Raw genomic sequence first — 55558 nt, forward strand, 5'->3', positions numbered from 1 at the left:
ACGCCCGTGCCTCCGAGGAGCCCGTCAGGACGACCAATCGTACGTCCTCTGTGTCGCCAGTGGCGTCTGTGTCGCCAGTGGCGTCTGTGTCGCCGGTGGCGTCTGTGTCGCCGGTGGCGTCTGTGTCGCCAGTGGCGTCTGTGTCGCCAGTGGCGTCTGTCTCGGCGGCCCCCGCCTCTCCGACGGCGCTCGCCTCCCCGACGGCGTCGAAGGCGTCTCTCAGCGCCTCCCTGACGGCGGTGTTCAGCGCGTTCCGGGCGTCCGGGCGGTCGATCACCAGGTCCACGACACCCGGAGCACGCTCGCCGACGCTCGCCTCCAGCACGTCGCTGTCGGCGACCGCCGCGACGACCGGGTGGGCGTTCACTGTCGCCCCCCGACGCCGTCCGCGACGCCGACGATCTCACCCTCGTCCCAGACGTAGAACCCCTCGCCCGTCTTCTTGCCGAGCTTGCCCGCCCGGACCTTCCGGCGCAGCAACGCCGGCGGCTTGAACCGCTCGCCCAGCTCCTCCCGGAGGTGTTCGAGGATGTCCAGGCGCACGTCCAGTCCGACCGTGTCCGTCAGTTCGATGGGTCCGACCGGGTGGCCGTACCCTCGCTCCATCGCCTCGTCTACGTCGCGCGGGTCCGCGACGCCGGTCTCCAGCATCCGGACCGCCTCCACCCCCTGGAGTGCCCCCAGCCGCGAGGTGGCGAACCCCGGAGCGTCCGTCACCGTCACCGGTCGTTTCCCCAGCGCCGTCACGAACGACTCCGCGAACTCCCGAACGGCCGGGGTCGTCTGCTCTGCCAGCACCACCTCCACGAGATCCATCGCGTGGACCGGGTTGAAGAAGTGGAGGCCGACGACCCGTTCCGGGGCCGACAGCCCGGCGGCGACGCTCGTCAGCGGCAGCGACGACGTGTTCGACGCCACGACTGCGTCGGCCGGGAGGTGTGACTCCGCCTCCGACAACACCGCCGTCTTCAGCTCCAGCTCCTCCGGCACCGCCTCCACCGCCAGGTCGGCGTCGGCAGCCGCCGACCCGAGCTCCGTCGTCGTCTGGACCCGGTCGCGGACGGCTTCCGCCTCCGTTTCCGACAACAACCCCCGCGAGACGGCGTCGTCCGTCGTCGCCGCGAGGTACTCCTCGGCGGCGTCCAACTGCCCCGCGTCTACGTCCCGGAGCCGAACGTCACAGCCGGCGGCCGCACAGGCGTACGCGATCCCCCGGCCCATCGTCCCGCCGCCGAGCACACACACCGTCGTGTCGTCAGGGTCCATGCGCGTCACGGCGGCGCGACGGGAGAAAAGTTACCGGGATCTCCCCTGTCGAACGTTAACTCGGAGTCGACTCGTCACTGCCACATTTATCAGTCCGGTGCGACTACCCGCCCGACAATGCGACGAGCGAAGATAGTCTGTACGCTCGGGCCGGCCTCCGACGACCGGGAGACGGTGCGAGCGCTCGCCGAGGCGGGAATGTCCGTCGCCAGGCTCAACGCGAGCCACGGGACGACCGACGACCGCGCGAGTTTAGTCGAGACGATTCGGGCAGTAGACGACGCCGCGAGCCGGCCGTTGGCGGCGATGTTGGACCTCCAGGGTCCGGAGATCCGCACCGCCGAGATCGAGTCGCCGATCCACCTGGAGACGGGGTCGGAGATACGCTACCGAGAGGGTGACACCGCCACGCCGGAGACGGTCGGGCTGTCGTACCCGGTGGACGCCGCCGAGCCGGGCGACCGCATCCTGTTGGACGACGGTCGGATCGAGACGACCGTCACGGCCGTCGACGGGGACGAGGTCTGGGCGACCGTCGACTCCGGCGGTGAGCTCGACTCCCGGAAGGGGGTGAACCTCCCGGGGGTCGATCTCGACGTGAGCCCGGTGACGGAGAGTGACGAGGCGGAGCTCGACGTGGCCGCCGAGACGGACGTGGACTTCGTCGCCGCGTCGTTCGTCCGGGACGCGAGCGACGTGTACGCCGTCCGAGACGCCCTGGAGGCGCGTGGGTCCGGGGACGTACCGGTCGTCGCCAAGATCGAGCGTCGGGGCGCCGTCGAGAACTTAGAGGGGATCGTCGAAGCGGCCTACGGCGTGATGGTCGCCCGGGGTGACCTCGGGGTGGAGTGCCCGTTGGAGGACGTGCCCGTGATCCAGAAACGGATCATCCGGACGTGTGTCGAGTCGGGGACGCCCGTCATCACCGCGACAGAGATGCTGGACTCGATGGTGGCGGCCCGTCGGCCGACGCGTGCGGAGGCGTCCGACGTCGCCAACGCCGTGCTGGACGGCACGGACGCGGTCATGCTGTCGGGCGAGACGGCCGTCGGCGATCACCCCGTGCGAGTGGTAGAGACGATGGACCGGATCGTCCGACGCGTCGAGGACAGTGACGGCTACGCGGAGACCCGTGAGGAACGGGTACCCGTCGCCGACGACGACTCTCGGACGGAGGCGCTGGCCCGCTCTGCGCGGTTCCTCGCCCGGGACACGGACGCGGCCGCGGTGGTGGCCGCCTCCGAGTCGGGCTACACCGCCCGCAAGACCGCGAAGTTCCGGCCGGGCGTCCCGGTGGTCGCCACGACGCCCGACGACCACGTCCGTCGACAGCTCGCGCTCTCGTGGGGGGTCCGGCCGGTGTCGTCCGGCTACTCCCAGAGCGTCGAGGAGATAATGGACGACGCTGTCGACGCCGCTCTGGCGGCCGGCGTCGCCGACTCCGGCGACACGCTGGTCGTGCTCTCGGGGATGATGACGGAGTTGGAGGGCAACACGACGAACACGCTGAAGGTCCACGTCGCCGCCGAGACGATCGCCACCGGCCGGCACGTCACCGGAGGCCGGGTGTGTGGCCCGCTCGTCCGACTCGAGGACGGGGACCTCTCCGGGTTCCCCGACGGCGCCGTCGCCTACCTCCCGGCGACGTTCGACGACGAGTTCCACGGCGACACCGGGAAGTTCGCCGGCATCGTCGACGCCCGCGCCGGCACGACCGGCTACCCCGCGATCGTCGCCCGCGAACGGGAGGTGCCGATGGTGTCGGGGGCTCCCGTCCCCGGCCGGATCGACGACGAGGCGCTGGTCACGCTGGACGCCGAACGGGGCGTCGTCTACGAGGGTGACGTGCTGCGTCACGCCCGGAGCCGGTAGCTACTTCAAGACGAGCGTCCCACCGCTCAGCCCTTCCCACTCGACGCGGTAACCCAGCCGCGAGAGCGCGGCGCTGGCGTCGTCGATCCCGGCGTCTGTCAGCCGTTCGCTCGCGGTCTCGAACGACTGGCCGGCCGCGAGGTCGTCCGCGACCGCCTCCAGCACGGCCGGCCGGACGAGGGTGTCGCCGACCCGCTCGTGGTCCGGGAACCGAACGTCCGCGAGCGCGTCCGTCGGGACACCCCGGTCGGCCGCGAGGTCGGCGACGGCAACCGTGTCGGCGTCGGGCGACAGCGTCGCCGGCAGCGACGCCGTCGCCGTCTCGCGCAGCTCCGACTCGTAGCGGCGCAACACGTCGACCACGTCCTTCGGTCGGACGGCCTCGGAGTAGGTTATCACGTCCTGTCCCGTCGCGGCGGTCGCCTCACCGACGCCCAGCGACTCGTCGACGGCGACGAGCATCGCCACGTCCTCCAGCCCCCGGAACTGTGCCAGCTTCTTGTCGACGTACTCCGGGGTCCAGAAGCCGACGATCTCGAAGAACAGCCCGAAGTCGGCGTGGTCGTACACGAACGCGAAGTCCGGCACGGCCACCCGTGGCGCGTCGACCGCCGCCGTCTCCGTCCCCGCGGTCGCCCGTTCCGGGTCCACCACGAGCGGCTCCGGCTCCCGCACGAGCGTCCAGTCGAGATCCAGGGCCCGGAACCGGGCCGCGAACGACGACTCCACCCCGGAGTCGAAGGCGGGCTCCCCCGTCGGGTCACCCTCCGGCACCGGTACGTCCGCGTCCGACAGCCGGAGCGTCCGCTCCGTGGCCCGGTCGTCGACGGTCGCGGTCAGCTCCCACCGGGCGGCCGTCCGGGCGACCGTCCGGAGCAGGTTCGCGAACGCGACGCCGTACCGCCGGGTCCGGCGGAACAACGCGTCCGGCCCGGTGACGACGGCCTCGCGGCTGGACAGCGCGGGGGTCTCTCCCGTCGCCGGTGCTCCCGTCTCGAACACCTCGTACAGCAGTCCGGCCCGGGAGGCGGCCGACACGAGCGCCTTCGGGTCCGACGCCCGCAGTCGGACCTCCGTCGCGTCCAGTAGTGCCGCCGCCGCCAGCGCGAAGTCGTAACGGACACACAGCGACGCCGGCGTCGGCTCCGCCCCCAGTCGCGTGAGGATCTGTTCGGGTTCCCGGTCGGCGTACAGCGACGCCGCCACCGTCTCCGGGTCGGCACCTAACTCGTCGGCCGCCCGCGTCAACGCCCGCTCGCGGTCGGTCTCGTCGGCGACCCCGACCGTCTCGGCGGCCTCGAAGGCGGTCCGGCGCACCCGTTCGGGGGGGAGCGGCGACCGTGTCTCGAAGGTGGCCTCGTCGTCCAACAGCTTCGCCAGCCCGCGGACGAGTTTGAAGTCGTCCGTCTCCCGCTCCAGCGCGGTCACGGCCTCCGTCAGCGCTCGCCGGGGTTCGCCGACGTGGCCCTGGTAGACGCCGATCACCCGCCCGGCCAACTCGCGGGCGTCCGGGTCGTCTCCGAGGAACTGTGGGTGGTAGCCGCCGCCGGCCCGAGAGATTCGCCGGAGATCCTTCGTCAGCACACCGGCAGGTCGGGTGCCCAGTCGGATACCGGTCACGGACACCGGAAGACACACGGAGCCGGCGGCAAAGAGTAGTGTATGGGACTCGGAAGCACGGCCAAGAAGCTCCAGAAGGTCACCGACATCGCCGAGCAGCTGTTCAAACGCATCGATCAGATGCGCGGAGAGATCCAGAGCCTCCAGCAGGCTGTCGAGAGCACGGAGACGGACACGGCAGAGCTACGCCGTGAGGTCGCAGAGACCCGGGCGCTCGTGGAGGCGGTCGCCGAAGCGGAGGGAATCGACACTGAAGCGGCGCTGGCGGACGTCTCGTACCCGGAGACGGAAGGGCGAACGGTCGCGGACCGCGCGGAGGCAGAGGCGGAGGCGGGCGCAGACGAGGCCGGCGAGGCCGCCGACTGAGCCGGCGGCCCCCTGCCGACGGACAGACAGATACAGGTACCAGGGGCAACATTTGCCGAGCCGTGACGACACACACCGAGCCACTCGACTCCGTGCTGGAGACGGTGGGTGAGACGCCGCTCGTGCGGGTGAGCGCTTCGCCCGACGCCGTCCCGGTGTACGCGAAGCTGGAGTCGTTCAACCCGGGCGCGTCCGTGAAAGACCGGATCGGGAAGTACATGCTGGAGGGGATGTTGGCCGACGGTGACCTGGAGCCGGACGGCACCGTGATCGAGCCGACGGCCGGCAACACCGGCATCGGGCTGGCGGTCGCGGCCGGCCAACTCGACGTGGACGCCGTCTTCGTCGTTCCCGAGCGGTTCAGCGTCGAGAAACAACAGCTGATGAGAGCGCTCGACGCGGAGGTGGTCAACACACCCACCGACGAGGGGATGGGCGGTGCCATCGAGCGCGCCCACGAACTCGCCGAGGAGTTGGACGGCGGGGTCGTTCCTCAGCAGTTCCAGAATCCGTTGAACGCGGAGGCGCACTACGCCACGACCGCACCGGAGGTGTACGAGGCGCTGGACGGCGCGGTCGGGGCGATCGTCGCTGGGACCGGCACCGGCGGCACCCTCATGGGGATGGCGGAGTACGCCCTGGAGCGACAGCCGGACACCCGGATCGTCGCCGTCCAGCCGGAGGGGTCGATGTACGGCGCCTTCTTCGACGAGGAACCGGAGGAGGGGGAGTACAAGACGGAGGGGATCGGCACCCACGACCCGGCGACGAACGAACTGTTCGATCCGGACCTCGTCGACGACCTGGTGACGGTGTCCGACGAGGCGGTCCACGCGGAGATGCAACGACTCGCGGCCGAGGAGGGACAGTTGGTCGCCTCCAGCGCGGCCGCCAACTCGTTGGCGGCCCGGCGGGTCGCCCGCGAGATCCGCGACGGCGAGACGACGGTCCCGCACGAGGCCGTCGTCACCGTGTTCTGTGACTCCAGCGAGCGGTACCTCTCGAAGGGCGTGTACCGCTCGTTCGAGGAGTGGGAGGGGTGACCGGCCCCGGAACTCTTGACTCGGCGGGTGGTAGGCTGTGTCGATGGAGACAGTCAGCCACGCGGACGCGGACGGCGTCGAGGCGGTGCCGGACGTGGTCCTCCAACAGGGGGCGGCCGGCGAGGAGACGAGCGTCCAACAGTTCGAGATCGAACCGGGTGCGACGGTCCCGGAGCACAGTCACCCCCACGAACAGGCGGGCTACGTCGCACGCGGGGAGCTGACGTTCCTCGTCGACGGGGAGGAACGCGTCGTGTCGGCCGGCGACTCCTACGTCCTGGCGGGCGGTGAGCCACACGCCGCCGAGAACCGCGGCGACGAGCCGGTCGTCGGCGTCGACGTGTTCGCACCCCCGCGGACGGACCCGGACTGGGCGGAGTAGTCGACTACAGCAGTCGGTCGCGAGCCTCCTCCGTCCACAACACTCGGCCGCGGTAGAGGTACGGGCCACTGTTGTCGTCGAGGAACGTCTCGAACGCGTCACGGTCCATCTCGTGGCGACGGCGCTGCCCGTTGAGCCGCGGCCCGTCGTCGGCGTCGATTCGGGCGTGGACGACCTGCGCGCCGGCGCAGCCGGGCGAGAAGTTCCGGGCCGTCACCGTGTACCGGTCGTCGTCGGGCCGCGTCACCTCGTAGCGCGACGGCAGGATGTCGTCCGACTGGGAGACGACGTGTGTTCCGTCGCCGACCGCGAGGTAGTCGGGGTCGACCAACGCCTCGTGGCGTGCCGTCTGGGTCGCGCCGGCGACGGAGAAGCCGGAGGCCAACAGCCTGGCGAACGTCGCCCCGACGCCGGCGGCCATCCCGTCCAACACGTCCCGGCAGGTGACCACGCCGGCGACGCTGCCACGCTCCACGAGCGTGACGCCGTCCTCGTAGGAGTCGCAGGTGTTGAGGAAGAACGTCCGTGCGTTCGACTCTCGGAGCGTCGTCGGCGAGAAGACGCCGTCGGCACACGCGAGCCCGGTGGGCTCGCGGTGACCGACGAAGTGGAGGAGGTCCGTTCCGCGCTCGAGCGCCCGAGCGAGTTCTCCGACCGTCGGGTCGGTCAGCGTCGTCACGGCCAGCCCCAGGTCCTCGCTCCGACGGTCGTAGTGGCTCACTGCTCGTTCCAACTCCGCGTGTTCGTCGACACCACTGGAGACGGCCAACACGGACAGTGTCTCCGCTCCGTCGGCGTAGCGGTCGCGGTTGCGGAACCCCGCTGGCACGGCGTCGAACGCCGTGACGGGCTGGCCCGGGCCACTCCAGCCGTGGACGGTCCCACAGTCGTGTGCGGCCGCGATCCGACGCGAAGGGAGCGGGCGTGGCGGATCGCCGGCCCCGCCGGGCTCGTCGACACAGTGGCCGCCGTCCGTCCGTGGGCGCCGACACTCCCAGTCGCCGTCGACCACCTCCGCCGTCGAGAGGGTGCGGCCGCGGGGTGGCACCGGTGCCGGCAGCCTGTGGACCGTCCGGGCGAGCACCTCCAGGCTCTCGTACCGTGGGGCGACGGACACGGAGAGGTGCCAGTCGGGCAGCTCCGTGACGAGCGGCGCGAGCGGCGCGTCCAGGTACCGCGCGACCCGTTGCGCGAGCGGGGCGTCGTACAGTCGCTCGGGGTCGATCCCGACGCGCGACAGCTTCGTCGCCGCCGACACCGGGGGGCCGTACGGACCGACCCCACGGACCAGGTGATCGCCGAAGAAGGCCGTTTCGAGCACCCGCGCCGCCCGGCTCGCGTAGCCGGTCGCGCCCCCGGGATGTGTCACGTCGTCGTGAGTCGACACCGGTCCGGACGGGCCCAGCGACACCGACCGCCCGTCGAGGTCGAGCCGCGGCGTCGCGCCGTCGACCACCTCTACCGCCGCCCCGAGGTAGTACGCGAGCGTCGTGCTCGTCAAGACGGTCTGGAGGTCACGCGGGAGCGTGAGCGTAACGCCGGTGTCGTCGTCGAGCCGTTCCGTCACCGACGGGGACACCGTCGTCTCCGAGCCGAAGGCGACGCGCGGCGCCGGATCCCTGACGCTGGGCCACGACCGATCCGGGGTCGTCAGCTCGGCGCCGGCTGCGAACGTCTCCACCGCCGCCGCCACCCCCTCGACCGTCCGCGGCACCGTCACCGTCCCGGTCGGCTCGTCGACGGACGGCTCGAACCCGACGGAGACGGGGGTCGGTTCTCCGAACTCGACGGTGACGTGCTCCAGCCCGGACCGAGAGACCCGGACGGGCCCGTCGACGCGGACGAACGTCCTGACGGGCGCCAGGATCCGGACGAGGTACGACCCAGCCGGGAGCGACACCCGCTGTCCGGTCCAGTTGTGCACGTGGTACTCCCCACTCTCCAGGTCGGCTACCTCCACCTGCACGTCCGGCGCGACGAGCCCCCGGGTCTCGGCGGCGACGACCGCCGCCGGCTCGTCGGGGCCGTCCACCCGCTCGGCCAGCGTCTCCGCGACCGAGGGGGCCTCCGTCGTCGACTCCCAGCCGTCCGTCTCGAACTGGGTGACCGTGCCGTCGCTGTCGACGACCCGAAAGCCGGACATCGTCCGGGAGAACTCCATCCTCGATGTGTCAGTTGGAAACGAAAGAATAATAAACTAACCGATGGTTTCGCACCGGAACGAGGAACGAAACCGGGCGATCAGGCCAGCTCTTCGATGCGTTCGGCGACTTCCGTGGCAAACTGCGAGGTGCCCAGCTTCGTGGCGTCCTCGCGCTGGCGCTCTAAGTCGTAGGTGACGCGCCCGGAGACGATCTGTTCTTCGACGGCGTCACGCACGAGTTCGGCGGCGTCGTCCCAGCCCATGTACTCCAGCATGATCCGGCCCGAGAGGATGATCGCCGAGGGGTTCACCTTGTCCTCGCCGGCGTACTTCGGCGCCGAGCCGTGGACCGGCTCCGCCAGCACGCGACCGTGGCCGAAGTTGGCGCCCGGTGCGATCCCGAGCCCGCCGATCTGTGCGCCGGCGGCGTCAGAGAGGTAGTCCCCGTTCAGGTTCGGCATCGCCAGTACGTCGTACTGGTCCGTCCGGGTCAACAGCTGTTGGAGCATGTTGTCCGCGATCCGGTCGTTGACGACGACGGCGTCCTCGGGCGCCTCGCCGTCGCGCTCCTCCCACAGCGTGTCCTCCGTGATGACGTTCTCGCCGTACTCCTCGCGGGCGACCTCGTAGCCCCAGTCGCGGAACTGCCCTTCGGTGAACTTCATGATGTTCCCCTTGTGGACCAGGGTGACGGAGTCGCGGTCGTTCTCCAGGGCGTAGTCGATGGCCTCGCGGACGAGCCGCTTCGTCCCGAACTCCGTGATCGGCTTGATCCCGATCCCGACCGGGCCCTCGTGGATGGAGTCGTACCCCATCTCGTCTTCGATGAACTCGCGGACCCGTTCGACTTCCTCGGTCCCCTCCTCGAACTCGATCCCGGAGTAGACGTCTTCCGTGTTCTCGCGGAACGTCACCATGTCCATCTCCTCGGGTGCCTTCACGGGCGAGGAGACGCCGTCGAGGTAGTAGGTCGGCCGGACGTTGGCGTACATGTCCAGCGTCTGGCGTAAGGCGACGTTCAGCGACCGGAAGCCGGAGCCGACCGGCGTCGTCAGCGGCCCCTTCAGCGCGACGCGGTGCTCGCGGATCGCCTCTACCGTCTCCGTTGGCAGATTCTCGTCGTACTTCTCCCGGGCCGTCTCGCCCGCGTACACCCGCATCCAGTTGATCTCGCGGCCGGTCGCCTCTGCCGCGGCGCTCAGAACCTCCTCTGCGGCCGGCCCCACGTCCTCGCCCGTCCCGTCGCCGTAGAGAATCGGCACGATCGGGTCGTCGGGGACGTTCAGTTCACCCGTCTCCTCGTCGGCGAGCGTGATCTTCGAACCCGTCTCCGGGGCCTCGATGTGCTCGTAGCTCATAGACACGTCGGATTTTCCGTGGGGCTGGTAAATGCCTGCCGTTCTCCGCGTTCGGCGGTGTGAGCCCGGTTGTGCGACTGTGTGACGTGTGGTCAGGGTGTGGTTGGCGTGAGATTTGCGGGGAGCGGTGGTGGGGGGTCAGTCTGTGAGGTCGTCGATTACGTCTTCGCGGAACTGGCGGTGACCGTCCAATTCATCAAGATCGGACTTTTCGATTCGTTCAAGTGACTCGTGGGCGCGGCGGAGTGCTTCGGTGTTGTTGCCGAGTTCGCGGTGAGCACGGATCGCGTTGCGGTCTGTCTTCAGGAACTCTCTGAAGTCGTCAATCTTGTCGTTTATCGCCGCCGCGTCCTCGAACTTCTCTCTCGCGTCGTCCCAGTCGTCCGTTTCCTCGGCAAGTACTCCAAGATTGTTGAGACTCTTTGCTTGGCCAACTGTGTCTCCTAATCCCCTTGATAGTTCTAGGCTTTCTTTGTAATATTCTCTTGCTTCAGAGTATATTCGTTTGTTCTGCGCTATTAGTCCAAGATTGTTGAGAGTTGTTGCCCGGCCGGCTGCATCGTCTAGCTCTTTTTTTAGCTTTAGGCTTTTTTTGTGGTATTTCTTTGCAATCGCGTAGTTTTCTTGGTTACGTGCGATTAGTCCGAGGTTCTCGGAACACGCTGCCAGACCGGATCTGTGATTTATTTCCTCAAACATGTTTCTACTTTTCTCATAGTACTTTTTTGCATTCTGGTAATTTTTTTGTCGTAGAGCTACTGATCCAAGATTGTGAAAACTCGTTGCACGACCAGCGATGTCGTTCAGTTCATCTTTTAGTTCCAAACTTTTTTTATGATACTTTTCTGCTTTATTTAAATTCCCTCTTCTTTTTTCAATTAAACCAAGATTCCCGAGAGCCGCTGCTTCCATGCTGTCGTCCTCAGTCTTCTCCAGAACGAACTCGTTTTCATCTGTCGCGTCGTCTAACTCCCCGGAATTAAGTTTCATCAATCCACGCAGATTCGCAAGCCGCTGACGGCTCCACGAGTCCGGTGGGTTGATGCCGGACTCCTCAGTCTTCCCGAACAGTGGTGTCAGCTTAGGCCGTCGCGCACCAATCTCGAATATCTCGAGCAGGAATTGTCCTCGAGACTCGTCGTACGGGTCGACTGACAACTCGTTTAGACAGTTCTCAAAGGACTGTCGACCAACTGCATCCTTTGCCAGTCGAACCAGAAACAGCTCTGACCACAACTCGTGGTTCGTCCCGAACGAGTTACCATCGCGGCTAAAAACAACTTTTTCATCCATATCGCCTCCTAGTAATCTAGTCACTTCGTTTTGTTCTTCCACATTACTGGCCAACCCGAGCAGTGATTGCTCTCGCACCGTGAACCCGGCTGCGTTCAGAACGTTCACTCCGATTGCGGTCTGACGGCGAAGCCGATCGGCCGCCGATAGACCTGTCTCTGGGCCATCGGGAGTTACGTCGTTATACACCTCCGCAACATGCCTCTCCAACGAAAACTCCGAGTTACTCCAATCTACCACAGGATGGCCAACGGGAAAGAAGTACGACAGCAACAGCATCGCGCTCGCCTGATTGTCGTCGGTGATCCGGTCGTGAATCCTCTCGGGGTCCATCCGCACCGACTGCCCAGTCGCCCGCTCGAAGCTGTCGATCACCCACTCCGTCTCGGTCGCTGTCAGCCCGCCCAGCGAAACCGTGTCGAGATTGTTCTTTGCAGCGATAATATCCCCCCAGCGATTACTGTCGGGCGCGACCATGTCCGCGTCAGTGTCGTCGTCGGCAAGCCTCCGCGCCGTCTCGGTGATCCCGTCGTCCCACTCCGTCTCGCGGGAGTCGAACAGGAAACTCACCTCCTCGTCGTCCGCGAACTCGTCCAGCAGCGTGAACACGGGGAGGTGTGGCCGTCGTGTCGCGTCCGAGACGATCACCAACACCGGCTCTGGAGTCCGACGAATCGCCGCGGCGAGTTCGTCGGTGTCGGTGATCTGCGCGCCGCTGCCGCGGTCGCGGTAGAGCACGCGACCGACGCCCTCCTCACCGTCCTCACCCATCCGCCACTGCTCTGCCACCTGACGGACGAGCGTGGACTTACCCGCCCCCGGAGCGCCGAGAACGACCCGTGCGCCCCCATCACGTAGCTTCTCGACCAACTCCGTCGTGAGCGAGCCCGACTCTTGATCGGGCGACACGCGATCCGCGGCGAATCCGCGGTGGATCTCGGCGAAGCGGAACTCCCGTCGCCAGCACGCCTCCGGGTCGACATCCGAGTCGTCGGTGAACCGCTCGGGCGGCAGCCAGGTGAAGCCGTGATCCGTCACGTCCACGGGGTCGCCATCCATCAGCGCCGCCGCGAGTGTATCCGGCACACGGCGACGCCGGTAGAGCCGTCTGGCGAACCTGTCGAGCCCGCTCCCGAAGAGCCGTTTCCGCACCGTCTTCGACGCGGTCGCGGCGAGAAGTCCACCCACACCGAGCGAGGTGACGACCCCGGCGGTCGTCGTGAGGAACCGCAAGACCCCGGAGACGACACTGGCGAGGTCCATGCACTCGTTACCGTACTAGCCGGCAAAAAGATACCGCCGGTGCCCCGGAGCGACGTGGTGGCGTCGTCGCAGCGCAACGACCGGCAGACCCTCCCGTACCGCGTTCACGCACCGGACTCCTCGTCGTCGCCGCTGGGTCGCCGCACCGACAGCCGGGCGACGTTCTCGCGGGAGACGCGTGTGAGTCCGGAGCCTCGCGGCCGACGGAGGTCGGGGGCTCGATCAGACCGCCGGACGTTCCCGAGTAGGATGTCGTCGTCGCCAGGCCGTGAGTCGAACGCCGCAACCTCGCCGACGACGCGACTCCCGTCCGTCGTCAGCAGTTCGACCGTGTCTCCGGGCCCGAGGCTGTCGACGAGTCGCTCCCAGGGTCGTGTGCGACGGGAGCCACCGCGTCGGCCCTCGAACAGACGACGCTTCGCCAGCCCGCAGGCGTACCCCCCGAGCACCGCGACGACGACCTGCGACGCAATCAGGTTCACCGACTCCAGAACCGACAGCCGCGAAATCGTCTGAACGGCCAGTTCGCGGTCTACGACGAACCACTCCGGCGACAGGAACGCGAGCGGGGCGAACCGAACCGTCGGCACGAGTTCTCGCCACAGCGCCACGGCCGCCAGCGACAGGAACCCCCCGACGGCCATCGACACGAGTCGGTTCACCCGGCCGTCGTTCTCCAGTGCGACGTTCGCCCAGTAGTACGCCCGCACCGCGAAGTAGCCCGGCACGAGCAAGAATAGGAAGAAGAACAGCTGTCGGCCCAGCGAGACGCCGGTCTGTGCGACGGCTGCCGCCATGCGACCGACGATGTTGACTATCATTTTAACACTCACGGTTCGATACCGCCGTCCACTCACTCCGTTCCGGTTCCCGACTCGTTAACCCCCCGGCCTGCCCCAAGTTCGGGTGTGCGAGTCATCTGTCACGGCGGCGCGGGCGGCGTTCCCGACGAACCGGAGCCCAGACAGGCAGCCTTAGACGACGCGGCGGCGACGGGCGCGGCGGCGGAGACGGCAGTCGACGCGGTCGTCGACGCCGTCGAACTGTTGGAGGCGGACGACCGGTTCAACGCGGGCTACGGCGGCGCGGTGCAGTCGGACGGCGTCGTCCGGACGGACGCCGGAATCGCCACGGACGACCGCGCGGTCGGGGCCGTCGCCTCCCTCGCGGGCGTGCGCGACGCCGTCGCCGCCGCGCGGGTGGTGATGGAGGAGACGCCACACGTTCTCGTGGCCGGGGAGCCGGGCCGCGAGCTCGCGGCCGACTACGGAGTCGAGACGGACGTGGACCTCCTGACGGAGGAGGCGCGGGCCGACTACGAGGACGCAGACCCGCCGACCGGCGGCCCGCGCGACCACCTCGACTGGCTGGACGAGCGGTTCGGCGGCCACGACACGGTCGGCGCCGTGGCACACGACCCCGAGACCGACGGGTTCGCCGCCGCCACCTCCACCGGCGGCCGGACGTTCGCCCTCGCCGGGCGCGTCGGCGACGTGCCACAGCTGGGTTCGGGGTTCTTCGCCGCGCCGGCCGGTGGAGCCTCGGCCACCGGCGCCGGCGAGGACATCGCCAAGGCGACGCTGACGCGGCGTGCCGTGCGGCACCTGGAGTCCGGGTTGGACGCCCAGGCGGCCGCAGACCGCGCCATCCAGGAGTTCGGCGAGATTACGGGGTCGTCGGCAGGGGTCATCGTGTTGGATGAGGCCGGCGCCGGCTCGGCGTTCAACTCCGAAGGGATGCAGACGAGCGTCGCCACGGAGTGACGGGCGAACGGGGCGACGACCGTGTGGGCGAGGGACTGTGAGACCGCACCACGGCGACGGCGAAACGACACCGTTTTGAGTGTGACACCGTTACCGATTGATGCGCGCTCCGGTAGTGTAGTCCGGCCAATCATATTGCCCTCTCGAGGCAATGACCTGGGTTCGAATCCCGGCCGGAGCAGTTCTCTCGAATCGACTCGCGAGTCCCGTCACCGTGTGGAGTTCCCGACAGTCCGAGCGGTCGTGACTGCCGGGTTCAGGCGAGGTCGAACTCCACCGCCGACTCGCGGTCGGGGTGGTGGATCGCCTCGCCGGAGTCGGTGTCGAACAGGTGGAGCCGATCCGGCGGGAGTCGGAGCCCGATTCGGTCGCGTTCCCTCACGTCGGCGCCTCCGTCGACGGCAGCCGTGACGCTCGGTCCGCCGTCCAGCGTCGCGTGGACGAACGAGCGTTCTCCGACCGGTTCGGTGACGTCCACCGTCGCAGGCAGTGTCGTTCTCGTGTCACCCGTCTCGGTGACGACGACATCCTCCGGCCGGGCACCGACCGTCACTCGGTCGAAGCCGTCGGCAGCGTCCACGAGTGGCTCGACGGCGGGGTAGTCGACCGGTCCGGCGAACCCGTCGCGCTCGGCGCGCATCGAGAGCGTGTTCATCGAGGGCTCACCGACGAACTGCGCGACGAACAGGTTCGTGGGTTCGTGGTAACAGTCCATCGGCGGCGCGACCTGTTGGATCTCGCCGTCCAACAACACGGCCACCCGGTCACCCATCGTCATCGCCTCCGTCTGGTCGTGCGTGACGTAGACGGTCGTCACGCCCAGGTCGCGTTGGAGCTGTTGGATCTCCGTCCGCATCCGGGCCCGGAGGGTCGCGTCCAGGTTCGACAACGGCTCGTCCAACAGGAACACCGACGGGTCGCGGACGATCGCCCGTCCGAGTGCGACGCGTTGTTGTTGACCGCCGGACATCGAGTCTGGAGTGTCGTCGAGTAGCTCGGTCACGTCGAGCGTGTCGGCGACCGACTCCACCTCGGCGGCGATCTCCTCGTCGGAGAGGTTCGTCGTCATCCGCAGGCCGAACCCGATGTTCTGGCGAGCCGTCATGTGTGGGTACAGCGCGTAGTTCTGGAACACCATCGCGGTGTTGCGCGCCTCTGGTTCGAGTCCGAGCACGGACTGGCCGTCGATCCGGACGTCTCCGCTCGTCGGCTCCTCTAACCCGGCGATCATCCGGAGTGTGGTCGACTTCCCACAGCCGGACGGACCGACGAGAACCAACAGTTCGCCGTCACGGAGCGACAGGGAGAGGTCCTCGACCGCCGTCGCGGAGTCACCGTACGTCTTCGTCACGTCCGTCAGTTCGAGCGGCACCCCGGTCTCCGACCGACGACGGGCTTGACCGCCGTCTGTCGTCGCCCGGTCGTCTGTCTGTTCGGCGTTGCGCGGAGATTCGCGGTGGCGTGTCCGTTCGGCGCCACGTCTGTAGTCGTCTGTCATCCTTTGAGTGATCCTTCGACGAGTCCTTTCACGAAGTACCGCTGCAGTCCGAGGAAGACGAGGATCAACGGGAGCATCCCGATCACGCTCGCGGCCGCGATGGCACGCCAGTCGTTGCCGTACTGGCCCTGGAACTTGTAGACGCCGATCGAGATGGTGTGGAGCCGGCTCTCGCTCCGCAACACCGTGAACGCGAGGACGAACTCCGACCACGTCAACACGGTGTTGAAGATGCCGACGACCGCGATCCCCGGAGCGACCGGGCGCAACAACACGTACCGGAGCGTCTGGAGTCGATTGCAGCCGTCGATCCGGGCGGCGTAGTCCAACTCCACCGGAACCGTGTCGAAGTACCCCTTCAACAGCCAGATGGAGAAGGGCGTCTGGATCCCGACGTACAACAACACGAGTCCGGCACGGGTCCGGAGCAGCCCCAGCGTCGACATCACCGTGTACAACGGGACGATGATGATCACCGGGGAGATCATCTGGAACAACAACACGATCCCGAGCAGCCCACGCCGGCCCCGGAACTCGAACCGGGAGAAGGCGTACGCTGCCGGCACGGAGACGACCAAGATCCCGCCGACACCGAAGACCGTGACTATCGTCGAGTTCAGCAGCCACGTCGCCACCCCGGCGTCGATCACCTGTTGGTAGGCCGTCAGCGAGACCTCCGCGGGGAACAACCGGAACGGGGAGCTGAACAGCCCACCCTCCTGTCGGAGACTCGCGGACACCACCCAGAACGCCGGGAACACGAAGAAGACGATCGCGACGGCGTACAGGGTGTACACCGCGGCGTCGACGACCGTCGGAGTCGTGACCGTCTCGGTGAGTCGTCTGAGTCGGCCCGTGGGCTGTCCGTGTCGGGTCGTGACGGATGTCCCGCCGTCGGATTTGGGTTCGTCGGTCGTCATATCTCCTCCGAGATGTCGAAGGCGTAGAGGTACACCGCGGTGAGCGCGAGGTTCGCGACCAACATCACGACCGCGATCGACGCTCCGCGGCCGAGCGCGTTGTCCTGAAACGCCTCCTGGTACATGAACAGAGCCAACACCTGTGTCGACCGGCCGGGACCGCCACCGGTCAGGGCGAAGATCAGGTCGAACGTGTTGAGCGCGTAGATCGTCACCAACACGACCGTCACGAACAACACGGACTTCAGCTGCGGGAGCGTGACGTGGCGGAACCGGTCCCACCGTCCGGCGCCGTCGACACGGGCGGCCTCGTACAGTCGTTGTGGGACCCGTTGGAGCCCGCCGTAGATCATGATCATCGAGAAGGCCGTGCCTCGCCACGTTCCCGCGACGATTGTCGACACCAACGCCAGCGTCGGGTCGGACCGGAACGGCACCGGCCCGATCCCGACCAGCCCCAAGAAGTAGTTCATCGCGCCGAGCTCGCTCTCGACGAGCATCACCTTCCAGACGAGTCCGATGATGATCCCGGGGACGATCCACGCGAGCAACACCGACACGCGGGTCGTGAGGTGCCCACGGAGCCCGCGCCGGACCCCGTAGTCGATGGCCAGCGCGAGCACCAGTCCGAACAGGACGTGGAGCACGACACTCGAGAACGCGTAGATCGCCGTCACCCGCAGCATCGCCCAGAACTCGGGGTCGGTCACGAGTCGGGCGTACTGTTCGATCCCGACGAACTCCGTGTCCGTGGTGACGAGGCTCTCGTTGGTGAAGCTCATCGACACGGCCTCCACCATCGGGTACAGTTGGAACACCCCGAGCAACACCAGCGCCGGGGCGAGCCACGGCACTGGGTGGTCCAGCAGTCGGCGTCCCACGGCCCGGAGGCGGGAAGACGAGCCGTCTGTCGTCGGATCGATCCCCGTCATCTGTGGTGTCGAGCAGTCGGTCCCGTCGTGTTAGCTGGCATCGTACTCGTCGGCGACGTTGGTGATCATCGTCTCGGCCGCCGACTCGGGGTCGGCCTGGTCGGTTACGACGTTCTCGATGGCGATCACGTACTCGGAGGCGATGGTGCTGTAGATCGGTCGTGGCGGACGAGCGACCCCGTCTTGGAGGAACTCTCGGAACCGATCCTGGTACGGGGTGTCGGGGTCGTACAGCTCCTCGTCGTCGAACACCGACTCGCGGGTCGGCAGCAGCGCCGCCGACTCACAGTACCGCCCCATCGACTCCGGTTCGACGAACTTCGCGATGAACGACTTCATCGCGTCCGCGGCCCCGTCGTCGCTGCTGCGGAACGTCCCCTCGGTCCACCCACCGACGCCGGTCGTGTGTTCCCCGTCGGCCGGGCGTGGGATCTTGGCGACCTTCCACCGTTCCCACCGGTCGTCGGGGACCCCGTCGTCGGCCTCGATAGGGTTCTTGATGTTCCGTTCGATCTGGTCGTTGTTGCCGACGAACATCGCGAGGTTGCCGGCACGACCCTCTCGTGGGAGGAACTCCACTTCCTCGATACTCGCGACGCGCTGGGGGGTGACACCCGTGTCGACGAGATCACGGACGAACGACAGCGCGTCGACGAGTGCCTGCCGGTTCGCGTCCTCACCCAACACCGGCGCACCCGAGTCGTCGAGCAGTTCACCGCCCGCACTCCAGAAGTACGGGAGGTTCGTGAGCGCCGACGACGTCGGGAACATGAACGCGTCCATCTCCTCGCCTGCGTCGATCTCCTGGCCGACGGTCAACAGTTCCTCCCACGTCGTCGGCGGGTCACCGTCGTTGTACGTGTCGAGGACGTCCTGTCGGTAGTAGAGACACCGACACCCCGTGTACTTCCAGGCCGCCAACAGGTCGCCGTCCCGCACCGCGGTCTCCCTGACGAACGGGAAGAAGTCGTCGATGTCGTCGACGTAGTCGTTCAGCGGTTGGAGGTACTCGTAGAAGTCCGCCACCCACTTCGAGTCGAGTGTCGACCCGTCCGGGGCGTTCCCTTCGGCGGCACTCGTCAGGAGGTTGTTCTTCCACTGCCCGAACGCCGGGTACTTGACGTCGATCCGGTAGTCGGGGTGGTTCTCCGCCCACGCCTCGTGTTGTTCTTTCAGCGCCGGCGCCGCCGCCGGTTGGTCGCTCTGTTCTTCGATCGGTGTGTAGAACGTGCTCGTCTGGTACGTGAGCGGTGTCTCACCCTTGCCGAACCGTTCGTGAGTGATCGTCGGTGCCGACTCGTCGACACTGCCGCCGGAGTCGCCACCGAGACAGCCTGCCAGACCGCCGACTGCTCCCGCGCCGACTGCCGATACGACTGTGCGCCGTGGAAACTCCCGCGTTTCGTCTGCCATCGGGATACCGTCGTAATAGCACGTAGATTTAAAAAACTGGCCGTAGCTCGTACGAACAGGACGGGCGGAGACCGGGGTCGGGCCGCGGTGAGTGGAGCGCGTGACGGCAGCGTGGTCAGTCGTTCACGTCGTCCAGCCGCTCGGACACTACCGTCTCCCCCATCGCGGTCAGTCCGGGGTCGTCTTCCACGTCGACCAGCCCTCTCGCCGAGAGCGACTCCAGAATCTGTCCGACACCCTCCGGGTCCACGTCCAACAGCATCCCGACGTCCATCTCGTCGCCGGCCGAGTACAGCGCGACGAGCGTCTCCGTCTCCGCCTCGGAGAGGTCCAGGTCCCGGAGACGTTCCTCTCGCCGGCGGTAGTCGTGGGTGATCCGGCGTTCGAGCACCCGGAACAGTCGGTCGTCGGCGGCGCCGAACTCCGTCGTCACGGTGTCGCCGCCGTCGTGGTGGCGGACCTTCACCGCCTTCCGGGTGTCGCCGCCGTCGGCGACCCGTTGGCGGCCCCGCTCGGCGTGGACCAGTTCCGTCGGGTGGATGGTCGTCACCGGTTCGCCGTCGGCGTGGAACGCGAGCCGTCGCCCCTCGGGGACGACCGTACAGGGGCGCGGGCGTTCGTCCGTCACACGGCCACCGATCCGGGCGGGGTGAGTGACGAGTACGGTCTCGTCGGCCAGCAGCGCCTCGAACAACGCGTCGGCGGCGTCGACCTGGCGGCGACCGGGGAACTCGCCGACGGCGAGCCGACGACGGCCGTCCCGGCGGTACGCGACCGCGACGGTGTCGTCGAACACGTCGTCCATCCCGTCGGGGACGTAGTCGACGGCCACGTCCACGACGGCGGACAGCGGGATCGTCACCGTCTCGTCTGCGGCGACGACCACCTCGTCGGCGCCGAGGACGACCCGGGCGTCCGTCGGCTGGCCGCCGTTCAGCCCCGCGACCGCGACTCGGACGGACTCCGTCAGTCGGATCGGCTCCGTCGCGCGGTTCCGGGGCGCCGCCGACGCCTCGCCGGCGTCCGGACCGAGCCGAGGCCCTGTGGTCTCCGCGGGTGAGTCTGTTCCGGCGCCCCCCGGGCCGTCGGCACCCGTCGTCGACTCCGCCCCATCACCCGGCGACTCGTCGCTCGTCGCCGTCGGCTCGTCCGGGTCGTCCGTCTCGTCCAGCCTCGTCGGTGGCGACGTGGGCGTCGTCGTCCCCCGAGTCGTGCTGTCGGCCGCGGGGTCGTCGGCGTCGTCCCCAGCGCCGTTCGTCGTGTCGCCTGGGGTGTTGTCCGTGGTGTCCTCCACGGTGATGTCCGTGGTGTCCTCTACGGTGCTGTCCGTGGTGTCGTCCCTGGCGCTATCCATCGCGTCGCCTGCGGTGCTGTCCGTGGTGTCGTCCCTGGCGCTATCCATCGCGTCGCCTGCGGTGCTGTCCGTGGTGTCGTCCTCGGCACGGAGTCGCGTCGGCAGCGTCGACACCGGACCGGCGTCCGTCCGACGGACGTGGTCGTCGTAGTCACGGTACACCGGGCCGTGACGCGCCGAGTCGTAGTCCGTCTCCGGCGGTACGTCCGACGGCCGGGGGTTCGACAGCCGGCGGCCGTCGCCGCCGGCGGCGCGCTCCGCGCGCCACGCGGCGTCGAAGGCTCGCGGGTCGAACGGTTCGTCGGGCAGCGGCGTCGGGTCGGCGACCGACGGGAACCGGTCGGGGTCGAGCCCGTCCGTCCGTGAGTCGCCACACCGGGCCGCCAGCGCGTCCGCGGCCGCCGTCCCGTGGCGGCGGACGAACGCGCGGGCAGTGTCGTCGTCCGTGCCGACGAGCGCCGCGAGCGTCGCTCGCTCGGCGCCGACTCGGGCGAAGAAGGCCGCGGCCGTCGCGCGGAGCCGGCGGGGGTCTACGCCCGCGGGGTCGACGCCGGCGGCGGCGTCGGCGGCGGCCGCGAGCCCGCGCTCGAACGGCCGGCCCTCGTGAGTGTACTCGCGGTCTCGCCGTCTGTCCAGCGTGTGGGCGAGGACCGCCGTCAGTCGCCGGGACCAGCCGAACGACACCGTCCGGCCGCCGTGTGGCGGCTCCCAACACCGGTCGGACAGGACCGACAGCGCGGACTCGTCCGTCTCGGCGGCGGCCTCACGAGCCGTCTCACAGCAGTCCCGACAGGCACACGGCTCGCCGGCGGGGACGCGAAGACGACCGGCCGCCCAGTCCACCCACCCCTCGTGGAGGTGCCGCAGCGCCGCCGGCCCGAGACCGAGACGGGCGCCACACAACACCGCCGCCGGCGCCGCGCCGCCGACGGCGACGGCGCCACGGTACAGCGACACGACGACCGGCGCCGGCAACGGCTCCGTCTCCCGTATCGACATTCTACCAGACTGTTTCGCTGCCTAATATTAACGTCTACGAAACGAGTCCCGCCGGCGGGAGGTCGGTCGCTACGCCGACGCGACCGAACCGGCTTCGTACAGTTCGACCGGCGGAACGGCTCTGCGTCAAGTATCTGTATTTATAGTCTTTGTCTAAAATCTCGTGGTCTTTTTGTTTCAGGCCTTGAGCAGGCGATACGTTTTATTAGGCTCGACGCGCAGTACGTTACCATGTCACGATCTGACGAACACGAACGGAGCACACGACGACGGGTGCTGGCCGCGATGGGCAGCGGGACGGTAGTCGGGTTGGCCGGCTGTGCCGGGCAGGGCGGCGAAGAGACCGAGACGGAGTCGGAGTCGGGTGGGGGAGAGACGGACACACAGACGGACGAGGAGGTCGACCCGTCGGACGTCCAGACTGGGGAGTTCGTCGCCTCCGCGGCGGCGAACCCCGGAACGTTCGACCCGACGGTCATCACGGACGCCACCTCCAACTCCACCATCGGCGCGTTCTCATACGAGACGCTGGTCGCGCCGTTGTTCGACCTCTCGGAGTTCCGGGGGGAGCTGGCGACGGACTGGAGCGTCGACGGCTCGACGTACACGTTCCAGATCCGGGAGGGCGTCACCTTCCACACCGGCAAGGAGATGACGGCCGAAGACGTGGCGTTCTCGTTGGAACGGACCCGTGGAACGACCAACGGCTCCGACGTGTCTTGGTTCGACTCCACGAACGTGCTCGGCGACTACGAGATCGAACTGGAGGCGCCGGACCCACACGCGCCGTACCTCACGAACCTCTCGGCGGTGCCGATCCTGCCGAACGACGTGGACGGGGTGTCGACGAGTCCCGGAGAAGACGACTTCGCGTTCACGGAGGAGTCGATCGGCACCGGGCCGTTCCTGCTCGACACGTTCTCGCCGGAGGACCGCGTCGTGTTCACCCCGTACGAGGACTACTGGTACGACGGGGACGACTACCCGACGACTGCGCCGTGGGACCAGGTGACGGTCCGTGTCATCACGGAGCAGGTCACCCAGGAGGAGGCGATGGCCAACGGGGAGCTCGGGATGATCGACAACGCCGCCCCGTTCGAGCTCCAGCAGTGGGAGAGTCAGACCGGGACGGTCGTCGCCGACAGCGCCGTCGGCTACGACTTCGTCACCTACCCCGTCGAGGTGTCGCCGTACGGCAACAACAAGTTCCGGCGGGGACTGACGAAGCTGATCCCACGGGCGGAGATCATCGAGGCGATCTTCGGCGGGCGAGCCACGGGACTCGCCGGCCCGGTCAGCCCCGGACTGGGTGCGTTCTTCGACGCCGAGCGCGAACAGGAGCTGATCCAAGAGTACGTCGCCGAAGACAAGGGAGAGGCGGTCTCGCTCATCCAGGAGGCGTTGGACGAGGAGGGGGTCGAGACCCCGTTCCAGATGTCGCTCATCACGAACGTCAACCGCACCCGGGAGCGGTGGATGGAGGTGATCCAACAGGCGTTCGACGACACGGAGGTGCTGTCGGCAGAACTGGAGGTGCGGGCGTTCGACGACCTCGTGCCGTTCCTGTTGGACCCGGAGGGGGCCGCCCAGTCGTCGGACGTGGTCGGCATCGGCTGGACGGGCGGCTCCGACCCCAACGGCCACGTCGAGGGGCTGCTCGCCTCGTACAACCACGTCCCGGACGGGTTCAACTGGAACCTCTACGAGAGCGAGGAGATGGACTCGCTGATCGAGGAGGGCCAGACCACCGTCGGCACGGAGGCGCGCCGGCCGATCTACGACGACATCCAGGAGCTCGTCGCCGACGATCTCCCGATGGCGAACATGTGGACCGCCGAGAAGCTCGACGTGGTGAACCCGGACGCCGTCGACGACGTGAACAACTGGCAGCCACACCCCAACTCCAGCAACCGCTACGACACGCTGTACAGCCCACACCTGGACCAGGTGACCTACCCACCGCAGTGAGCGGACGCGGCGCGCACTGATCGGTCGGCGGCGGGACGTGTTCGCCGCCGACACACGCAAACGGCGGAGCGACGACGAACACAGCGACCACGACCGACCCATCCGAACGATACACACCGTGTCACACACTACCGATACACAAACACGATGAGTCTGCAACGGTACGTCCTGAAGCGAACGCTACTCACGATCCCGTTGTTGTTGGGGATCACCGCGATCACGTTCGGGATGGTCCACCTCATCCCCGGCGACCCCATCGACTTCGTCACGTTGTTCACCGACCTGGACCCGGAGACGAAAGCGGAGATCCGCGCACAGTACGGCCTGGACGATCCGGTGTGGCTCCAGTACGTCAACTGGGTGACGGACGCCGCACAGTTCGACTTCGGCCGGTCGATCATCACGCGACGGCCGGTGGCCGCCGAGATCGTCGACCGGCTGCCGTTCACCCTCGTGATGGGGACGATGGCGTTCGGCGTCGCGGTACTCACCGCCATCCCCGCGGGTGTCGCGGCCGCCTACTACCGGAACACGCTCGTCGACCAGTTCTCCCGAGTGTTCGCGCTCGTCGGGATCGCCATGCCGAACTTCTGGCTCGGGCTGCTCCTGATCCTGGTGTTCGGCAACTGGCTGGATATCTTCTCCATCCTGCCGCCGACGGAGAAGGGGTTGTTCAGCCCGGCGATGCTGTCGTACACGATTCTGCCGGCGTTGGCCATCGGCACCGGCTCCACCGCACTCCTGATGCGGCTGATGCGGTCGTCGATGGTGGAAGAGATGGACAAAGACTACGTCCGGACGGCCCGCGCGAAGGGACTCCCGGAGCGGACGGTCGTGACGAAACACGTCCTGCGGAACTCGCTGATCTCCGTCGTCACCGTCGCGGCGATCCAGATCGCGTTCATCGTCAGCGGCTCCGTCGTCGTGGAGATCGTCTTCGCGTACCCCGGACTCGGCCGGCTGTTGGTCAACCGGGTCGGTAACCGTGACTTCCCGGTGATCCAGGCAGTCGTGTTGTTGATCGGTGTCTCCGTGATCCTCGCCAACCTGCTCGCGGACGTACTGTACGCGTATCTCGACCCACGGATCAGGTACTGACAATGGCTACCAGAGAGCAATCGACCGAACGCGGACGCATCACCGTCGAGGGGTTCGACGTGAACAGAGTGCTGGAGCGGGACGACATCTCCTCGTGGACGCCGTCGTTCCGGGAGGAGGCCGGTCACGGCCGGTGGTACTACGCCTGGCGTCGGTTCAAGCGCAACCGACTCGCCCTGTTCGGCGCCGCCGTCATCGGGCTGATGGTGTTCCTGGCGGTGTTCGCCCGACCGATCGGCCTCCCGTCGGAGCTGCCGGTGTTGGCCGGCCAGACGGTCCAGCCGTTCTCGCTGGCGCCGGCCAACCCCGCCGAGCAGGACATCCTGACCGGCCACACGCCGCCGTCGCTCGACAGCTTCGGCAACGACGAGCCGCTGGGGCTCCACCTGATGGGGACGGACTGGGCCGGCCGCGACATCCTCTCGCGGGTGATCTTCGGCGGGCGGTGGAGCATCTCGCTGGGGTTCATCGCAGTCGCCGTCGCCCTACTCATCGGTGTTCCGTTGGGCGCCATCGCCGGCTACTACGGCGGCTACGTCGACAGCGCGATCATGCGGCTCGTCGACATGCTGTACGCGTTCCCGTTCATCGTGCTGGCGATCGCGGTGATCGCCATCCTCGGGCGAGGGTACTGGGAGTTGGTGTTCGCGCTCGTCGCGGTCGGCTGGCTGTCGTACGCCCGGATCGTCCGCGGGGAGGTGTTGAGCGTGAAACAGAACGAGTACGTCACCGCCGCGCGGGCGCTGGGGGCCCGGGACCGATCCGTGATCCTCAGGCACATTCTGCCGAACGCGATGGCCCCGGTGATCGTCCAGGCGACGCTGTCCGTCGGGACGACCGTCCTCACCGCGGCCGCCCTGGGGTTCATCGGACTGGGACTGTCGCCCGCCACCGCCGAGTGGGGGGTCATGCTGAACGTCGAGCAGGACTCCATCGCCCGCGGCCAGTGGTGGGCCGGGGTGTTCCCGGGGCTCGCCATCTTCCTGTTCGTGATGGCGATCAACCTCGTGGGCGACGGCGTCCGGGACGCCTTCGACCCACAGGGTGACAAGACCGGCTCCGGGGGGTTCCGCTGATGGCGATGCTGGAAGTCGAAGACCTGAACGTCAGGTTCTACACGGAAGACGGCGTCGTGAAGGCGACACAGAACCTCTCGTACCAGATCGAGGCTGGCGAACGGTTCGGTGTCGTCGGGGAGAGCGGCGCGGGCAAGTCAGTCACGAGCCTGGCCGTGATGCGGCTGATCGACGAGCCGGGCGTGATCGAGTCCGGCTCGATCCGGTTCAAGGGGCGCGAACTGCTGGATCTCTCCCGCGAGGAGATGCGGGAGGTCCGGGGCGACGAGATATCGATGATCTTCCAGGACGCCGAGACGGCGCTGAACCCCGCTTACACCGTCGGCGAACAGATCGCCGAGGCGATCCGGCTCCACATGGGGTACGACGACGACGCCGCCCGGGATCGGACGGTAGAGCTGTTGGAACAGGTCGGCATCCCCGACCCCGTCGAGCGCTACTCCGACTACCCACACCAGTTCTCCGGCGGGATGCAACAACGCGCGGTCGTGGCGATGGCGCTGTCGTGTGACCCGGACCTCATCATCGCCGACGAGCCGACGACCGCACTCGACGTGACGATCGAGGCGCAGATCCTCGACCTCCTGGAGACGGTGACCGAGGAGTTCGACACCGCGATCCAGCTCATCACCCACGATCTGGGCGTCGTCGCGGAGTTCTGCGACCGACTGATGGTGATGTACGCCGGCCACCCCGTGGAGATGGCCCCGGTCGAGGAGGTGTACTACGACCCACAACACCCGTACACCGTGGGGCTGATGAGTTCGATCCCGCGGATCGGCGACGAGCGCGACCGGCTCCAGACGATCCCCGGCCGGATGCCGGACCTGATCGAGCTCCCCTCCGGCTGTAACTTCCACCCCCGGTGTCCGTACGCGGAGGAGGCCTGCACCCGACGGGAGCCGCGGCTCGTCGACGTCGACACCGGGGAGCCGGCGGACGCGAGCGACCACGGCCAGCGGTCGGCCGCCTGTCTGGCCCACACCGGGGAGCTCCGGGGTGAACTGGACTACACGGTGACGGTCGACCACGAAGACGACGCTACCGCGGCCGACGGCGGTCGCCCAGCCGACGACGAGGGGGTGGGACGGTGAGCCAGAACGGGTCGACGGCAGGCGCCGCCGACGGCGGTCGTCGACCGGGCGAGGAGCCGTTGTTGCGGGTGGAGAACCTGAAGAAGTACTACGACTCCGACAGCGGCTTCCTCGACCGACTGCTGGGGCGGACGGCGAAGGTGAAGGCGGTCGACGGCGTCTCCTTCGAGATCTACGAGGGGGAGACGATGGGGCTGGTCGGGGAGTCCGGCTGCGGGAAGAGCACCGTCGGACGGACGATTCTCCAGCTCCACGAGCCGACGGCGGGGCGCGTCTACTACCGCGGCCGCGACATCACCGGACTGGACGGCCAGGAGCTGCGCGAGCTCCGCAAGGAGATGCAGGTCGTGTTCCAGAACCCACAGTCCAGTCTCAACCCCCGGCTCACGATCAACGACATCATCGGCGAGGCGTTGGACATCCACGGCCTGGAGTCCGGCACCTCCCGCGACGAACGGATCAAGGAGCTGTTGGAACGAGTGGGGCTGTCGGCGAGTCACGCCAACCGTTACCCCAACGAGTTCTCGGGGGGCCAGCTCCAGCGCATCGGGATCGCCCGCGCGCTGGCGGTGGATCCGGAGTTCATCGTCTGTGACGAGCCGGTGTCGGCGCTGGACGTGTCCGTCCAGGCGCAGATCCTCAACCTCCTGGACGACCTCCAGGCGGAGTTCGGGCTGTCGTACCTGTTCATCGCCCACGACCTGAGCGTGGTGGAACACGTCTCCGATCGGATCGCCGTCATGTACCTCGGCGAGGTCGCGGAGCTGGCGAGCCCGGACGAACTGTTCACCCCGCCACAGCACCCGTACACGGAGGCGTTGCTGTCTGCCATACCGGAGCCGGACCCGGGCTGGGTGGGCGACCGAATCATCCTGGAGGGGAGTGTCCCCTCGCCCATCGACCCACCGTCCGGCTGCAAGTTCCACACGCGGTGTCCACGGGTGATCCAGCCGGAGGCGTTCGAACTGGAGCAGCCGGAGTGGCGGGCCGTGTTGGACCTGGTCGAACGGATCGACGGCGGCGGGGTGGACTTCGACACCGCCGAGTCGCTGGTGTCGTCGGGAGACGCGCCGGATCTGGCGGCTGCCGTCAGAGCGGAGTACGACGTGCCGGAGACGCTGTCGGACCCGGAGGCGGAGCGGGCGTTGTCTACGGCGGTGTCGGCGGCCGTCGAGGCGGCGCCGGGGGCGGCGGAGACGGACGTCGCCGAGACGTTCGCGTCCCCGTGTACGACCGCCGAGCCGGAACTACGCGAGATCGACGGGGGTCGAGCGTCCTGTCACCTGTTCGATCCGGAACACGCCGACCCCTCGCCGGAGATCGCCCCGCGACAGACGAGCGACGAACGGGTGAACGACCGACAGGCGGGTGACGACTGACCCAGACCGATGCGACGAATCTACGACTCCGACGCCGTGGACCGCGACGACGACGACCCGTTCGCGCCCGGGGAACGCGAGGAGGCCCGCCCGCGTGCGGCCCGGACCGTCCCGGTCGAGCGAGTCACCCGAGCGCTCTTCCCGGCGACCGTCCGTGCCCGGATGCTCCGGGTGCGGATCGACGCCCCGACCGCCGTGCCCGCCGGCGAGCCGGTGCCGTTCGCCGTCGAACTCCACAACCCGTCGCCGGTGCCCGTCTCCGTCGAGACCGTCTCTCGGCTCGCCTGGCACTGGGCCGTCGACGGCCACCGGGAGGCGACACACGACCCCGAGACGCCCGCCGCCGAACCCGGACGGCTCCTGTTCGACCGGGGGGAGCGCAAACAGTTCACCCGGACGTGGGACGGGCAGTTTCGGGTCTCCCACACGGAGTGGGAGCCGGCCGGCGTGGGTACGTACACGCTGTCGACCGCGATCAACGTCGCCGACCCGGAGGCCGTGGGGCTGACCGCCGAGACGACCGTCCGGCTGGAGTGACTCACTCCGCGGGGTAGCGTCGCTCCGTGGCGAGCCGTGCCACCCGCTCGACGGCCGCGACGAGTTCGTCGTCGGCCGCGAGCGCGTACCGTGTGGTCGTCGTGTCGGCGAACGACCCGTCCCCGGCCGTCGAGTCTCCGGACGCCTCGTCCCCGGCTGTCGCGTCTCCGGACGCCTCGTCCCCGGCTGTCGCGTCTCCGGACGCCTCTCCCTCGGTCGTCTCTCCACCTGCCTCCGTCGTCTCGAAGATGTCGAACGCCGACAACGGCTCCAACGCCTCGTAGACGGTGCTGTCGGCGACGCCGACAGCCGACGCGATCTCGGCGGGGGTCAGCGGCTCGTCGGCGTACGACAACGCGACGAGCACCTGTGCGCGCACTCGGTTGGCGAACAACCGCGTGAGTCCGTTGTCCGCGACGAGCGTCGGGAGTTCCGCGGGGTCGATCTCCGTGTCGGCCGCCGCTTCGGTGTCGGCCGCCGCCTCGGCGTCACCGCCGTCGGCCTCGGTGTCGGTGTCGTCCACACGGACCACCGGACGGCGGGCGACATGACGGTTTCGGCCAGTCAGCCGAGATCGACCCACGCGCCCGTCTCGTCGCTCCGGGCGACGGCGTCCAACAGCCGTTGCACGGCGTAGCCGTCGTCGAACGAGGGGGTGAACGACTCCCCGGCCGCGACTGCAGAGAGGAACTCGTAGTTCTCGTGGACGAACGTGTGCTCCCAGCCGAGGACGTGGCCCGGCGGCCACCAGTGGTCGACGTACGGGTCCGACTCGTCGGTGACGAGCACCGTCTCGTACCCCCGGCCGTCCGTCTTCACCTGGAGTTCGTTCAGCCGCTCCAGGGAGAACTCCAGGCTCCCCTCGCTCCCGTGGACGGCGACCGTGTGGTCGTTCTTGTGACCCTCGGCGACGCGAGACGCCTCGAACGTCCCCGTGGCGCCGTTCTCGAAGGCGACCTGTGCGGTGTAGGCGTCGTCGACCGTGACGGCCCGGGTCTCGTCGGTCCCCTCGACGGGACGCTCGTCGGTGAACGTCTGGAGGTGCCCGGAGACGCGTGTCACGTCGCCGGCGGCGTCGCCGACGAGGAACCGCGCGAGATCGAGCGTGTGTGCCCCCAAGTCGCCCAGTGCGCCGGAGCCGGCAGACTCCGCGTCCGTCCGCCAGGACCACGGCGCCTCCGGGTCCGACAGCCAGTCCTGGAGGTACCGCCCCCTGACGTGTCGGATCTCCCCGATCTCGCCGTCGTCGATCAACCCACGGGCGTACTGGATCGCCGGGACGAACCGGTAGTTGAACGCGACGCCGGCGACGGCGTCCCCCTCGGCCGCCGCCGCACGCATCCGCTCGGCGCCGTCGAGGCCGGGCGCCAACGGCTTCTCACACAGGACGTGTGTGCCCGCCTCCAAGGCCGCGACCGACGGCTCGACGTGGAGGTGGTTCGGCCCGAGGTTGTAGAAGACGTCCACGTCCGCGACGACCTCGCGCCAGTCCGTCGCCGTCTCGGCGAAGCCGAGTCTGTCGGCGGCCGACGCGAGCGCCGTCTCGTCGCGTCCGATCAAGACGGCCTTCTCCGTCGCCGGCGCGTCCGGGAAGAACGTCTCCAGCCTGTCCAAGGCGTTCGTGTGCGCCTCGCCCATGAACCGGTAGCCCAGCAGCCCCACCCGTAGCGGTTGCTCCGACATGGTCACTCCGCCCAGTAGGCGTCACCCGGCGTCGTCTCGAAGACGGCCCGGTCCAACAGGTCGACGGCCTTCTCCAACCCCTCCCGCGAGGAGGTGAGGCCATCCTCGTGTTCGATGGAGAGTGCGCCGTCGTAGCCGACCATCCGGAGCGTCGACACCACCTCCTTCCAGTGTGACTCGTCGTGGCCGTAGCCGACGGTGCGGAACAGCCACGACCGCTCGGCCTCGTCGGTGTAGTCCGTCGTGTCGAGCAGCCCCTTCTCGCGGGCGTTGGCGTCGTAGACGGCGGTGTCTTTCGCGTGGACGTGGTGGATCGCGTCCCGCTCGCCCAGCAGTCGGATCGCCGTCGGCACGTCCACCCCCTGCCAGTAGAGGTGGCTGGGGTCGAAGTTCGCCCCGACGCGGTCGTTCGTCACCTCGCGCAGCTCCAACAGTCCGTGCGGCTCGTACACGAGCATGTTGGGGTGCATCTCGATCGCCAGGTCGACACCGTGGGCGTCGGCGTGAGCCGCGAGGTCGGTCCAGTACGCCTCCGCGACGGACCACTGGTACTCCAACGCCTCGGCGTGTTCCGGCGGCCACGGCGCCGTGATCCAGTTGGGCACCTCGTCGTCCGGACCGCCCGCCGGCAGCCCGGAGAAACACGTCACCGTCCCCACGTCCAGTGCCGCCGCGAGCTCCACCGCCTCTCGGAGCTCCCGGTCGGCACGCGCCGCCCGGTCGTCGTCCGGCGCGAGCGGGTTGTTGTGGGTCGCCAACGCCGACACTCGGAGGTCCGCCGCGTCGAGGTCCGCTCGGAGCCGCTCGCGGGCGTCCGGCTCCGCCAGCAGCCGTTCGCGGTCCGCGTGGTCCTCGCCGGGGTAGCCCCCGACGCCCAACTCCACCGCGTCGACACCCAACTCCGCGAGGTAGTCGAACGCCTCCGCCCGGGGCTGTCCGCCCAACGGCACTGTCAGCACACCTACGTCCATGCTGTGCGGTTTGTACAACAGACCGAATAAGCCTTGGCGTGCGGAGCACCTCCGGCAGTGCTCGTCGGTTCGCGCCGGTCGTCGTGGGTCGTCTCGACTAGCTACCAGCTCCGCCTCCAGTAGCCCGTTTCGCCACACGGTTCTCGGACGGTGAGGCCGGCTCTCCCCGGCTCTGGTGAGTGGACGCGAGCGAACGAGTCCCGACTCGCGAGGCGTGACGACGCCGTCGCTGTCCGGTAGCGCGAGAGAAAGATCGGACGCAGTTCAGATGTCCGCTTCGAAGTCCTCCAGCGCGTACGTCGGCTCCGCGCCGCGGCGGTCCAGCGTCTCGTTGGCCAGCAGCCAGTAGACGACCGACAGCGCACGTCGCCCCTTGTTGTTCGTCGGGACGACCAAGTCCACGTTCGACACCTGGTTGTTGGAGTCGCACATGGCGATCACCGGAATCCCGACCGTGATCGCCTCCTTGACGGCCTGGGCGTCGCCGATGGGGTCGGTGACGACCAACACGTCCGGCTCGATGTACCCCTCGTACTGCGGGTTCGTCAGCGTCCCCGGGATGAACCGCCCGGTCCGGGCGCGGGCACCGATGGCGTCTGCGAACTTCTCGGCCGGGAACCGACCGTACTGGCGCGAGGAGGTGACCAACACCTGCTCGGGGTCGTACCCCGCCAGGAAGTTCGCCGCCGTCCGGATGCGGCCGTCCGTCTGGCTCACGTCCAGGACGTACAGCCCGTCGTCGCGGACGCGGTGGATGAACCGCTCCATGTCCTTGGTCTTCTGCTGGGTCCCGATGTGGACACCCGCAGAGAGGTAGTCCTCCACCGGGATGAGGAGGTCGGCCTCGTCGTCCGGCATCACGTTCTCGTCGAAACGCGGGCCGGTCTCTTCTTCTTCCTCCTCGGGGTCGTCGGCGTCGCCGGCGCCGGCGGCGTCCACCGGCTCGGCGGCGCCCGCGTCCGCGGCGTCTACGGTGTCGACGTCCGTCTCGGCCGGCTCGGCCGGCTCGGTCTGTGCCTCCGTCTCCGTCTCCGGCGCCGCCGCGTCCGTCTCGGCGTCGGCGTCGGGGTCGTCTGTCGTGTTCTCGCTGTTGCTCATACGGCGTCCTCCGCGATGCGGATCAGCTCGTTCAGCTTGGCGGTTCGCTCGCCCCCGACCGTCCCCGTCTTCACGAACGGAGCGTCGGTCGCCACGGCGAGGTGTGCGATCGTGGTGTCTTCCGTCTCGCCCGAGCGGTGAGAGACGACGGCGGCCATCCCGGCGCGACCGGCGCGCTCTACGGCGTCGAACGCGTCCGTCAGCGTTCCGATCTGGTTGGGCTTCACCAGGATGCTGTCGCCCGCCCCCGTCTCGATTCCGCGCTCGAGTCGGTCGACGTTCGTCACGAACAGGTCGTCGCCACACACCAGCGTGTCGCCGACCTGCTCGGTCAGCGCCGCGAACCCCTCGAAGTCGTTCTCGTCTAGGGGGTCTTCCACGTACACCAGGTCGTACTCGTCTGCGAGCCCCGCGATCCAGTCGCGTTGCTCTTCGGGCGTCCGCTCCGTGTCGCCGGCGCGGTAGACGCCGTCGTCGGCGTCGTACAGCTCCGCGGCCGCCACGTCGAGTCCGAAGCCGATCTCGAACCCGCGCGCGTCCGCCACCCGGTCGGTCGCCTCGTCGACGATCTCGAAAGCCGTCTCGTCGTCCACCGGCGGCGCCCAGGCCCCCTCGTCGCCTTTCGCCGCCGACAGCCCACGCTCGTCTAACACGTCCGCGACGGTCGCGTGGACCTCGGCGTTGGCGAACACTGCCTCCGTGACCGACGGCGCCCCGACGGGTGCCGCCAGGAACTCCTGGATCGCCGTCGACTCGGCGGCGTGTTCGCCGCCGCCGACGACGTTGCCCAGCGGCACCGGGAAGGAGGCGCGTGCCCCCCGGAACGCGCCGCCGAGGTGTTGGAACAACGGGAGCCCGATCGTGTCGGCGCCCGCCTTCGCGGCCGCCATCGAGATCGCCACCGCGCTGTTGGCACCGATCTCCGAGAAGTCGTCCGTCCCGTCTGCGGCGTGTAAGGCGGCGTCGACCTCGCGCTGGTCGCCGGCGTGAACCTCGCCGACGAGCCGCGGCACCGCGTGCTGGCGGGCCGCCGCGATCGCCTCCGACGGCGGCCGCTCGACCGCCTCGTACTCCCCGGTGGAGGCGCCCGACGGCGCCGCCGCGCGGCCGAAGCCGCCCGCCTCCGTCAGCACGTCCGCCTCGACTGTCGGGTTCCCCCGAGAGTCGAGCACGCGCCGCAGGGAGACCGCCTCGACGAGCGTCATTGTCCCTCCCGTCGGACGGTGAACGGGAGTACGCCCGCGTCGTACTCCTCGGCGGCGATCAGGATGGGCTCACTCTGATCCGTCTCGACCAGCACCGGCGCACCGTACGCCACCTGGAGTGCCCGCGCGCCCAGGATCCGCGCCTTCTCGTACCGGTTGTAGCGCTGGCTCCCGCTCATTGGTACGGACTCACCACGTCGACGAGGTCCGTGTGGCTGACCATCATCCGCCGACAGCAGTGTCGGTCGACGCCCAGCTCGTCCAACACCTCGCCGGGGTCCTCCTCGCCTTCGCGCGCTCGTTCCTTGAACGCCTCCCAGTCGTCACCGATGACGTTGCCGCACGTGAAACACCGGACCGGGATCATCATGGGTGGATCACCTCAGCGGTACGACTTCTGGTAACGGGCCCGTGCGCCGGGGCCGCCCCACTTCTTCGGTTCGGACTGGCGGTCGTCGTTGACCAACAGTGACCGGTCGAAGCTCATGAACGCGTCACGAAGCTCCGCGTCGCTCAGGTGCTGGACCAGTCCGCGGGCGATGGCCGTCCGGGCGGCGTCCGCCTGCCCGGAGAAGCCGCCGCCGTTCACCGTCACGTCGATGTCGACATCCTCCCGCAGGTCGTCGTCGACGACACGGAACGGCTCCAGCATCTTCAGCCGTGACTGCTCCGGCTCGACCAGCTCCACTGGCGTGGAGTCGATACGTACACGCCCCTCGCCGTCCCGAACGGTGGCACGAGCGACGGCCGTCTTCTTCTTGCCCGACGTGTTCGTTACCATGTGACGTTGGCTCCCAGGTCCTCGGACACCGCACCGAGGGTGGTGAAGTTGATGTTCGACAGTCGATCCAACGAGGTGCCCTCCAGCACCTCCGTCTCGAAGTCGTCGTCGTCCGCGTACGGGTTGCCGACGTACACCCGAACCTGGGAGAACGCCTCCCGACCACGGGTCTTCTTGTGCGGCAACATCCCGCGGATCGATCGCTTGAAGATCCCGTCCGGACGCCGCGGGTACGCTGGCCCCCGGTCGGAGCCGATCTCCCGACGCTTCCGGAACGTCTCCAGCGTCGACTCCTCGTTGCCGGTGACGACCGCGCGCTCGGCGTTGACCACCGCGATGGTCTCGCCGTCCAGCGCGCGCTGAGCCACCTTCGACGCGACACGGCCGAGGATACAGTCGCGGGCGTCGACGACGACGTCCGCGTCGAGTTCTGCGACGCTCATCGGATCACCCGCACGTTCGATCCCTCTGGGTTGTTCGACAACGCTTCCTCAAGTCGGACCGCGTCGCCGACCTGGTCGATCTTCGTCTCCGCGGTGCCGGAGAAGTCGACGGCCGCGACGGTGACATCCTTCGTCAGGACACCCGACCCGAGCACCTTGCCCGGGACGATCACCGTCTCGTCGCCTTCCGCGTCCGCGTACCGATCGATGCGACCGAGGTTGACCTCCGCGTGCGTGGCCCGCGGCTTCTCCAGCCGGTCTGCCACGTCACGCCAGATGCCTGCGTCGGTCTCGCGTGCGACCGACTTCAGCTCGGCGATGAGATCCTGTAGTCGTGGATTGGTCTTGCTGCTACTCATTGGTAGACCTCCGTAGCTGCCGCCTGCGGCGGCGGTGCGCGCTACGAGCGCGACTGACTGCGAGAACGGAGTGTGAGGAGGGAGCACCCGTGGCTCTCCCGTTCGGTCGTGCCACAGAATGCAGGGAGCAGGATTCGAACTTCGGTCGCTCGCTCCCTAGTTCGAATCCATCTGCATCGGCGGCTCTCCCGTTCGGTTGAGCCACAGAATGCAGGGAGCAGGATTCGAACCTGCGGATCCCTATGGAACAGCGCCCTGAACGCTGCGCCGTTGACCAGACTTGGCTATCCCTGCTCGCACTCCGTCGTAACGCAGTCCCCGTTAAACCGTTTACGATCCCACACCACCCGACGGCGCCGCGGCTCGCTGCCGTCTCGTCGCCGGCCGTGGTGGTGTGGGCTCGTCTCATACTGCGACTGCGTCTGCCAGCTCGTCCGCGCGGTCACGGATACTGTCGACCGCACGGAGCATCAGTTCCTCGACGGGGACGGAGCCGTCCGACTCCACGTGGAACACGAACGCCCCCGGCACGTCCTCCACCCGGACCTCCTTGCCCGGGTACCGCTCCGTGAGGTCGTTGCCGAACTCGTCCGTGTGGACGATCTCCCCGTCTTCCGTCTCGATCACGCCCCGCAGAATCTGCGGGTCCGGATCGTCGAACTCCTCGCGGTCGCCGACGACCTCGACCCGTTGGAGGTGTCGGTAGCCGACCGCGACACCACCTTGGTGTTTGGCGTGTTCCTTCCCGGTGTCGAGCACCGCGTCGGCCTCGAACTCCAGCCGTTGTCCCTCCTTCAGTTCGACGACCGGGATGTCGTCGTCCGCAGGCTGGACCAGGTCGTCTGCCGTCTCCAGGTCGCCGGAGTAGGCGGTTCCCGGCCCCTCCTCGCTCAGGGCCAGCGTCACCGTGTCGCCGGCCTCGTAGTCGTCCAACGGGGTGGTGAGCGGCACCAACCCGAGCCGGAGCCCGACCATCTCGTCGAACATCACCGAGGAGTTCTCCACGAACCGCACCGTGTCGATGGAGAACGTCGGCACGTCCGCGATCATGGCCCGTCTGACGCCGTTTGCCGTCGCTGGCGTCAGCCCCCGGATCAACACCCGGGCGGAGCGATCTTCGCGCGTGACGAACGACACGTCGAACTCGTCTGTCATGTCAGAGTCGGTTCTTCTTCGGGGCGCGCGTCCCGTCGTGCGGGATCGGTGTCACGTCCTCGATACGGCCGATCTCCAGCCCCGCACGGGCCAGCGCACGGATCGTCGCCTGTGCGCCCGGCCCCGGAGACTTCTGTGCGTTGCCGCCCGGACCACGAACGCGGACGTGGACGCCCTCGATCCCCTCCGCCTGGGCCTCCTCGGCCACCTTCTCCGCCATCTGCATGGCGGCGTACGGGGACGCCTCGTCGCGGTTCTGCTTGACCACAGAGCCGCCCGAGGACTTCACGATGGTCTCTGCGCCCGTCACGTCCGTGATCGTGATCAGGGTGTTGTTGAACGACGCGAACACGTGGGCGACCGCCCACTTGTCTTGCTGTGTCTCGCTCATCTATTGTCCCTCCGCGCGCTCCGGGTGGAGCTCGTCTTCCAGCGGGCTCGTCTCGTCGAACGCCACGCTGTCCTCCTCGTGGACCCGGACCTGGTACCCCGGTCGCGTGACACGGGCACCGTCGACCGTGACGTGCCCGTGGACGACGAACTGTCGCGCCTGCTGGGGCGTGTTCGCCAGCCCCTGTCGGTAGACGACCGTCTGGAGACGGCGCTCCAGCACGTCCGTCTCGTCCAACGACAGCACGTCGGAGATGGCGTCCGTCTCGTCGAGGATCCCCGTCCGCTGGAGACTCTCGACGAACTCGCCGCCCGCCTCGGCGGCGACGTCCAGGTCACCCTGGGCCTCGCCGATCAGCCGTCGCGCCTCCCGTCGGTAGTTCCGCAGCTCCGACTGAGCACGCCACAGCTCCTCTTTGTTCTGTAGGCCGTACCGGCCCAGGAGTTCCGACTCCTGTGCGATCCGGTCTTCCTGGTACGGGTGATTCGGCGTCTCGTACCGCTTGGTGGACTCACCAGTCGTCATTCGTCACCCTCCTCTTCCTGCTCCTCGCGGATCTCCTCGACGTTGACGCCGATCGTGCCCTCCGTCCGTCCGGTGGACTTGGTGCGCTGACCGCGCACCTTCTGCCCGCGCTTGTGGCGGACACCGCGGTAGGAGTCGATCATCTTCATCCGGTTGATGTCGTGGCGACGGGCCTCTTCGAGGTCGGAGCCGACCTCGTGGGTGGTCTCGCCGGTGTAGAACTCCTTCTGCCGGTTGACCATCCACTCGGGGGCGTGGTCGTCTAAGTTCTCGACGACGTCGACGACACCCTCGATCTCCTCGTCGTCGAGCCGACCGAACGTCGCCGTCCGGTCGACCTCGGCAGTCTCGGCGACGAGTCGGGCCGCGCGCTGGCCGATACCCTTCATCTCTGTGAGACTCCGCTCGACGGTCTTCGTCCCGTCCAGGTCGGTCTGGCCGATCCGGACGAAGTACTGGAGGTCCTCGTCGTCCTCCTGCTCGTCTGGCGTGTCTCGGTGGTCTTCTGCACTCATGTCTTGTTGTCTAGACAGCGTTGCGGCGGGGATTCGAACCCCGGAGGCTTACGCCACTGAGTTAGCAACCCAGCGCCTTGGACCAGGCTAGGCTACCGCAACACGACTGTCGTCATCGTCGCCCTCTCGGACTCGGGGCGGCGCACCCCTACAGGTCTCCGTCCGGGAGAACGACACTCCGCGACTTAAGGCTCACGGAACGGCGCCCGCACGCCACTCGTTCACGTCCCCTCGTCGCCGTCGGCTGCCGGCAACTCCGCCACGACCGTCGTCCCCGTCTCCGTCTCGGCGAACCGCAGCCGACCGTCCGACCGGTCGACGACCAACCGGGCCAGCCACAGCCCCGCGCCGCTGCCGTGCTCGAGGTCGGTCTCCCTGCTGGCCTCGATCGCCGTTCGCTCGTGGTCCGGAATTCCCGGACCGTCGTCCGTCACCCGAAGTTCCACGACCGACCCACTCCGCCTCGCGGTCACCTCCACGGTCGCGTCCCCCTCGTTGTGGTGGATCCCGTTCTCCGCGAGACACCGCACCGCCAGCGGGAGGTCTCTGTGGGCCCGCACGCACAGTCCCTGGGACAGATCCGTCCGGATCGTCGCCGCCGGCACCGCCTCCCGCAGGCGCCGCACCACGGGCCAAACTGCCCGCCGCAGGTCGATCTCCCGGATCGGGTCCGTCCGGTCGATCACCCGTTTGATCTGGCGGGCCCGGTCGCTCGTCGCCGCCAGCCGGTCGGCCGTCCGTTGGATCGTGTCCAACAGCGTCCCCGTCCGCTCCGGGCCCGCGTCGCCGGCCTCCGCCGCCGCCCCGCGGATCACGTTCAGGTCGTTCCGGAGGTTGTGCCGCAACACCCGCGAGTACACGTCTTTCAACAGATCCAGGTCCGCCTGCCGGCGCTGGAGCGCCGCCCGGGCCTCGATCCGCGCCCGCGCAGCCCCGACGCTCGCCGCCAACAGCTCCGCCAGCTCCAGATCCTGTTCGTCGAACGCGCCACACCGGTCGGCGACAGCCGCGAACACCCCCTCGTCGCCGACGGGGACGACCAGGCCGGACCGGAACGACTCGTGGGCGGGCGTGGCGATCGGGTGAGTTCGAGTGTCGTCGACGAGTGCCGACTCCCCGGCGTCGACCACCCACCCCGAGATTCCCGCGTCCGCCGAGAACATCTCCTCGCCCGCCGCCATCGGCGTCTGTTCCGAGGCCGCCTCGACGACGAACGCCCCCTGCTCCTGGCGAGCCAACAGACACCAGTCGAACTCCAACACCTCGTCTGCGGCCCTCACCGCCTCCGACAGCAACGACTCCACCTCCGTACACGACTCCAGCGACGTGGCGACGACGTGGAGCCGTTGGATCTTCCGTTTCGACTCCCGGAGGTCCCGCTCCGACCGAATACGCGTCACCGCCTCACGGACGTGGATCGCCAACAGCTCCGCCAGCTCCAGGTCGGTCTCGTCGTAGTAGTTCTCCTCCGTCGAGATGGCTTGGAGCACCCCCGTGTCGCCGATCGGGACGGACACCCCCGACCGGAAGGTCTCGTCTGCCGGGGCGGACGTCTCGTGTCCCTGTACGTCCTCGGCGAGCACAGACTCTCCCGTCTGGTAGGTGTGGCCCAGCACACCCACCGTGTCGTCGAACGTCTCTAACGACGCCGACGGATCCGTCTGTGCGACGGGGACGAGCTGTCCGTCCTCGTGGACGAACACCCCACACACGTCGAAGTCTAGCACCTCCTCGGCGGCCGACACGGCCGTCTCGTACACCGCGTCCGTCGTCGTCGCGGCCGTAATCTCCGAGGCGGCGACGTGGAGCGACTCCAGCTTCGCCGCTTCGTCGACGCCGAGGCTCATACTGGATAGTGCCGGCTTCGCGTGTTAATTGTTTCTTCCCATCGTTCTGCCGACAATTTGGATGTACCTACGCTACTAACAGTCGAGCTAATTTCGAAGTCGTCCGAATCTGCCATCGCGGCGCCACTCGTCTCAGATCTCCACGCCGACAGCCTCGTAGTCCGTCCCCAGGACCACCATCGTCTGTGAGCGGTCGAACCCCTCCGTGTCGGCGATTTCTCTTTCCCCAACGAGAGTACCTTCACGAGAGTTACACTGTGAGCTTCCAGTGGGCTCCTTAACAGTGAAAAGGTGAGTGACGGCTGCCTGGACAGCTTAGAGCTTACAGGTGCAGTCGGATGTCGAGACGCAGTCGCCGTTTTCAATCGACGAGCAGATCGTGACGTACTTGTCCCACCAACAGCTGTTGTTGCTGTAACAGTCGCAACCGTCACAGTCTGCGATCTGATCGGTCGAGACATCGTCGTCTTTCGACGAACCGAACGGACGTGTCTCATAACTACCGTCGCTGTCGGGTAGGTAGATTTGGGACTCAGCGGACTCGGGACGGTGGATCGCGTACGGCTCCATCGCGGCGCCGCCGAGGTTGACCTCCAGCTTCCCATCGTCCACCCGAGTGACGAAGGCGCGCTGTGGGCCACTCTCGGACTCCACGATTGTCGTGCCGGCCGTCGACGACACCGTTAGTTCCGCGTCCGGCAGAGCACTGGCATCTGCCGTTTCCAGCAGGTCGTCGCCCGAAAGCCGGTCGAGAAGCGGCTGTGCAGTCCGTTCGAGCCGGCGTTTGTCTTCTGCCACTGTCGGCTCGCTCGTTGCGCTCACGCTACCGATACCAGCAAGACCGAGCGTAGCGAGTGCCCCGCCGACGAATCCGCGCCGTGCGGTTGACGGAGAGCTGTCGGCTGTCTCTGCGACTTGTTCGAGGATGTCTTCCTTCTTCAGGGACATCGATTCACGAGTTGCCGCGGCCTTTGATAAGAGTTTTGATTTAGAATTAGTTATTTTTCTGGAATTCATATCCAGCTGTCACTGAGAACCCCACAATGATGCATGCACCAAAGGGAAGGTTTATATCACCGAGGGTTGGGTTGAGAGTGTGAAAGAGACAGCGATCCGTATGACCGAAGTGTCGAAGCGGTACGGTGAGGTCACCGCTGTCGACGGTGTCTCCTTCTCTGTCTCGGTCGGTGAGGCCTTCGGGTTGCTCGGGCCGAACGGCGCCGGAAAGTCCACGACGCTAGACGTTCTGATCGGGTTCGCCGAGCCGACGGACGGTGACGTGGTCGTCGCCGGGCACGATGTGACGGAGTCACCAGCCGAGGCGAGAGGTGAAATGGGTATCGTTCCAGAGGACTGTGGCGTCTACGATCGACTGACTGCCGAGGAACACGTTCGGCTGGCTGCACGGGCGAAAGACGTAGCAGTCGATCCGGGTCGGTTGCTCCGACTGGTCGGCCTGGACCAGATCGCTTGGTCGCGGCCTGCCGGAGAGTACTCGAAAGGCATGGCACAGCGACTCAGGCTAGCGGTCGCACTCGTCGGAGATCCGGCAGTGCTCGTGCTCGACGAACCGCTTTCTGGGCTTGATCCGAGCGGCGTTTCGGAGATCACGTCGCTAGTGAGCGATCTCAGAGACGACGGGACCGCCGTCGTCTTCTCCAGTCACAATCTTCCGTACGTGGAGGAGGTGTGCGACCGCGTCGGTATCCTGAACAGTAGTGAGTTCGTCGGGGTCGAAGATCTCTCTGCCCGCAGACAGCAGCCGGAGGAACTGGCCGTGTCGACGAGCGGAGCGGTCGACGAGGCGGTGGCCGCAGTCGAGTCGGTCAGCGAGGTCACCTCGACAGTCGTGAGAGACGACGAAGTTCGAATCACCGTCACCGATCCCGCGGCGAAGGCCGAAGCGATTGCCAGAGCCCAGTCACAGGCTCAGGTGAACGACGTTCGAACGGGAACCTCCTCCGTTGAAGACGTGTTCTCACTGTACACTGAACAACAGAGAGAGGAGTCGAACACCGGTGACAGGACTGATAGAGAGGAGGTGACCGCAGTTTGAGCACCGAGGTTGTCGCAGGCCACGACATCCGGCGCACTCTCCGTTCTCGGGTCTTCGTCGGTCTCGTCGGTGCGTCGATCGTCGTGTGCGTCGCTGGGCTACTCGTGGGACAGTTAGTCGGTACCGGACGGGACCCGGTCTCTGCACTACGGGTGCAGTTGCTCGGGATGTGGATGGTCGCCGGGACAGTCGTCGGGTTCATCGGAGTGTCAGTCGGCGCGTCCGGGATCGCGGGAGAGCGACAGAACAGAACGCTCAGGCTCCTTGCGAGTCTCCCAATTCGTCGGTCGGAGCTGCTGTACGGGAAGGTGCTGTCACGGGTCACCGTAGTAGTCGTCAGCGTCTGTGCCGGGCTCGTTGTCTCACTGTCTGCACTCGTGGTCGGGACGCCAGTGCCTGCGATGGGTCAAGTCACTGGGTTCGCCGTCTTCACTGTCGCAGTTGCGGTGTGTTACGTCACCGTCGGTGTCGCCGTGTCCACACTCGTTACTGCCAGTCGCGTTCGGGCGGTCGCCGTCGTGGTGTTCACCGTGACCGTCGTCTGGCCGCGCGCCTTCAGTTTCGGCGTGGAGATATTCGGCAGTGGCCCCATCAGTTCGGCGCTGAAGTTTCTCGCAACGCTGACTCCGTTCGGAGCGTACAGCCAAGTCGTGAGCGACGAGGCAGCGATCCTCGCGTTCGAGGTTGACTCTGCCCTGTTGGGTTCGGGCACGATGGCGGCCGTACTGTTCGCTTGGACGGTACTGTCTCTCGTCGTCGCACGTCGTGGGATCGAGCGCCGCGACATCTGACTCTCTGGCGTCGCTCGCGTCAGATCTCCACGCCGACAGCCTCGTAGTCCGTCCCCAGCACCACCATCGTCTGTGAGCGGTCGAACCCCTCCGTGTCGGCGATCTCCTCGAACATCAGGTCTCGGAGGCCGTCGGTGTTCTCCGCGAACACTCGCATCACCACGTCCCACTCCCCGGTGGTGAGGTGGATCTCCCGGACGCCGTCGACGTCCCGCAGCCGGGACAGCGACTCGTCCTCGTGGCCCTGCTCCACCCGGAGCCCGACGAGTGCCGACACGCCGTAGCCGACGGCGCTCGGGTCCACGTCCGCGTGGTAGCCCTGGATCACGCCCGCCTCCTCCAGCCGCGAGACGCGCTCGTGGACGGTCGCGCTCGACATGTCGATCTCGCGGGCGATCTCCGAGAACGGGGTCCGGGCGTCCGCCTGGAGCAGTCGCAGGATCTCCCGGTCCGTCTCGTCGATCTCGACTCCCGTCTCCGTGTCCATACCCCCCGTGCGGCGTCGTCACACTTCGAGATTCCGCTCGACGGCCGCCCGACGACTACTCGACAGCCACTCGACGGCCGCTCGAACCCCCTCCGGCCGAGTTCACGTCAGTTTGTCCAACGCTCGGAAGAAGTCCGTCGGGGGGCCGGCGATCCGCACCGGCGGGTCCGCCACCGCCACCGTCACCGCCGTCGGCGGGTTCAGTCGGTGTTCGTCGCCGCCGTCGGAGACGACCACCGGTGTCTCGTCCGTCGCCGACACCTCCACCGTGACGGTCGCGTCTGCGCCGACCGCCAACGGCGGCATCCCGTCCGTCGGCGCCATCTCGTTGACGACCAACGCGTCCACGCCCGGGTGGACCAACGGCCCCCGCTCGGAGAGGTTGTACGCCGTGCTCCCGGTCGGCGTCGCCACGAGCACGCCGTCCGCGTGGCCGGCCGTGTAGACGGAGTCGTCCACCCTGACGGTCACGTCCACGCCGCCGCCGTGGCCCCGACGGCCGCCGACGACGATCTCGTTGACCGCCGGCCGGCTCTCCCAGCTGTCCGTCGAGGCGACGATCCGTGGCGCCTCTCGCACGGTGATCCCGTCGTCGCGGAACGCCGACACCTCCGCGAGCACGGCCGCCTCCGCGTCGGCGGGCGCGACGGCGTTGAGGAAGCCCACCTCGCCGAGGTTCACCCCCAACACCGGCGTCCCGCCGGCGCCGTGGGCGGCGTACAGGAACGTGCCGTCGCCGCCGACGGAGACGACCAGATCCGCCGCCTCGAACGCCGAGACGGGCTCGCCGGACAGTCCCAGGGTCTCGGCCGTCGCTGGATCGACCGACACTCGAACCGTCTCCGCGCGCAGACGCTCCCGGAGCGACGACGCCAGCGACGCCGCCCGGTCGTTGCCCCGCTGTGCGACGATCCCGACGTACATGCCCGCCGATTCGACTGGCCCCGGGAAAAGCCCGCGGGTGTCGTTGTCCGCGACCGGAGCCTCGAATCCGACCGCGACCGAAGCCTCGAATCCGACCGCGACCGAAGCCTCAAATCCGACCGCGACGGACGGGCCAGTATGTACGCGGTCGTCGGCTGTACGGACTGTGGCGGCTACTGGCTGTTGTCCGACCCGGACGATCAGGACTCCGCACAGTGTCCCACCTGTGGGCGCACCCACCAGATCCAGAAGCTCAAACGGTTCCACACGAGTCCCGACCGCGACTCGGCCGTCGAGGCCCGGTCGCGGCTGCTCGCCCGAAAGCGTGGCGACGAGGCGGCGTTCGACCGGGTCGACGACGCCGGCGAACTGGAGCGGGCCGTCGAGGAGGGCACCGGCGTCGACGAACGAGAGTACCTCGACCGGTCCGGGCTCGACGCCGACACCGTGAGCGAGGCCGGCGACGTGTCCGGCGGCAGTTCTCGCTCGCGCGAGGAGATCCTCCGGGACGCGGTCGCCGAACACGACGATCGGGAGGCCGCCGTCGCGGAGGCCGTCGCCGACGGCGTCCCGGAGTCCGCCGCCACGGACCTGTTAGACCGACTCGTCCGTCGCGGCGAGGCGACCGACGCCGGCGGCGACCTCCGGCTGTTGTAGCCCGTCACGCCGAGGCGACCGACGCCGCCAACGGCTCACCGCCCGGTCAGCGCCTCGCTGGCCGGCGCCACCTCGAGGGTCGTCCCGCGACCCTCGGCGACCGCCCGTTCGTACAGCATCGTCGCCGCCGCGACCGTCTCGACTCCCGTCCCGCCGGAGTCGAACACTGTCAGTTCCGTCGCCTCCGTCCGGCCGGCCGCCTCGCCGGCGACGACCGCTCCCAGGTCCGCGTGAACGTGGTCCTCGCCGACGACGCCGGCCTCCAGCGCCGACAGGAACGAGCCGGCGTCGCTGGTCGCCCGTGCCCGGAGGTCGGGGACGTACGTCGCCCGTCGGATCGTCTCGTGGTCGAGTTCGCGCTCGTCGGGGTCGTACTGCCCCATCGCGGTGACGTGCGTACCCGGGCCCAGGTCGTCGGCGTCGACCACCGGTTCCGAGGCCGTCGTCGCCGTGATCACCACGTCCGCGTCCGCGACCGCGGCCGCAGCCGAGTCGACCGCCTCCAGGTCGATCCCGGTCCGCTCCGTCATCTCCGCGGCGTACGTCTCTCGGTGTTCCGGGGTGGGTGAGAACACCCGTCCCGTGTCGAACTCGCGGACGGTCGCGGTCGTCGCCAGCTGCCCGCGGGCCTGCGGGCCGGAGCCGATCACCGCGACCGTGTCGGCGTCCGGGCGAGCGAGCTCGTCGACCGCGACCGCGCCGGCCGCCCCGGTCTTGTACGGGTTCATCGCCGCGCCGTCCAGGATCGCCAACGGCTCGCCCGTCTCGGCGTCGAACAACGGCGTCAGGAACCAGGCGTCGCGCTCGCCGAAGCCGGCGGCGTAGGTGTACCCACCCATCCCGCCCGTCTCCGGCAGCACGGCGACGTAGCTCGTCAACATCCCCGGCGGATCCGCCGAGGTGAGCTTCGTCCGCGGCTCCGCCGGCGCACCCTCGCCGACCTGTCTGTACCCCTCCCGGACGGCAGCGACGTAGTCGGCCGGCGTCGCCAGGTCCGACAGCTCCTCGCTCGAACAGTACAGTGTCTCTGTCACGCCGTCTGATTGGCCGTCGCGGCCGTTATCCGTGTCGCTCCGACCCGTCGAGCCGCCAGCGGTCGCTGTCCGTCTCCCACCGTCGCTCGAGCGTCGCCGCGTCCTGTGCCTCCCGGACGATGTCACTGTAGCCGTACACCACGTCCGTCAGCGTGAGCACGCCGACCAGCTCCAACTGTCGGACGACTGGTAGCTTCTTCACGTCCAGCGACTGCATCCGATCGACGGCCGACCGGACGGTCGTGCGCGGGCCGACGGTGTGGAGCGGCGACGACGCCACCTCGCGGAGCTCGATCCCGGCGAACGGCCGGTCCGTGACCGCGCCGGCGTGCATCGCGTCCGTCTCGGTGAGGATTCCCGTCGGGTCGCCGTCGTCCGTGACGATCACGCTCCCGACGCGACGCTCGATCATCTCCTCGGCTGCCGTCTCCAGCGACGCATCCGCCGGACAGGTGACCACCGCCTCGGTCATCAGGTCACGGACCTGCATGGGCGGCGGTACCGCCGCCCGAGTCATGTGGCTTCCGGCCGTGTCAGCCGTCCAGCTCCTCGCGCAGCAGTTCGTTGACGGTTCCGGGGTCGGCGGAGCCGCCGGTCTCGGCCATCACCTGCCCGACCAGGAAGTTGAGCGCGCCGTCCTCGCCGGCGTGGTAGTCGTCGACCGCGTCCGGGTTGTCCTCGACGGCCGCCCGGACGGCCGCGGCCACCTCGTCGTCGCCCGCGACGCCCAGCCCCTCGCGGTCGACGATCGTGTCCGGGTCCCGGCCCTCGTCCAGCATCGCCCGCAGGACCGTCTCCTCGGCGTTCTTCGCCGTCACCTCGTCGGTCGCCACGAGTTCGATCAGCCGCTCGAACTCGTCTAACCGGTCGGCCACGGACTCGATCCCGCGGTCGCGGTAGTTGAGCTCCCCCAGGAGCTTGTCCGCGACCCACGTCGCCGCGAGGTCCGGGTCGAACGCGGCCGCGACCTGCTCGTAGAAGTCCGCGACGGCCTTCCGGGAGGTGAGCTTCGCGGCCGTCTCCGCGCCGAGGCCGTACTCCTCGCGGAACCGCTCGCGACGGGCGTCCGGCAGCTCCGGGATGTCGATGCGGTCGCGCCAGTCGGCCACCCGCAGCGGCGGGAGGTCCGCCTCCGGGAAGTACCGGTAGTCCTTCTCCTCTTCTTTCGCCCGCATCGACACCGTGTTGCCGTGGGTCTCGTTGTAGTGGCGGGTCTCTTGAGCCACCTCGCGGCCGGCGTCGATCTGGTCCCGCTGGCGGCTCGCCTCGTACGCCAGCGCCGTCTCCGCGCCGCGGTGACTGGAGATGTTCTTCACCTCGGTCCGGTTCGCGTCCGCCAGTACGTCCGGTGGGACGGTGCCGTCGTCGCGCACGTCCGCCGCCGACACCATCGAGAGGTTGGCGTCCACCCGCAGACTACCGTCACTGCCGGCGTCGAAGATGCCCAGGTACTCCAACACCTCCTCCAGCTTCTCCAGGAACCCGCGTACCGCCGCCGGCTCCCGGAAGTCCGGCTCCGTCACGATCTCCATCAGCGGCGTCCCCGCACGGTTGTAGTCGATCAGCGTGTAGTCCGCGCGGTCGACGGAGGTGGTCCGGGCCTCCAGGTCCGCCGGCCCCTCCCGGACGTGTTGGATGCTCCCGGGGTCCTCCTCCAGGTGCGCGCGGCGAATCCGGACGCTCCGGCGGTCACCCTCGTGTGAGAACTCCAGCTCCCCGTCGGAACACAACGGGGCGTCGTACTGTGTGATCTGGAAGTTCTTCGGCAGATCGGGGTAGTAGTAGTTCTTCCGGTGGAACTGCGTCTCTGCGGGGATGTCGGCGTCCAACGCCTTCCCCACCTTCACCGCGGCCTCCACGGCCGCCTCGTTCAACACCGGCAGTGCTCCGGGCAGCCCCAGACAGACTGGACACACCCGCGAGTTCGGCGCCTCCTCGGCGTCGCCGTCGGTGGAACACCCACAGAAGACCTTCGTGTCCGTGTCGAGCTGGACGTGAACCTCCAACCCGATCACGGGGCGGAGCTCCCCCCGTTCGGCTGCTCGTGCCATCGCTCCCGGGTTCGTGTGGGGACGGTTAAAGCGTGGCGGGAGGCCGCCGGCGGAGCCGACCACTCTTTACCGTCCGCCCCCTGGCAGTCCCGTGGCGACGACAATCCCAGTCCGACCGGCAGACGGCGACGACACGACCGAACGACGCACCCCCCGCACGGACGGCGGCGACCCCGACTCCGACCGCGACGGCGGCCCGCTGCGCGACACCGCACGGCTCGTCTACTACCTCGTGCAGGCGTACGACGCGGCGCGGGACCTCTCGAAGTACGCGCGGCGGTTGTGGGGGGCGATTCGGCGGTTGTGGCGCGCGCTTCGGTAGACCCGGGCTCGCCCGCTACGGGCTGTCCTCAGAGCCGGTCGTCTCGGACGGCGTTCCTTCGTTCTCTGCGCCCAACACCTGTTCGGCGACGTCCTCCATCCCCTCGGCCCCCAGCGCGGACTGGACGAGGAGGTGGCCACCGATACTGGCCGGCGAGATCACCGTGTCGGCGCCGGCCCGGCGGAGTTTGTCGACGTTCTCGCGGTCGGTGGCGGCCGCGACGATCCGGGCCGCAGGGTTGAGCGCCCGTGCGGTCAACACCGCCAGCGCGTCCTGGGCGTCGTCGTTCGTCGCCGCCACGACCGCCCGGGCGCTGTCGACGTTCACCCGCTCCAGCGTCTCCTCGTCGCTGGGGTCGGCGACGACGTGTTGCACGTCGCGTTCCGTCAGTTGGGCACCCTTCTCGCGGTCGGGCGTGACGACGACGAACTCCACGGTCAGGTCTCGCAGTTCGTTCAGGATCGGTTCCGTCAGGTCGCCGTAGCCGAGGACCACCACGTGGCCCTCCAGCAGTTCCAGTTCTGCGCGTGTCATGCGTCCGAGCACCTCCGAGAACCGCGCCTCGATCGCCGGGGTGACCAGCACACCCAGGGCGATCCCGAAGCTGGCCGTCCCGAGGACGACCAACGACATCGTGAACAGCCGTGCCGTCTGGCCGGTCGCCGTCACGTCCCCGTACCCCACCGTGCTGGCGGTGACGAGCGTGAAGTAGAAGGCGTCCAACAGCGTGTCGACGCTGGAGAACTGCTCGCGGAGCGCGAACGCGCCGGCGGTGCCGTACACCTGGACGGCGACGACGGTCGTCGCGCCTGCGAGTTGGCGGGTAGACGGCGACAGCGTCCGGTCGAACCGCTCGCGAGCCGCCACGACCGCCGGCAGCGCCACGAGCGAGCCGACGACCAACGGGACGGACAGCTCCGTGGTCTGGAGCAGCCCCTGCGCCAGCGTCGCCGGCAGCAGCGCGACGGCGGCGAACCACGCCGCCCGGAGCCCACGACGCATCCCGGAGGCCGTGACCAACAGCGCGAACCCGGTGAGGGTGCCGGTGAACCCCGCCGCCGACCGTACCGCCGTCGGAACGAACCCGGCCAGTGGGCCGACTCCCCGTGGCGGCGTGACGATGTTGGCGACGCCCGTGGCGAGTGATAGGAAGGCGACGACGGTCGTCGCCAGCACGGCCAGCCGAGTGCCGGTCGGCCGCAACGAACGGAGCGACGCCATGCTCGGGGGTCGTCGCCCGCCGGTGAATAGCTGTCGTCTGGTCGGCGGCGTGACCCGTCGGTCCGCCGCCGCGACTCGTCGATCCGCCACGACTCGCCGACCCGCCGCCACGGCCCCCCGATCCGCCGCGACCCGCCGATTTATCCGCGCGGCAGTCGACGGACCGGGCATGACCGACCCCGAGCGGGTGGCGGTGCTGGCCCACGAGAAGTTCCCCGACCGGTCGAAGACGGCGAACGGGATTCTCCGGTACGCCGACCGCGAGGTGGTCGCCGTCTTGGATCGAGTTCGGGCCGGCGACCGGGTCCACGACCACCTGCCGGACGTGCAGGACGCGCCGATCGTCGCGGACTTCGAGGCCGCGCTGGCGACGGCCGGCGAGATCGACGAACTCCTGATCGGGATCGCGCCCATCGGCGGCGGCTTCGATGACACCTGGCGGCCGGACGTACGCGCGGCGATCCAGGCCGGGGCGGACGTGACTGCGGGGCTCCACTACAGTCTGAACGACGACCCGGAGTTCGCCGACCTGGCGGCCGACCACGGGGTCGAACTCCACGACGTGCGCGAGCCGCCGGCGGACGTGGGTGTCGCCGAGGGGCGCGCAGACGAGGTGGCCGCGGACGTAGTGCTGACGGTCGGGACGGACTGCTCGGTCGGCAAGATGACGACGACGATGGAGCTCGCGGCGGCCGCCGAGACCGCCGGCGTCGACGCCGCAGTCGTCCCGACGGGCCAGACCGGGATCGTGATCGAAGGGTGGGGGACGGCCGTCGACCGCGTGGTGGCGGACTTCACTGCCGGGGCGGTCGAAGAGATGATTCTGGAGGTGGGTGACGACCACGACCTCCTGCTGGTCGAGGGGCAGGGGAGTATCGCCCACCCGGCGTACTCCGCGGTGACGTGTGGGATCGTCCACGGCGCTCGGCCGGACGCGCTCGTGCTCTGTCACGCCGCCGGCCGCGAGGCGGTCCACGGCTACGAGTCGACGCCGTTGCCGCCGGTCGGCGAGTTCGTCGACCGCTACGAGTCGTTCGCGGCGCCCGTCCACGAGACCGAGGTCGTCGCCGGCTCGCTCGCCACCCACGACATCGACGACGACACGACAGCCCGCGAGGCGGTGGGTCGGTTCGGCGAGCAGATCGACGCCCCGGCGACGGACCCCGTCCGGTTCGACGCCACCGAACTGTTGGAGGTGGTGGCGTGAGCCTCCGGACGGAGTTCGAACGGCTGGAGCTGTCGCTGGAACGTCCGTTCGAGATCGCCCGCGGGGAGACCACCGCCGTCGAGAACGTCGTCGTCCGGGTGTCGGACGGTGACCACGAGGGGGTCGGCGCCGCCGCCCCGTCGGCACACTACGGCGAGACTGCCGACACCGTGGCCGCGGTGTTGCCGTCGTTGCTGTCGGTCGTGGAGTCCGTCGACGATCCACACGCGCTCGGCGAGATCGAGCGTCGGCTCCGTGAGACGGTCGAACGCAACCCCGCGGCCCGGACGGCGGTGTCGATCGCCGTCCACGACCTCGTCGCCGAGCGGCTGGACCGGCCGCTGTACCGGCTCTGGGGGTTGTCGCCCGAACGGGCACCGGTCACCTCCTACACCGTCGGGCTGGCGGACACGGAGACGATGCGGGAGAAGGCGGCCGCGGCCGTCGAGACGGGCTACGGCGTGCTCAAGGTGAAGCTCGGGACGGACCGCGACCGAGAGATCGTCGAGGCCGTCCGGACGGCGGCCCCCGACGCCCGGATTCGGGTGGACGCCAACGAGGCGTGGACGCCGCGCGAGGCCGTGACGGCGAGCGACTGGCTCGCCGGGTTCGACGTGGAGTTTCTGGAACAGCCCGTGCCCGCTGCCGACCGGGAGGGACTGCAGTTCGTGTACGAGCGGTCGGCCGTCCCGGTGGCCGCAGACGAGTCCGTGATCGACGCGACGGACGTGCCGAGCGTCGCCGACCGGTGTGACGTGGTGAACCTGAAGCTGATGAAGTGTGGTGGGCTGCGGGCCGCGAAGCGGGCAATCCACGTCGCCCGCGCCCACGGGCTGGAGGTGATGCTCGGCTGTATGATCGAGACGAACGCCGCCATCGCCGCCGGCTGTCAGCTCGCTCCCCTCCTGGACTACGCGGACCTGGACGGCTCGCTGCTGTTGGCGGACGACCCGTTCGACGGGGTGCCGCTGCCCGAGGGCCGGATCGACCTCGCGGCGGTCGACCGCGCCGGCACCGGTGCCGTCCGCCGGGAGTGATCGTAGCGAGCGGCGGTGTCAGCCGGAGCCGGTCACAGCCCCGACAGCATCGCCGCGACGGCGTCGATCTCGTCGCGGTTCACCCCGTGGCCCATCCCGGAGTAGATCCGTTCGTCCACGGCCGCGCCCATCTCGTCGAGTGCGTCGCGGGTCTCGTGGACCCGTTCGACGGGGATGTGTGGGTCGTCGTCGGAACACCCGAGGAACACGGGAGTGGCGTCGTCGTCGTCCGCGAGCGACCCCTCGTGGTCGAACGTCGTCCCGGGCGGGCCGATCAGCCCGCCCGACAGGACCGCCAGCCCGCCGTAGCGGGCGGGGTTTCGGGCGGTCCACTCCGTGGCCAGACAGGCTCCCTGCGAGAAACCCACGAGCGCGGTCCGGTCGGTGTCGACGGCGTCCGTCGCAGCCGCGACGGTCGCCCCGACGAACGCGAGTGCAGAGTCGAGGTGGGGTTGGTTGTCCGCCGTCGGCGCCGTGAACGCCGCCGGGTACCACTCCCGGCGGGCCGCGGCGGGCGCCAGACAGGCCGTCCCGTCGTCCACGTCCAGGTCGTCCGCGAGCCCGAGGATTCCCCCGGCGGTCGCGCCGCGGCCGTGGACGAACACGACCGCCGCGTCGGCGTCCGCGAGCGGCGGCCCGCGTCGCCGCACCGGCTGTCCGGCGTGTGGCCCCGACACCGCGCCGGTGTCGACGGCCGCGTTCTGGTCCGTCACGCTCGCTCCCCCGCGGTCGCCCTCGTCCGTCCGTCGGTCGTCGTCGTTCGTGTCACGGTCGCGGTACGTTCCGGACGGGCGAGTGGGTTTCGGCGTGTCGTCATGGTCTTGCGGGAGACCGTGAGGATAAACCCCGCGAGACCGTGTCCGACGGTATGGACTACGACGCGGTGGCGGCACACACGCCCGAGCGGGTCGACACCGCACCGCGGCGGGCCGCCGTGTTGGCGCCGGTGTTCTGCCGCGACGGCGTCGCACACGTCGTGTTCACCCGTCGGGCGGACCACCTGGGTGAACACCCCGGGCAGATGAGCTTCCCCGGCGGCGGCGAGGAGCCCTCGGACCGCGACCTGACGGTGACGGCGCTCCGGGAGGCGGACGAGGAGATCGGCCTCCGGCCCGAGGAGGTGACCGTCGTCGGCCGGCTGGACGACATCGAGACCGTCTCCGAGTACGCCGTCAGCCCGTTCGTCGGCCGGGTGCCCGACCGAGCGTTCGTCCCCGACGACGGCGAGGTCGCGGAGGTGGTCCCCCTGTCCGTGCCGGCGCTGACCGACCCCGACAACTACGAGTCCGAGCGTCGTCACCACCCGCGACACGGCGCCGTCAGGCTCCACTTCTTCCACGTCGACGGCTACACCGTCTGGGGGGCGACCGGCCGGATGCTCGTCCAACTGCTGGAGATCGCCACGGACTGGCGGGCGCCGGCGGAGGTGGACCGGGTCGTGGACGCGGACGCCGATCTGCCGAGCTAGCGCCGGCGACCGACGGCGGCGACGGCCAACAGGACCGGCGCGGCCGCGAGGTAGGCGTACGGGACGCCCGCGGCGACCGTCGCCGGCCGGGCGCCCAGGAAGTCCAACGGCGCGACACCGTTCACCGGGCCGAGGTACCACGCGAGCAGCAGGACCGTCTCGAAGGCGCGCGGCCGGGCGGTCCAGACGCCGACGGCGACCGCGGCCGCCGGGAGGGCGACGGCGGCGCCGGCGAGCCCGATCACCGCGCCGGTCTCCCCGAGCGTCAGGAACCGTATCGCGGCGGGACCGACGACGACGGCGACGACGGCGACACCCGAGAGGAACGTCGGGACGAGCAGTCCGACGGGAGAGGCGGTCGTGAAGAGGAGCCGAGCGGTGTCGGCGCGGCGCTCCCGGCTCCCCAGCCCGGACAGCGCCGGCAGCGCCAGGAGCGTGCCGACGGGGACGAGCAACGATCGGACGGGACCGGCCGGGCCGACGAGCGAGCCGACCACGACGGCCGCGACCGCGCCGTACCACGCCCGGCGCCGTCGCAGCGCCATCCGGACCTCCGCGAGCGTCGCCGCCAGGAGCCCGAATCGGCCGGTCTCGACGGTCGGCAGCGCGGCGACGGCGTCGTCGACGGCCGGGCGAGCGGCGTCGTCGGCGGCGGGCGGTTCGGCGGTCGTCCCCTCGCTCGCGTCACCGCCGAGCGTCGGCAGCGACAGCCCGCCGTCCGGGTCGAACCGGTCGAACGCAGCCCACGCGGCCGCCAGCAGCCCGCCGGCGACCGCGAACGTCGCCGCGCGGTCGAGCAACTGCGCCGGGGTCCAGGCGAGCCCGCTCCACTCGAAGGCCGTCGTCTCGCCGCCGGGCGGTCGGTAGGCGAACCCTTCGACCGGGCGCGTCACCGTCGGGTGTTGGGCGACGACGTCCGCGATCACGCTGCGCTGGATCAGCCCGAGCCCGGAGAGATCGAACGGGAGCGACCCCTGTGCGCCGGCGACGACGACCGCCAGGGTGCCGACGACGTACGCGGCCGTGCCGGCGGTGCCACGGAGCGGCCCGACCGTCTCCGTGAGCACCGCCGCCGCGGCGACGACGGCCATCGCCGGCAGCGTGAGCAGAGCGAACGGCTCCCACAGCACGAGGAGGTCGAGGGGGCCGGTTCCGCCGAGGAGGAAGGCGGCGGTGGTCGCCCCGCCGAGCACGGCCGTGACGACGGCGAGCGCAGCGAACGCCGAGAGGAACTTCCCGAGGAGGTACGCGGCGTCGCCCAACGGCGAGGTCGCCAACAGGGTCGCAACCCCGGTGTCCCGGTCGTGGGTGACTCCGCCGCGGACGAGCGGGAACCCGACGACGACCAACACCGCGGTGCCGAGCCCGCAGACGGCGCCGCCGTACCACGCCGCAGTGCCGGTGCCGGTGTAGGAGCCGGCGACGACGAGTTCCCCGTCGACGACGATCAGCTTCCCGAGGTACGCCGTGAGGAGGCCGGCGACGAGCAGCGTCGGCGAACGGGTGCGCCGCCGGAGGTCGGCGACCGCGACGGCCAGAGTCGCACGGAACACTACGGCGTCACCTCCACCGTCGTTCGGTCCGTCTCGACCTCGTGGAGGTACGCCTCCTCCAGCGTCGGCTCGACGGCCGTCGCCTCTCGGTCGGGTCGGTCGCCGACTACGCGGAGGTGGACGCCGTCACTCCGACGGGTCGTGCTCGCCACGGTGTGACTCGCCTTCACGTCGGCCACGTCCGCCTCGGGGACGACCACCTCCCAGACCCGCCCTTCGACGGCCGCGAGCAGCTCCGTCGGCGTCGTGTGTGCGAGCAGTTCACCGTCGTCCAACAGGGCAATCTCGCCCGCAGTCGCCTCCACGTCCGGGACGATGTGCGTGGAGAGGACGACGATCCGGTCGCTGGCGAGCGCGGACAGGAGACTCCGGAACCGCGCCCGCTCGGTCGGGTCTAAGCCGACGGTGGGCTCGTCGACGATCAGGAGTTCGGGGTCGGACAACAGCGTCTGTGCGATCCCGACCCGCCGGCGCATCCCGCCGGAGAAGCCGCCGAGCCGGTCGTCGGCCGCGTCCGAGAGCCCGACGATCTCCAACAGCTCCTCGATCCGGTCGCCCGGGCTCGACACCCCCCGGACGGCCGCGAGGTACCGGAGGAACTCCCGAGCGGTGAGGCTGGGGTACACCCCGAACTGCTGGGGGAGGTAGCCGACCGCCTCCCGGATCGCCCCCGGGGAGTCGATCACGTCCGTCCCGTTCCACCGCACGGTCCCCTCCGTGGGCTCCGTGAACGTCGTGACGATCTGCATCAGCGTGGACTTGCCCGCGCCGTTCGGGCCGAGGAGGCCGACGACACCCGGCCCCAACGTCAGGTCGACACCGCGGAGCGCCCAGGTGTCGCCGTAGCGCTTGCCGAGCCCGTCCAGTTCGAGTTTCACCGAGACCACCGCCGCGAACAGTCTGTCGGGGACACACCTCACGTCTCGGACAACGGAGTGAAGAAACTGTCTACTCGTGAAATTTGATAAGCACTACGTCACTGAATTGAGACACAGAAGGCTAGAAACGGCCGCATAGGAGCCGTTCGAACCGAGTTCTACAACTGCGTGAGAATTTCTAACAAGCGGGTCGTGTCGGACGGTATACAATAGATTTAATTTACATCCACCGCACTTCACAGGTGTAGCATGCAAGAAGCTA

At 68.7% G+C, this 55558-nt stretch carries 56 protein-coding genes and 3 tRNA genes (2 of these 59 running past the window's edge); 20 read left to right on the forward strand and 39 right to left on the reverse strand.

Going from position 1 to position 55558, the window contains the following annotated elements; all coding sequences use genetic code 11:
• Both RYH79_RS09855 and RYH79_RS09860 read right to left on the reverse strand, forming a co-directional pair.
• Window positions 1-367, reverse strand: the 5' end (the start) of a protein-coding gene (locus RYH79_RS09855; RefSeq protein WP_370898622.1) for an enoyl-CoA hydratase/isomerase family protein. The gene continues 596 nt to the left of window position 1, outside the view; 367 of the gene's 963 nt are visible here — the first part of the coding sequence; its start codon is at window positions 365-367; the stop codon falls past the left edge of the window.
• On the reverse strand, window positions 364-1266 hold the full coding sequence (locus RYH79_RS09860) for a 3-hydroxyacyl-CoA dehydrogenase family protein (protein WP_370898624.1): 903 nt from the start codon (window positions 1264-1266) through the stop codon (window positions 364-366). Before RYH79_RS09860 ends, RYH79_RS09855 begins: the two co-directional genes overlap by 4 nt.
• Window positions 1267-1383: 117 nt before the next feature.
• Here RYH79_RS09860 and pyk point away from each other — a divergent pair, with 117 nt between their 5' ends.
• Window positions 1384-3138: a pyruvate kinase gene (gene pyk / locus RYH79_RS09865; protein WP_370898626.1), complete on the forward strand. Its 1755-nt coding sequence runs from the start codon at window positions 1384-1386 to the stop codon at window positions 3136-3138.
• Here the strand turns inward: pyk and RYH79_RS09870 are convergent, their stop codons facing one another.
• The gene (locus tag RYH79_RS09870; protein ID WP_370898628.1) at window positions 3139-4722 is read right to left on the reverse strand and encodes a DUF790 family protein; all 1584 of its coding nucleotides are present in this window, start codon (window positions 4720-4722) and stop codon (window positions 3139-3141) included.
• Between the two features lie 78 nt (window positions 4723-4800).
• Here RYH79_RS09870 and RYH79_RS09875 point away from each other — a divergent pair, with 78 nt between their 5' ends.
• The 3 genes from RYH79_RS09875 (at window position 4801) to RYH79_RS09885 (ending at window position 6549) form a co-directional block, all read left to right on the forward strand.
• On the forward strand, window positions 4801-5124 hold the full coding sequence (locus RYH79_RS09875; protein ID WP_370898630.1) for a DUF5798 family protein: 324 nt from the start codon (window positions 4801-4803) through the stop codon (window positions 5122-5124).
• A 62-nt stretch (window positions 5125-5186) separates the two neighbouring features.
• Window positions 5187-6167 carry a PLP-dependent cysteine synthase family protein gene (locus tag RYH79_RS09880; protein ID WP_370898632.1) on the forward strand — a complete coding sequence of 327 codons (981 nt, stop codon included), beginning with the start codon at window positions 5187-5189 and terminating at the stop codon, window positions 6165-6167.
• 43 nt (window positions 6168-6210) lie between these two features.
• Window positions 6211-6549, forward strand: coding sequence for a cupin domain-containing protein (locus tag RYH79_RS09885; RefSeq protein ID WP_370898634.1), 339 nt, complete (start codon window positions 6211-6213; stop codon window positions 6547-6549).
• 4 nt (window positions 6550-6553) lie between these two features.
• Here the strand turns inward: RYH79_RS09885 and RYH79_RS09890 are convergent, their stop codons facing one another.
• The 4 genes from RYH79_RS09890 to RYH79_RS09905 form a co-directional block, all read right to left on the reverse strand.
• Entirely contained in the window at window positions 6554-8692 is a 2139-nt protein-coding gene (locus tag RYH79_RS09890; RefSeq protein ID WP_370898636.1) for a hypothetical protein, read from the reverse strand.
• A 98-nt stretch (window positions 8693-8790) separates the two neighbouring features.
• Window positions 8791-10050, reverse strand: a complete 1260-nt coding sequence (gene icd, locus RYH79_RS09895) for an isocitrate dehydrogenase (NADP(+)) (protein ID WP_370898638.1) — start codon at window positions 10048-10050, stop codon at window positions 8791-8793.
• 138 nt (window positions 10051-10188) lie between these two features.
• A complete protein-coding gene (locus RYH79_RS09900) occupies window positions 10189-12606 on the reverse strand; it encodes a tetratricopeptide repeat protein (RefSeq protein ID WP_370898640.1) in 2418 nt (805 codons plus the stop codon).
• Between the two features lie 104 nt (window positions 12607-12710).
• Window positions 12711-13403 carry a DUF6338 family protein gene (locus RYH79_RS09905; protein ID WP_370898642.1) on the reverse strand — a complete coding sequence of 231 codons (693 nt, stop codon included), beginning with the start codon at window positions 13401-13403 and terminating at the stop codon, window positions 12711-12713.
• Between the two features lie 111 nt (window positions 13404-13514).
• On the opposite strand from RYH79_RS09905, the gene RYH79_RS09910 reads away from it, so the two are divergent.
• Together RYH79_RS09910 and RYH79_RS09915 are read left to right on the forward strand one after the other, a co-directional pair.
• On the forward strand, window positions 13515-14369 hold the full coding sequence (locus RYH79_RS09910) for an isoaspartyl peptidase/L-asparaginase (protein WP_370898644.1): 855 nt from the start codon (window positions 13515-13517) through the stop codon (window positions 14367-14369).
• Between the two features lie 106 nt (window positions 14370-14475).
• A tRNA-Glu gene (locus tag RYH79_RS09915) sits at window positions 14476-14550 on the forward strand.
• Window positions 14551-14625: 75 nt separating this feature from the next.
• Here RYH79_RS09915 and RYH79_RS09920 read toward each other — a convergent pair.
• The 5 genes from RYH79_RS09920 to RYH79_RS09940 form a co-directional block, all read right to left on the reverse strand.
• A complete protein-coding gene (locus RYH79_RS09920) occupies window positions 14626-15867 on the reverse strand; it encodes an ABC transporter ATP-binding protein (protein ID WP_370898646.1) in 1242 nt (413 codons plus the stop codon).
• A complete protein-coding gene (locus tag RYH79_RS09925) occupies window positions 15864-16787 on the reverse strand; it encodes a carbohydrate ABC transporter permease (protein ID WP_370898648.1) in 924 nt (307 codons plus the stop codon). The genes RYH79_RS09920 and RYH79_RS09925 overlap by 4 nt, the downstream gene beginning before the upstream one ends.
• On the reverse strand, window positions 16784-17719 hold the full coding sequence (locus RYH79_RS09930) for a carbohydrate ABC transporter permease (RefSeq protein WP_370898650.1): 936 nt from the start codon (window positions 17717-17719) through the stop codon (window positions 16784-16786). The genes RYH79_RS09925 and RYH79_RS09930 overlap by 4 nt, the downstream gene beginning before the upstream one ends.
• Before the next feature lie 30 nt (window positions 17720-17749).
• Window positions 17750-19132, reverse strand: a complete 1383-nt coding sequence (locus tag RYH79_RS09935) for an extracellular solute-binding protein (RefSeq protein ID WP_370898652.1) — start codon at window positions 19130-19132, stop codon at window positions 17750-17752.
• A 115-nt stretch (window positions 19133-19247) separates the two neighbouring features.
• A complete protein-coding gene (locus tag RYH79_RS09940; RefSeq protein ID WP_370898654.1) occupies window positions 19248-21485 on the reverse strand; it encodes a CheF family chemotaxis protein in 2238 nt (745 codons plus the stop codon).
• A gap of 231 nt (window positions 21486-21716) precedes the next feature.
• Between RYH79_RS09940 and RYH79_RS09945 the strand changes: the two genes are divergently transcribed.
• From RYH79_RS09945 to RYH79_RS09970, 6 genes are all read left to right on the forward strand, one after another.
• Window positions 21717-23453, forward strand: coding sequence for an ABC transporter substrate-binding protein (locus RYH79_RS09945; RefSeq protein WP_370898656.1), 1737 nt, complete (start codon window positions 21717-21719; stop codon window positions 23451-23453).
• Between the two features lie 147 nt (window positions 23454-23600).
• A complete protein-coding gene (locus RYH79_RS09950) occupies window positions 23601-24551 on the forward strand; it encodes an ABC transporter permease (protein ID WP_370898658.1) in 951 nt (316 codons plus the stop codon).
• 2 nt (window positions 24552-24553) lie between these two features.
• The gene (locus RYH79_RS09955; protein ID WP_370898660.1) at window positions 24554-25627 is read left to right on the forward strand and encodes an ABC transporter permease; all 1074 of its coding nucleotides are present in this window, start codon (window positions 24554-24556) and stop codon (window positions 25625-25627) included.
• The gene (locus RYH79_RS09960; protein ID WP_370898663.1) at window positions 25627-26721 is read left to right on the forward strand and encodes an ABC transporter ATP-binding protein; all 1095 of its coding nucleotides are present in this window, start codon (window positions 25627-25629) and stop codon (window positions 26719-26721) included. The genes RYH79_RS09955 and RYH79_RS09960 overlap by 1 nt, the downstream gene beginning before the upstream one ends.
• Entirely contained in the window at window positions 26718-28100 is a 1383-nt protein-coding gene (locus tag RYH79_RS09965; RefSeq protein ID WP_370898665.1) for an ABC transporter ATP-binding protein, read from the forward strand. Before RYH79_RS09960 ends, RYH79_RS09965 begins: the two co-directional genes overlap by 4 nt.
• A gap of 9 nt (window positions 28101-28109) precedes the next feature.
• Complete coding sequence (locus RYH79_RS09970) at window positions 28110-28637, forward strand: DUF7974 family protein (protein WP_370898667.1); 528 nt, start codon at window positions 28110-28112, stop codon at window positions 28635-28637.
• Window position 28638: 1 nt separating this feature from the next.
• Here the strand turns inward: RYH79_RS09970 and RYH79_RS09975 are convergent, their stop codons facing one another.
• From RYH79_RS09975 to RYH79_RS10060, 18 genes are all read right to left on the reverse strand, one after another.
• The gene (locus RYH79_RS09975) at window positions 28639-29160 is read right to left on the reverse strand and encodes a hypothetical protein (protein ID WP_370898669.1); all 522 of its coding nucleotides are present in this window, start codon (window positions 29158-29160) and stop codon (window positions 28639-28641) included.
• Window positions 29161-29201: 41 nt separating this feature from the next.
• Entirely contained in the window at window positions 29202-30320 is a 1119-nt protein-coding gene (locus RYH79_RS09980) for a Gfo/Idh/MocA family protein (protein ID WP_370898671.1), read from the reverse strand.
• A gap of 2 nt (window positions 30321-30322) precedes the next feature.
• Complete coding sequence (locus RYH79_RS09985) at window positions 30323-31291, reverse strand: sugar phosphate isomerase/epimerase family protein (RefSeq protein ID WP_370898673.1); 969 nt, start codon at window positions 31289-31291, stop codon at window positions 30323-30325.
• Window positions 31292-31555: 264 nt separating this feature from the next.
• Window positions 31556-32389 carry a 30S ribosomal protein S2 gene (gene rpsB, locus RYH79_RS09990; RefSeq protein WP_370898674.1) on the reverse strand — a complete coding sequence of 278 codons (834 nt, stop codon included), beginning with the start codon at window positions 32387-32389 and terminating at the stop codon, window positions 31556-31558.
• The gene (gene eno / locus RYH79_RS09995) at window positions 32386-33594 is read right to left on the reverse strand and encodes a phosphopyruvate hydratase (protein WP_370898676.1); all 1209 of its coding nucleotides are present in this window, start codon (window positions 33592-33594) and stop codon (window positions 32386-32388) included. Before eno ends, rpsB begins: the two co-directional genes overlap by 4 nt.
• Window positions 33591-33773, reverse strand: a complete 183-nt coding sequence (locus RYH79_RS10000) for a DNA-directed RNA polymerase subunit K (protein WP_370898678.1) — start codon at window positions 33771-33773, stop codon at window positions 33591-33593. The genes eno and RYH79_RS10000 overlap by 4 nt, the downstream gene beginning before the upstream one ends.
• Complete coding sequence (locus RYH79_RS10005) at window positions 33770-33964, reverse strand: DNA-directed RNA polymerase subunit N (RefSeq protein WP_370898680.1); 195 nt, start codon at window positions 33962-33964, stop codon at window positions 33770-33772. The genes RYH79_RS10000 and RYH79_RS10005 overlap by 4 nt, the downstream gene beginning before the upstream one ends.
• 12 nt (window positions 33965-33976) lie before the next feature.
• Window positions 33977-34375: a 30S ribosomal protein S9 gene (locus RYH79_RS10010; protein ID WP_370898682.1), complete on the reverse strand. Its 399-nt coding sequence runs from the start codon at window positions 34373-34375 to the stop codon at window positions 33977-33979.
• On the reverse strand, window positions 34369-34818 hold the full coding sequence (locus RYH79_RS10015; RefSeq protein ID WP_370898684.1) for a 50S ribosomal protein L13: 450 nt from the start codon (window positions 34816-34818) through the stop codon (window positions 34369-34371). Before RYH79_RS10015 ends, RYH79_RS10010 begins: the two co-directional genes overlap by 7 nt.
• On the reverse strand, window positions 34815-35177 hold the full coding sequence (locus RYH79_RS10020) for a 50S ribosomal protein L18e (RefSeq protein WP_370898687.1): 363 nt from the start codon (window positions 35175-35177) through the stop codon (window positions 34815-34817). The genes RYH79_RS10015 and RYH79_RS10020 overlap by 4 nt, the downstream gene beginning before the upstream one ends.
• A gap of 209 nt (window positions 35178-35386) precedes the next feature.
• Window positions 35387-35471: transfer RNA gene (locus tag RYH79_RS10025), tRNA-Leu, on the reverse strand.
• A gap of 111 nt (window positions 35472-35582) precedes the next feature.
• The gene (locus RYH79_RS10030) at window positions 35583-36332 is read right to left on the reverse strand and encodes a DNA-directed RNA polymerase subunit D (RefSeq protein ID WP_370898689.1); all 750 of its coding nucleotides are present in this window, start codon (window positions 36330-36332) and stop codon (window positions 35583-35585) included.
• A 1-nt stretch (window position 36333) separates the two neighbouring features.
• Entirely contained in the window at window positions 36334-36723 is a 390-nt protein-coding gene (locus RYH79_RS10035; RefSeq protein WP_370898691.1) for a 30S ribosomal protein S11, read from the reverse strand.
• Entirely contained in the window at window positions 36724-37248 is a 525-nt protein-coding gene (locus RYH79_RS10040; RefSeq protein ID WP_370898693.1) for a 30S ribosomal protein S4, read from the reverse strand. It abuts the gene before it with no gap.
• On the reverse strand, window positions 37245-37763 hold the full coding sequence (locus tag RYH79_RS10045; protein ID WP_370898695.1) for a 30S ribosomal protein S13: 519 nt from the start codon (window positions 37761-37763) through the stop codon (window positions 37245-37247). Before RYH79_RS10045 ends, RYH79_RS10040 begins: the two co-directional genes overlap by 4 nt.
• A gap of 18 nt (window positions 37764-37781) precedes the next feature.
• Window positions 37782-37865: transfer RNA gene (locus RYH79_RS10050), tRNA-Ser, on the reverse strand.
• Window positions 37866-37984: 119 nt separating this feature from the next.
• Window positions 37985-39610: a sensor histidine kinase gene (locus tag RYH79_RS10055; protein ID WP_370898697.1), complete on the reverse strand. Its 1626-nt coding sequence runs from the start codon at window positions 39608-39610 to the stop codon at window positions 37985-37987.
• A 315-nt stretch (window positions 39611-39925) separates the two neighbouring features.
• A complete protein-coding gene (locus tag RYH79_RS10060; RefSeq protein ID WP_370898699.1) occupies window positions 39926-40558 on the reverse strand; it encodes a hypothetical protein in 633 nt (210 codons plus the stop codon).
• Window positions 40559-40727: 169 nt separating this feature from the next.
• Between RYH79_RS10060 and RYH79_RS10065 the strand changes: the two genes are divergently transcribed.
• Window positions 40728-41666, forward strand: a complete 939-nt coding sequence (locus RYH79_RS10065; RefSeq protein WP_370900852.1) for an ABC transporter ATP-binding protein — start codon at window positions 40728-40730, stop codon at window positions 41664-41666.
• Window positions 41663-42457 carry an ABC transporter permease subunit gene (locus RYH79_RS10070; protein ID WP_370898701.1) on the forward strand — a complete coding sequence of 265 codons (795 nt, stop codon included), beginning with the start codon at window positions 41663-41665 and terminating at the stop codon, window positions 42455-42457. The genes RYH79_RS10065 and RYH79_RS10070 overlap by 4 nt, the downstream gene beginning before the upstream one ends.
• Window positions 42458-42476: 19 nt before the next feature.
• Here RYH79_RS10070 and RYH79_RS10075 read toward each other — a convergent pair whose 3' ends face one another.
• Entirely contained in the window at window positions 42477-42944 is a 468-nt protein-coding gene (locus RYH79_RS10075; protein WP_370898703.1) for an Lrp/AsnC family transcriptional regulator, read from the reverse strand.
• 102 nt (window positions 42945-43046) lie between these two features.
• On the reverse strand, window positions 43047-43868 hold the full coding sequence (locus RYH79_RS10080) for an NAD(+)/NADH kinase (RefSeq protein WP_370898705.1): 822 nt from the start codon (window positions 43866-43868) through the stop codon (window positions 43047-43049).
• Window positions 43869-44006: 138 nt separating this feature from the next.
• Here RYH79_RS10080 and RYH79_RS10085 point away from each other — a divergent pair, with 138 nt between their 5' ends.
• Entirely contained in the window at window positions 44007-44525 is a 519-nt protein-coding gene (locus RYH79_RS10085; RefSeq protein ID WP_370898707.1) for a DUF5817 domain-containing protein, read from the forward strand.
• A gap of 35 nt (window positions 44526-44560) precedes the next feature.
• Here RYH79_RS10085 and RYH79_RS10090 read toward each other — a convergent pair whose 3' ends face one another.
• Genes RYH79_RS10090 through gatB form a run of 3 tightly spaced genes read right to left on the reverse strand, consistent with a single transcriptional unit; the run spans window position 44561 to window position 47610 of the window.
• Entirely contained in the window at window positions 44561-45559 is a 999-nt protein-coding gene (locus tag RYH79_RS10090; RefSeq protein WP_370898709.1) for an ornithine cyclodeaminase family protein, read from the reverse strand.
• Window positions 45560-45584: 25 nt separating this feature from the next.
• Window positions 45585-46049, reverse strand: coding sequence for a CBS domain-containing protein (locus tag RYH79_RS10095; protein ID WP_370898711.1), 465 nt, complete (start codon window positions 46047-46049; stop codon window positions 45585-45587).
• Window positions 46050-46092: 43 nt separating this feature from the next.
• Window positions 46093-47610 carry an Asp-tRNA(Asn)/Glu-tRNA(Gln) amidotransferase subunit GatB gene (gene gatB / locus RYH79_RS10100; protein WP_370898713.1) on the reverse strand — a complete coding sequence of 506 codons (1518 nt, stop codon included), beginning with the start codon at window positions 47608-47610 and terminating at the stop codon, window positions 46093-46095.
• Between the two features lie 91 nt (window positions 47611-47701).
• Here gatB and RYH79_RS10105 point away from each other — a divergent pair, with 91 nt between their 5' ends.
• Window positions 47702-47932, forward strand: coding sequence for a hypothetical protein (locus RYH79_RS10105; RefSeq protein WP_370898715.1), 231 nt, complete (start codon window positions 47702-47704; stop codon window positions 47930-47932).
• 15 nt (window positions 47933-47947) lie between these two features.
• On the opposite strand, the gene RYH79_RS10110 is transcribed toward RYH79_RS10105, so the two are convergent.
• Window positions 47948-49153 carry an NAD-binding protein gene (locus tag RYH79_RS10110; RefSeq protein WP_370898717.1) on the reverse strand — a complete coding sequence of 402 codons (1206 nt, stop codon included), beginning with the start codon at window positions 49151-49153 and terminating at the stop codon, window positions 47948-47950.
• 169 nt (window positions 49154-49322) lie between these two features.
• Between RYH79_RS10110 and RYH79_RS10115 the strand changes: the two genes are divergently transcribed.
• Both RYH79_RS10115 and RYH79_RS10120 read left to right on the forward strand, forming a co-directional pair.
• Window positions 49323-50360 (forward strand): N-acetyltransferase DgcN family protein, encoded by a 1038-nt coding sequence (locus tag RYH79_RS10115; RefSeq protein ID WP_370898719.1) that lies wholly within the window; start codon window positions 49323-49325, stop codon window positions 50358-50360.
• Window positions 50357-51397: a dipeptide epimerase gene (locus RYH79_RS10120; protein WP_370898721.1), complete on the forward strand. Its 1041-nt coding sequence runs from the start codon at window positions 50357-50359 to the stop codon at window positions 51395-51397. The genes RYH79_RS10115 and RYH79_RS10120 overlap by 4 nt, the downstream gene beginning before the upstream one ends.
• A 32-nt stretch (window positions 51398-51429) precedes the next feature.
• Here RYH79_RS10120 and RYH79_RS10125 read toward each other — a convergent pair whose 3' ends face one another.
• Window positions 51430-52110, reverse strand: a complete 681-nt coding sequence (locus RYH79_RS10125) for an alpha/beta hydrolase (protein ID WP_370898723.1) — start codon at window positions 52108-52110, stop codon at window positions 51430-51432.
• A gap of 155 nt (window positions 52111-52265) precedes the next feature.
• On the opposite strand from RYH79_RS10125, the gene RYH79_RS10130 reads away from it, so the two are divergent.
• Window positions 52266-52865, forward strand: a complete 600-nt coding sequence (locus tag RYH79_RS10130) for an NUDIX hydrolase (protein ID WP_370898725.1) — start codon at window positions 52266-52268, stop codon at window positions 52863-52865.
• Here the strand turns inward: RYH79_RS10130 and RYH79_RS10135 are convergent.
• Window positions 52862-54418, reverse strand: coding sequence for an ABC transporter permease (locus tag RYH79_RS10135; protein WP_370898727.1), 1557 nt, complete (start codon window positions 54416-54418; stop codon window positions 52862-52864). The genes RYH79_RS10130 and RYH79_RS10135 overlap by 4 nt on opposite strands.
• Entirely contained in the window at window positions 54418-55296 is an 879-nt protein-coding gene (locus RYH79_RS10140) for an ABC transporter ATP-binding protein (RefSeq protein ID WP_370898729.1), read from the reverse strand. Before RYH79_RS10140 ends, RYH79_RS10135 begins: the two co-directional genes overlap by 1 nt.
• 249 nt (window positions 55297-55545) lie before the next feature.
• On the opposite strand from RYH79_RS10140, the gene RYH79_RS10145 reads away from it, so the two are divergent.
• Window positions 55546-55558 carry the start of a hypothetical protein gene (locus RYH79_RS10145; protein ID WP_370898731.1) on the forward strand. The gene runs 125 nt beyond the window's last position, so 13 of the gene's 138 nt are visible here — the first part of the coding sequence; the start codon lies at window positions 55546-55548; the stop codon falls past the right edge of the window.

Source organism: Halobaculum sp. MBLA0143 (assembly GCF_041361465.1).
Lineage (GTDB): Archaea > Halobacteriota > Halobacteria > Halobacteriales > Haloferacaceae > JAHENP01.

Coding starts and splice junctions, on each gene's coding strand:
- RYH79_RS09860 (WP_370898624.1), bottom strand. CDS start 1,266: ATGGACCCTGACGACACGACGGTGTGTGTGCTCGGCGGCGGGACGATG.
- pyk (WP_370898626.1), top strand. CDS start 1,384: ATGCGACGAGCGAAGATAGTCTGTACGCTCGGGCCGGCCTCCGACGAC.
- RYH79_RS09875 (WP_370898630.1), top strand. CDS start 4,801: ATGGGACTCGGAAGCACGGCCAAGAAGCTCCAGAAGGTCACCGACATC.
- RYH79_RS09885 (WP_370898634.1), top strand. CDS start 6,211: ATGGAGACAGTCAGCCACGCGGACGCGGACGGCGTCGAGGCGGTGCCG.
- RYH79_RS09890 (WP_370898636.1), bottom strand. CDS start 8,692: ATGTCCGGCTTTCGGGTCGTCGACAGCGACGGCACGGTCACCCAGTTC.
- icd (WP_370898638.1), bottom strand. CDS start 10,050: ATGAGCTACGAGCACATCGAGGCCCCGGAGACGGGTTCGAAGATCACG.
- RYH79_RS09900 (WP_370898640.1), bottom strand. CDS start 12,606: ATGGACCTCGCCAGTGTCGTCTCCGGGGTCTTGCGGTTCCTCACGACG.
- RYH79_RS09905 (WP_370898642.1), bottom strand. CDS start 13,403: ATGGCGGCAGCCGTCGCACAGACCGGCGTCTCGCTGGGCCGACAGCTG.
- RYH79_RS09920 (WP_370898646.1), bottom strand. CDS start 15,867: ATGACAGACGACTACAGACGTGGCGCCGAACGGACACGCCACCGCGAA.
- RYH79_RS09925 (WP_370898648.1), bottom strand. CDS start 16,787: ATGACGACCGACGAACCCAAATCCGACGGCGGGACATCCGTCACGACC.
- RYH79_RS09930 (WP_370898650.1), bottom strand. CDS start 17,719: ATGACGGGGATCGATCCGACGACAGACGGCTCGTCTTCCCGCCTCCGG.
- RYH79_RS09935 (WP_370898652.1), bottom strand. CDS start 19,132: ATGGCAGACGAAACGCGGGAGTTTCCACGGCGCACAGTCGTATCGGCA.
- RYH79_RS09940 (WP_370898654.1), bottom strand. CDS start 21,485: ATGTCGATACGGGAGACGGAGCCGTTGCCGGCGCCGGTCGTCGTGTCG.
- RYH79_RS09945 (WP_370898656.1), top strand. CDS start 21,717: ATGTCACGATCTGACGAACACGAACGGAGCACACGACGACGGGTGCTG.
- RYH79_RS09950 (WP_370898658.1), top strand. CDS start 23,601: ATGAGTCTGCAACGGTACGTCCTGAAGCGAACGCTACTCACGATCCCG.
- RYH79_RS09955 (WP_370898660.1), top strand. CDS start 24,554: ATGGCTACCAGAGAGCAATCGACCGAACGCGGACGCATCACCGTCGAG.
- RYH79_RS09960 (WP_370898663.1), top strand. CDS start 25,627: ATGGCGATGCTGGAAGTCGAAGACCTGAACGTCAGGTTCTACACGGAA.
- RYH79_RS09970 (WP_370898667.1), top strand. CDS start 28,110: ATGCGACGAATCTACGACTCCGACGCCGTGGACCGCGACGACGACGAC.
- RYH79_RS09980 (WP_370898671.1), bottom strand. CDS start 30,320: ATGTCGGAGCAACCGCTACGGGTGGGGCTGCTGGGCTACCGGTTCATG.
- RYH79_RS09985 (WP_370898673.1), bottom strand. CDS start 31,291: ATGGACGTAGGTGTGCTGACAGTGCCGTTGGGCGGACAGCCCCGGGCG.
- rpsB (WP_370898674.1), bottom strand. CDS start 32,389: ATGAGCAACAGCGAGAACACGACAGACGACCCCGACGCCGACGCCGAG.
- eno (WP_370898676.1), bottom strand. CDS start 33,594: ATGACGCTCGTCGAGGCGGTCTCCCTGCGGCGCGTGCTCGACTCTCGG.
- RYH79_RS10000 (WP_370898678.1), bottom strand. CDS start 33,773: ATGAGCGGGAGCCAGCGCTACAACCGGTACGAGAAGGCGCGGATCCTG.
- RYH79_RS10005 (WP_370898680.1), bottom strand. CDS start 33,964: ATGATGATCCCGGTCCGGTGTTTCACGTGCGGCAACGTCATCGGTGAC.
- RYH79_RS10010 (WP_370898682.1), bottom strand. CDS start 34,375: ATGGTAACGAACACGTCGGGCAAGAAGAAGACGGCCGTCGCTCGTGCC.
- RYH79_RS10015 (WP_370898684.1), bottom strand. CDS start 34,818: ATGAGCGTCGCAGAACTCGACGCGGACGTCGTCGTCGACGCCCGCGAC.
- RYH79_RS10020 (WP_370898687.1), bottom strand. CDS start 35,177: ATGAGTAGCAGCAAGACCAATCCACGACTACAGGATCTCATCGCCGAG.
- RYH79_RS10030 (WP_370898689.1), bottom strand. CDS start 36,332: ATGACAGACGAGTTCGACGTGTCGTTCGTCACGCGCGAAGATCGCTCC.
- RYH79_RS10035 (WP_370898691.1), bottom strand. CDS start 36,723: ATGAGCGAGACACAGCAAGACAAGTGGGCGGTCGCCCACGTGTTCGCG.
- RYH79_RS10040 (WP_370898693.1), bottom strand. CDS start 37,248: ATGACGACTGGTGAGTCCACCAAGCGGTACGAGACGCCGAATCACCCG.
- RYH79_RS10045 (WP_370898695.1), bottom strand. CDS start 37,763: ATGAGTGCAGAAGACCACCGAGACACGCCAGACGAGCAGGAGGACGAC.
- RYH79_RS10055 (WP_370898697.1), bottom strand. CDS start 39,610: ATGAGCCTCGGCGTCGACGAAGCGGCGAAGCTGGAGTCGCTCCACGTC.
- RYH79_RS10060 (WP_370898699.1), bottom strand. CDS start 40,558: ATGTCCCTGAAGAAGGAAGACATCCTCGAACAAGTCGCAGAGACAGCC.
- RYH79_RS10065 (WP_370900852.1), top strand. CDS start 40,728: ATGACCGAAGTGTCGAAGCGGTACGGTGAGGTCACCGCTGTCGACGGT.
- RYH79_RS10075 (WP_370898703.1), bottom strand. CDS start 42,944: ATGGACACGGAGACGGGAGTCGAGATCGACGAGACGGACCGGGAGATC.
- RYH79_RS10080 (WP_370898705.1), bottom strand. CDS start 43,868: ATGTACGTCGGGATCGTCGCACAGCGGGGCAACGACCGGGCGGCGTCG.
- RYH79_RS10085 (WP_370898707.1), top strand. CDS start 44,007: ATGTACGCGGTCGTCGGCTGTACGGACTGTGGCGGCTACTGGCTGTTG.
- RYH79_RS10095 (WP_370898711.1), bottom strand. CDS start 46,049: ATGCAGGTCCGTGACCTGATGACCGAGGCGGTGGTCACCTGTCCGGCG.
- gatB (WP_370898713.1), bottom strand. CDS start 47,610: ATGGCACGAGCAGCCGAACGGGGGGAGCTCCGCCCCGTGATCGGGTTG.
- RYH79_RS10110 (WP_370898717.1), bottom strand. CDS start 49,153: ATGGCGTCGCTCCGTTCGTTGCGGCCGACCGGCACTCGGCTGGCCGTG.
- RYH79_RS10115 (WP_370898719.1), top strand. CDS start 49,323: ATGACCGACCCCGAGCGGGTGGCGGTGCTGGCCCACGAGAAGTTCCCC.
- RYH79_RS10130 (WP_370898725.1), top strand. CDS start 52,266: ATGGACTACGACGCGGTGGCGGCACACACGCCCGAGCGGGTCGACACC.